The organism is Nocardioides sp., from assembly GCF_014360585.1.
Lineage (GTDB): Bacteria > Actinomycetota > Actinomycetes > Propionibacteriales > Nocardioidaceae > Nocardioides.
This window is the reverse complement of record NZ_JACIXG010000021.1, coordinates 1-56,135: the sequence shown is the minus strand read 5'-3', so window position 1 is coordinate 56,135 and position 56,135 is coordinate 1. Positions and strand designations below refer to the sequence as shown.

Genomic DNA, 56,135 nt, shown 5'->3' with positions numbered 1-56,135 from the left:
CTTCTCGTCGTCGCGGTAGGCGGTCATCAGCGTGGCGGGTCGTGCGGAGAGATCGAGGCCCAGATCAAGGCAGAGCTCGCCCTCCCCCGGTCCCTCGATCACGATCCCCTCGACCGGGTCGACCAGCACGACCGGGACGCCCGGCAGCGGCCGTCCCATCGAGCCGGGCCGGACCGGCTGGCCTGGGCTGTTGGCGACCGTCGCGGTCATCTCTGTCTGCCCGAAACCGTCCCGGATGGTCAGGCCCCACGCCTGCCGGATCTGGCTGATCACCTCGGGGTTGAGCGGCTCCCCCGCACTGATCGCCTCACGCAGCGAGCCGCAGCCGCCGGTGAGGTCGGCCTGGATGAGCATCCGCCACACGGTGGGCGGGGCACACATGCTGGTGACGTGCTCCTCCCGGATGCGCTGCAGCAGGGTGGCAGCGTCGAAGCGCGCGTAGTTGAGGACGAAGACGGTCGCGCCGGCGAGCCAGGGCGCGAAGAAGTTCGACCACGCGTGCTTGGCCCAGCCGGGGCTGGAGATGTTCATGTGCACGTCGCCGGGACGGAGGCCCAGCCAGTACATCGTCGACAGGTGTCCCACCGGGTAGGTGTAGTGGGTGTGCTCGACCAGCTTCGGGCGGCTGGTGGTGCCGCTGGTGAAGTAGAGGAGCAGCGCGTCGCTAGTGGCGTTGCCGGGGTGTTCGACGGGCTCCTGGCTCTCGGCCGCCGCTGCGGCGTACCCGTTCCAGCCCTCCTGCTCCCCCACACAGATCCGGACATGGTCGCCGGGGACGCCGTCGAACTTGCCCGTGTCCTCGGCGTTGCAGACCACCGCCTTCGCCCGGCCGCGGGCGAGCCGGTCCACCAGCTCGGCGGTGCCGACCGCCGTCGTCGTCGGCATCAGGACGGCGCCGACCTTCATCGCCGCGAGCATCGTCTCCCATAGCTCGACCTGGTTGCCGAGCATCACGATCACGCTGTCACCGCGTCCGACGCCGAGACGCCCGAGGTAGCGCGCGACCGCGTCCGAGCGCCGCGCCAGCTCGTCGAAGGAGTACGCGGCCCGCGACCCGTCGGCCTCGGCGATCACCAGCCCCGGAGCGTCGTTGCCCCGCGCCATCGGGTCGAACCAGTCGTGGGCGAAGTTGAAGCTCGCCCCGACGTCGGGCCAGCGGAACGTGTCGAGAGCCTCGGTGTAGGCGGTGCGCTGGGCGATCAGCGCGTCCCGGGCGTCGAGCAGGGCGTCGGTCGGGGTCGATCCAGTCATGGCGGTCATCATCGTCGCCGCCTCGACGACGACATACCCCCGGAAGAGGGGGCTACCGGGTCAGTCCGCCGACGATGACCGTGGGCTCGATCTCGACCGGGAAGCTCACGCTGTTGGCGATGAAGCAGTCCAGGTGGGCCTGGTGATGCGCCGAGGTCGCGGCCTCGACCATCTCTGCGTCTGCGACGGTGACGACCGGGCGCAGCACAGCCTGGATGAACCGGCCGCCGCTCCCCTGTGTCTCCATGGTGGCGGTCGCCGCGTCCTGGTAGTCGACGACGACCACACCGACCTTCGCCGCCTGATGCAGGTACGACAGCATGTGGCACTGCGCCAGCGCTGTCAGCAGCAGCTGCTCCGGGTTGTGCCGGCCGGCGTCACCGCGGAAGGTCCGGTCGGCGGAGCCGAGGATGTCGGGTAGTCCTTCGATGCGTACGACGTGGTCTCGGCTGTAGTCGCGGTAGCCGCTCGTTCCGGTGCCACGGTTGCCCGTCCACTCCACCGAGACTGCGTACTCGTGAATCATTGCCATACGTACACGCTAGCGCCGGTCTGGGCGGTGTATGTGCGGCGTCCGACCCGGTTACCGCTCGCTGGGACAGGTAACGACCGCGAAGCAGGAGATGCGATGACCCACCCGACACCGACTGAAGGAAGTCGCATGCCGGCGACCGTCACCGATCCCACAGGACGTACCGGGCCGGGCTGGTGGCGCTCCGCCGTCGTCTACCAGGTCTATCCGCGCAGCTTCGCCGACGGGAACGGCGACGGCGTGGGCGATCTGCGCGGCATCAGGGAGCGTCTCGACCACCTCGAGTGGCTCGGTGTCGACGTTCTCTGGATCTCCCCCGTCTACCCCTCGCCGATGGCCGACAACGGCTACGACGTCAGCGACTACCACGACGTCGACCCGACCTACGGCACGCTCGCGGAGCTCGACGAGCTGATCGCCGAGGTCCACCGCCGCGGGATGAAGCTGGTGATGGACCTCGTCGCGAACCACACCTCCGACGAGCATCCCTGGTTCGTGGAGTCGAGCGCGAGCCCCGACAGCGCCAAGCGCGACTGGTACTGGTGGCGCGAGGAGCCCAACAACTGGGGGTCGTTCTTCTCCGGCCCGGCGTGGACGTACTGCGAGGGCATGGCCGCGTACTACATGCACCTGTTCACCAAGAAGCAGCCGGACCTGAACTGGGAGAACCCCGAGGTGAGGCAGGCGGTCTACGAGATCATGCGCTGGTGGCTGGACCGCGGTGTCGACGGCTTCCGCATGGACGTGGTGAACCTGATCTCCAAGGACCCCGAGCTGCCGGATGCGCCGGTCATGCCAGGGCAGCGCTACGGCAACATGCGCGAGTCGGTGATCGACGGGCCGCGCGTGCACGAGTTCCTCGCCGAGATGCACCGGGAGGTCTTCGACCGGTACGACCGCGACCTGCTGCTGGTCGGTGAGACGGGCGAGACGACGGTCGAGGAAGGACGGAAGTACACCGACCCGGCACGCCGCGAGCTCGACATGGTCCTGCACTACGAGCATGTCGAGATCGATCACGGCGCCTTTAAGTGGGACGTACGCCCCTTTGACCTCGGTCGTCTTCGTGATCGGCTCGCGGCCTGGCAGGAGGGCCTGGCGGACGTGGGCTGGAACAGCCTCTACTGGGACAACCACGACCAGCCGAGGATCGTGTCGCGATACGGCGACGACGACCGCTGGCGAACCGAGTCGGCCAAGCTGCTCGCGACCGTCCTGCACCTGCAGCGCGGCACGCCGTACGTCTACCAGGGCGACGAGATCGGCATGACGAACTACCCGTTCGACTCCATCGACGAGGTCGACGACGTGGAGGCGGTGAACTACTACCACGAAGCGATCGCCGCGGGTCTGGAGCCTGAGGACGTGATGGCGTCGCTGCGGGCGATGTGCCGCGACAACGGGCGTACGCCGATGCAGTGGGACGACTCCCCCGGGGCCGGCTTCACCACCGGGACGCCCTGGCTCGCGGTCAACCCGAACCACACCGAGATCAACGTCGCAGCTCAGATCGACGACCCGGACTCGGTGCTCTCGCACTACCGGCGGTTGATCCGGTTGCGGCACGAGGATCCGATCGTCGCCGACGGCGACTTCACCCTGCTGAGCGACAGCCACCCGCAGGTCTTCGCCTTCCGCCGTCGTCACGAGAGCGGTCAGCTGGTCGTGCTCGCGAACTTCAGCGGAGCGGAGGCAGACCTGGGTGGGCTCGTCGAGGAGTGCCGCGGTGAGCTCGTGATCGGGAGTGGCGGCGGCCCGGTGCTCTCGCCGTGGGAGGCGCGGGTCTACCGGCGCTGATCCGGCGGCGACCACGCACACGAGCCCGGGCCCACCGGCCCGGGATCTGCTTTCGTCCTCACTCGTCGCTGAGCAGCCAGGCCGCGGTGTCCGGCGGAAGCTCGGAGGCGAGCGGCTCACCGCTGCAGATGAGCACGTCACCACGGGGCAGCGGCGTGGGCTTCGCGCCGCAGTTGATGACGACGGTCAGCCGGCCGCGTCGGAACGCGATGACGTCCTTGGGCACATCGAGGAACTTCACCTCCTTGTCACCGTGGGCGTAGCGGCGACGGGCCGCGAGCGCCGACCGGTAGAACTCCAGGGTCGACCCGGGCCGTCCGGTCTGCGCCGCCACGGTCAGGTCCGCCCACTGGTACGGCTGCGGCAGCCAGGGCTGCCCGTCGCCGGGCCCGAAGCCGAAGGGCGGAGCCTCACCGCTCCACGGCAACGGCACCCGGCAGCCGTCGCGGCCGTTCCCGCCCTCGGCCCATGGATCCAGCTGCTGCTCCGGAGGCAGCTGAACGTGCGGCAGCCCGAGCTCCTCGCCCTGATAGAGGTACGCCGCTCCTGGCAGTGCCAGCATCATCAGCGTCGCTGCCCGGGCCCGGGCGAGCGCCTGCGCACCGTCGCCGTAGCGCGTCCGGTGTCGCATCGCGTCGTGGTTGGAGAGAACCCACGTGGGCCAGGCACGCGAAGGGTTCAGCGCCTCCAGCGTGGACACGATCGCGTCGGTGAACTCGCTCGCCGACCAATGCGACTGCAGCCACCGGAAGTTGAACGCCTGCTCGAACTCGTCGGCGCGCAGGTAGCCACGCAGGTCGCCCGGTGCCCGGGTCCACGCCTCGGCGATCAGCATCCGCTCGCCGGGGTAGGACGAGACGACCTTGTGCCAGTCCCGGTAGATCTCGTGGACGTCCGGATGGTCCCACATCGGATCGTCGTCGACGCCGATCTCGTACATCACCGCCGGGTCGGAGTTGGGCTCTCCTCCCTCCGGGACACGCTGGTCGCGCAGGGCCTTGACCAGGCCGTGGGCGACGTCGACGCGGAACCCGTCGACGCCCCGGTCCAGCCACCACCGCAGCACCGAACGGAACTCCTCGATCACCTCGGGGTGGCGCCAGTTCAGATCGGGCTCCTCCCGGTCGAACATGTGCAGATACCACTGCCCGTCGTCGACCCGCGTCCACGCCGGCTGACCGAAGACGGATCTCCAGTTGGTCGGCGGCTCGTCGCCGTTGGGCCCGCGGCCGTCGCAGAACAGGTAGCGATCACGCTCGGGCGACCCGGGGCCGGCAGCGAGGGCGTCGATGAACCACGGGTGACTCGATGAGGTGTGGTTGGGGATCAGGTCGATGATCACCTTCATGCCGAGCTCGTGCGCCTTCTCGAGCAGGTCCTCGGCGTCCTCGAGCGTTCCGAAGACGGGGTCCACGTCGCGGGCGTCGGAGACGTCGTATCCGTAGTCGTACTGCGGCGAGGGATAGAACGGCGAGAGCCAGATCGCGTCGATGCCGAGATCGGCCAGGTAGTCCATCCGCGAGGTGATGCCGGCAAGGTCACCGGTGCCGTCCCCGTCTGCATCGGCGAACGAACGTGGATAGATCTGGTAGGTCACGGCCTCACGCCACCACGGGGAATTCACGGTGGGTCCGGTAACCCGATGCTCCTCAGGTCATGCCACCCCAGGACCTTCGTCCGCCCGACCGTCAGACCGTTCTCAGCGGTCGTGGTCGGCCGGGTGCAGCTGGGTCCCGGTGACACCGCAGTGCGCACAGGTCTCGATGTGCACTCGGTCCTCCTCGGAATCAGGCTCGGGTTCGGCGGCGAGCGGTCGCCGCACGAACACCGCTGCGAGCGCCGCACCGAGGATCAGGAGGCCGGCGTTGATGAGCATCGCCGCGCCGTAGCCGTCGTCGAAGGTCCGCGGGTTCGTGTAGTCGTCGCCTGCGATCCCGACCGCCGCCGGGATGACCGCGACGGCCAGCAGCCCGGCGGTCCGGGCCACCGCGTTGTTGACGCCGGAGGCGATGCCGACGTGCCGGTCGTCGGCGGCGTCGAGCACGGTGGCGGTCAACGGCGAGACCAGCAGCGTGAGCCCGATGGCGAACAGCAGGACCGGTGCCAGCACGTCGAGGACGTACGACGCCTGAGGGCCGATCCGCCCCATCCAGAGCACGCCGCCGGCTGCCAGCAGGGGCCCGAGGGTCATCGGCAGGCGCGGACCGATGCGTTGTGCCAGCGCACCCGCACGGGCCGAGAAGAGCAGCATGACCACAGTCACCGGCAGCAGCGCCGAGCCGGCCTCGAGGGGCGACCAGCCGCTGACGACCTGGAGCTGGAGGACCAGCAGCACGAAGATCACTCCGAGGGGCGCGTACACGAGCAGGGTGACGGCGTTGGCTGCGCTGAACTGGGGGTTGCGGAACAGCCCGAGCGGGACCAACGGATCGGCCGAGCGGGCCTCGACGACCACGAAGGTGACCAGCGCGACGACTCCGGCGGCGACGGTCACCGCCACGGAGCCGGCGAAGCCGACCTCGCCCGCCCGAGTCAGCCCGAAGGTGAGAGCGCCGAGTCCGGTCGCGGCCAGCACCGTGCCGGTGAGGTCGAGCCGGCCAGCGGCGTCCGGGTCTCGGCTCTCCGGGACGTGACGCACGGCGACGATGACGATGAGCACCGCGACGGGGACGTTGATGAGGAAGACCAGCCGCCAGCTGATCTCCACCAGCCAGCCGCCGACGAGCGGTCCGATCGCGGCGGCGATGCCGCTGAGACCTGACCAGGCGCCCACGGCGGCGGACCGGTCCTCGCCGTGGAACGACGCGGCGATGATCGCCAGGCTCCCCGGGGTCAGCAGGGCACCTCCGACCCCCTGCAGCCCACGCGCGGCGATCAGCACCTGGATGTCGGGAGCCAGCCCGCACAGCAGCGACGCGACAGCGAACCACACCACGCCGATGAGGAAGATCCGCCGCCGACCGAACCGGTCACCGAGGGAACCGCCGAGGAGGATCAGGGCCGCGAGGCTCAGCGTGTAGGCGTTGACCGTCCACTGCAGACCCGAGAACCCCGCGTCGAGGTCCTCCCCGATCCGGCCGAGGGCGACGTTGACGACGGTCGAGTCGAGCATCGCCAGCCCGGAGCCCAGCACCGTCGTCGCCAGCACCCACCGGCCGCGGGCGGTGCCCAGCCGGAGCGGAGCCAGGTCGCTCGCAGAGTCCGTCATGAGCGGGCTCCTTTCCTCGGTGGCAGACGCGGTGCGAGCAGTATCTCAGCCGGGTGCCCTTCCGTCTCCGCGCTCAGGGCTGGTCCGCCACCCACCTACGCAGCCCGGAGCCGTGCTGGTCGAGGGTGGGTGGCGCGGCGTGGTCGGTGGGCGTCACCTCGGCGCCCTCGGTGAAGAACCTCAGCGGCGGTCCGGGGAGGGTGAGGTGACCGAGGGTGGCGTGGTCGACGTCGATCAGCAGGCCCTGGCTGGCGGTCTGCTCCCAGGCATAGACCTCGTCCAGGGAGCGGACCTTGCCGGCCGGGACGCCGGCCTCGGCGAGCTTGGTGAGCAGCTCCTCGGCAGGCCACGGCGCGAAGAGCGTCTCGACGAGCTCGACGACCTTCTCCCGATTGGCGGCGCGCTCAGGATTGGTCGCCATTCCCTCTCGGTCCGGCGAGATGTCGAAGGCGCTGCAGAACCGCCGCCACAGGCCCTCGCTCCCGACCGCGATCTGCACGGTGCCGTCGGCGCAGCGGAACAGGCCGTACGGCGAGATGCTCGGGTGATGGTTGCCCTGCGAACGGCCGACCTCGCCGGCGACGGTCCAGCGAGTGCCCTGGAAACCGTGGACACCGACGACAGCGGAGAGCAGCGAGGTGCGTACGACGGTCCCGCGGCCGGTGCGCTCCCGCTCGTGCAGAGCGGCGAGCACGCCGTAGGCGCCGTACATCCCGGCCAGCAGGTCGGCGATCGGCGTACCGACCCGCTGGGGGTCGTCGGGGCCCGAGCCGGTGAGCGACATCAGGCCGGCCTCGCCCTGCGCGATCTGGTCGTAGCCGGACCGCCCTCCCTCGGGGCCGTCGTGGCCGAACCCGGTGATCGAGAGCACGACGAGACGAGGGTTGCGAGCCTGGAGGTCGTCGACGCCGAGCCCGAGCCGCTCCAGGACGCCGGTGCGGAAGTTCTCGATGAGGACGTCGGCCTTGTCGGCCAGGCGCAGCAGCACGTCCTTGTCGTCGGGGTCCTTGAGGTCGAGGGTGATCGACTCCTTGTTGCGGTTGGCCGAGAGGAAGTACGTCGCCTCCCGCTGCCCCTCCTGGCCCACGAACGGCGGGCCCCAGCCCCGGGTGTCGTCTCCGTGGCCCGGCGCCTCCACCTTGATGACGCGAGCACCGAGGTCGCCCATCATCATCGCGGCGTGCGGCCCGGCCAGAGCGCGGGAGAGGTCGAGGACGACGATGTCGTCGAGCGGTCCACGCATCTGCGTCACCACCCCGGGAGGACCAGGGCGGTCCAGACCAGGAGGGGCCCGAGGAGCACCACGATCACGCTGTAGCCGAGGATCTGCTTGTAGTAGCGCTCCTCGGTGATGCTCTCGGGCCGGTTGGCCAGCATCAGCGCGCCGTTGGTGGAGAACGGGCTCACATCGACGATCGTCGAGGAGATCGCCAGCGCGGCCACGAACAGGGCTGCCGAGATCCCGCCCTCGGCGATCAGCGGCACCGCGATCGGGATGATGATCGGGAGCAGTGCCGTCGAGGAGGCGAACGCCGAGACCACGCCGCCGACGTAGCAGAGGACGAGCGCACCGATGGCCGCGGCGCCCAGGCCCGCGGCCCAGTTCCCCACGAACTCCGGCGATCCGGCGGTGTTGAGGATCGTGGCGTACGTCGAGACGCCGGCGACCAGCAGGACGGTCGGCCAGGCGATCTGGCGGATCGCGTCCTTGTGCTGGCTCGGCGAGAGGGCCGCCAGGACGGTCGCGGCGGTGATCGAGGCGAAACCGATGTTCTTGTCGAAGAACAGGGCGATGGCGGCGACGATGACGAAGGCGGCGAGGGTCAAGACCTGCTCGGTGCGGATGCCGGGCTTGGTCCCGGTCGGGGCGACGGTGCCGTAGCCGCGGGCGGGGACGGTGACGCCACCCTCGTTCAGGCTCTCGGGTACGCCGGCGGCGGCGTTGGCCGCCTCGCCGGGATCGAGCCGCATGCTCATCAGCGCCCGTCCGCCGAGGGCGAAGAACAGGATCGTCGCCATGATCAGGTTGACCACGAGGCTGGTCACGAAGACCGTCATCTCGCTGGCCGGCAGGCCGTTGTCGACCATGACCGAGTTGGTGATCGTGCCGTAGATGCTGATCGGCGAGAAGCCGCCGCCCTGAGCGCCGTGCACGACGAACATGCCCATCATCAGCGGGTTGATCTTGTAACGGCCGGCGAAGCCGAGCGCCACCGGCCCGATGATCGCGCAGGCCGCCGGGCTCGCGGCACCCATGGCGGTCAGCAGGGCGGTCACGCCGAACATCACCCACGGGATGAGCGCGACCCTGCCGCCCACCGCCCGGACCGCACTGCTGACGATCAGGTCGACCGTGCCGTTGTTCCTCGCGATCGCGAACAGATAGGTGACACCTATCAGCGTCAGGATCAGGTCAGCGCTGACCCCGGCCAGGATCTCCTTCTCGGAGAGGTCCAGCGCGAACATCCCGACCAGCCACGCCGCGACGTAGGCCAGAGCTCCCATGTTGATCGGCAGCAGCGTGCCGGCCACGAACAAGGCGACCAACGCGATGATCGCCACCCATTCCGGTCCCATCCGACTTCCCTTCTGTTGGCCCCCGAACGACACCGCTGCTTGTGACTCGGCTCACAGGCGGATCAGTGGCCTAGCCAATAGGACAATCGCGAGAACGTCAATACCCTGTAGCCATGAGTGAGTCCGCGCGCTTTCCACGTCCGCTGCAGCGAACCCGCCTCTATGAGCAGGTCGCGGAGCAGATCACCGCCTGGATCTCGGAGAACGACCTGAAGGCCGGCGACCGGCTGCCGCCGGAGAGACAGCTCGCCACCAGCCTCGGCGTCAGTCGCGCGACGCTCAGCCAAGCCCTCGTCGCCCTCGAGGTGATCGGTGTCGTCGCGGTACGGCACGGCGACGGGACGGTGCTGACCGACAAGCCTCGGGCCGAGCGCATCACCGATGCGATCCGGGCGCATGCGGAGCGGATCCCCGACGTCATCGAGGCGCGCGACGCACTGGAGACCAAGCTCGCCGCCTTGGCGGCGCAGCGGCGTACGCAGGAGGATCTCGACCGGATCGAGGCGGCTCTGCGGGCGATGGCCGACGACGTCGACGGCGGCGGTCGCGGCGTACAGGGTGATGAGCTCTTCCATCGGGCGGTCACCGAGGCCGCCCACTCCCCTCTGCTCGAGCAGATGATGTCGGAGATCAGCGAGCTGATCCGCGAGACCCGGATCGAGTCGCTCTCCCAGCCCGACCGCCCCCGGACCTCCCTCGCCGGCCACCAGAGGATCGCCGACGCGATCGCCTCGGGCGACGCCGAAGCCGCCGCGGCCGCGATGCACGGGCACGTCATGCTGGTCAGCGACGTCGCGCTGCTTCGCGACTGATGACAGGGCTTGACCAGCTCGCGGTGCTCGCCGCGGGCTTGGGGGCCGGCATCCTCACCTCCACGGTGGGGGTCGCGTCGCTGCTCAGCTTTCCGGTGTTGGTCGCGGTGGGCCTGCCGCCGGTCGTGGCCAACACCTCCAACACGGTCGGGATGACGCCGGCCGGGCTCAGCGGCTCCTTCGGCTATCGGCGAGAGCTGGCCGAGCATCCGCGCGTGACCGCTGCCGTGCTGCTCACCGCGGGTTGCGGCAGCGTCGCCGGATCATTGCTTCTGCTGTGGTTGCCGGGATCGGTCTTCGAGGCGGTCGTGCCGTGGCTGATCCTCGGCACCTGCGTACTCGTCGGGGTGCAGCCTCGGCTGAGCCGGTTCCTGCGCCAGCACGCCACCGACACCGAGCCGCGGGTGCGGGTCTCCGGGGCCACCGCGGTGTTCGCGACGCTGACCGGCGCCTACGGCGGCTACTTCGGCGCCGGCTCCGGGGTGATGATGATGGCGGTGCTCGGCTTCGGGACCGACCTGGAGTTCCGCACCGTCAACGCGCTCAAGACGTTCGCGGTGATGGCTTCGAACGTGGTCGCGACCGTCATCTTCGTGGCGATCGCCGACCTCGACTGGCTGGCGGTCGGTCTGCTCGCCGCAGGCTCGGTCGTGGGTGGGTACGTCGGGGCGCGCATCGGTCGGCGGCTCCCGGCCACCGCGCTGCGCTCGCTGATCGTCGTCGTCGGGATCAGTGCGGCGACGTTCATGCTGGTGCGCTGATCCGCGGCGGTCCCGGTCGGGTCAGAACGGCGGCCTACCGGTCCCCGAGACCCGGAACCGCCCCCAGGGGTCGATGTCGGAGAGCCGCCCTTCGGCTTCGCCGTGGTCGGTGCGGACGGTGACGGTCTGGCCGTTGCGTACGCCTTCGAGAGCTGTGCCAACCCGGCCGTACCAGTGGAAGCGGCCGTCGATCGGCTGGAAGGCGCCGCGGAGGGCGACGTCGACCTCCCAGGCGCCGTGCTCGGACTCGAGGCGGGCGTGGCCGTCGTAGAGGTGCTGGGGCTCGTGCGTGCTCATGAGCGGCCCTTTCGGAGCGGGGTGACGATCTCGGGTTGGTCCAGGGCGCTCAGGTCGACGCCGTACTCGGCGGTGGTGCCCGCCAGCGCGTGCCAGACGAGCTCGCTGAGATAGCGGGTGAACGCGGCGCGCGACATGGTCCGTCGCTCGAGCCACCACTGCCCCGCGGACTCGCCGATCCCGACGAAGCTGTGCGCCCACGGCTCGGCGCCGGCGGCGTCGAGCCCGAGGCGGCCGAAGGTGTCGACGAGCAGGCGCGTGAAGGTCGCGGCGATGAGCTGCTTGCCGTCGGCGAGCGGGTCGGTGCCGCCGGTGTGCTGGCGCACCAGGAGCAGGTAGACGTTGGGATGCTCGGCGATGGTCTCGACGTACGCAGCGACCCCGGCCTCGACCCGCCGGCGGGTCGGCGCGGGAGCGAGCACGGCCTCGACGACGGCGTCGAGGATCTGCCGCGCCGCCCACATCCCGACCGCGCCGTGCAGCTCGGCCTTGTCGGCGAAGTAGCGGTAGAGCACCGGCTTGCTGACCCCGGCCTCGGTGGCGATGTCCGCGATCGAGACCTCGGCCCCGGCGGAGTCGACAGCACGTACGGCGGCGGCGACCAGCTCCGCCCGTCTCATCTCGCGGTGGGAGTCCCAGCGTGAGGACCGGCCGTCGTCCTTGACCTTCCGTGTCATGTCCTGCACTCTAGCAACTACCCGTAACTCTGGGTAACACGTATTTCGGATGCGCAGCACCGAGCTGCTGAGTGGGGAGAAGAATGACCATCGCCGACCCGACCGCCGACCGCCTCCTGCGTTCCACGGCGCGCCAGTCCTACGACCCGGAGGTCGATCTCGACTGGGAGGCCGCGCCCGTCGAGGGACTGTGGTGGATGCAGCCCGAGCGCGTCTCTCTCTACGGCACCCCGACCTGGGACCGGCTCAGCCCCGAGCAGCAGATCGAGCTCTCCCGGCACGAGGTCGCCAGCATCATGAGCGTCGGCCTGTGGTTCGAGGTGCTGCTGATGCAGCTGCTGCTTCGTGAGGTCTACGGGGCGGATCCGCGCACAGCACGGACCCAGTACGCGTTGACCGAGATCGGCGACGAGACCCGCCACTCGGTGATGTTCGGCCGCGCGATCGCGGCGATGGGCGCACCGGCGTACGGTCCTCGCCCTGCCGTCCTGCGCGTCGGGAAGTTCGCACCGCTGCTGCACGGGCCCAGCGTCTTCTCCGCGACCCTGGTCGGCGAGGAGCCGCTCGACCGGTGGCAGCGTGAGCTGATGAAGGACGAGCGCTGCCAGCCGCTGACCCGGATGGCCTCACGCATCCACGTCACCGAGGAGGCCCGCCACGTCACCTTCGCCCGCGAGGAGCTCGCCGCGGCGATGTCGCAGAAGATCGGGCGTACGCAGCTCCGGCTGCACCAGAACCTCACCGCCCGAGCGGCCTACGTCATGGCCCGCTCGCTGGTCCACCCGGACTGCTACGCGGCCATCGGGCTCGACCCGATGGCGGCCCGCCGCGAGGCGCTCGGCAACGAGCACTACCGCGCCACCCTGGCCTGGATGGGCGAGAAGATGATGCCCTACCTCATCGAGCACGGGATGGTCTCGGAGAAGGACCGCAAGATCTGGCGGGCCTCGTTCCTGGTGCCGCGCGACTGATCGGACTCCTCAGTCCGCGGTGGTGATCGCGATCAACCGCTCGCCACTCCATCTCGCGGAAAGGGTCCTGAGCCCTGAAAGAAAGATTTCTTTCAGGGCTCAGGCCACCTGTGTGAGATGGCTGAAGCGCCTCGCCCGGGTCAGCGGAAGGCGGACTCCCCCGTCAGCGCCTGGCCGATGATGAGCTGGTGGACCTCGCTGGTGCCTTCGTACGTCAGGACCGACTCGAGGTTGTTGGCGTGGCGCATGATCGGGTACTCGAGAGTCACACCGGCGGCCGCGAGAATGGTGCGGCACTCGCGGGCGATCGCGATCGCCTCACGGACGTTGTTGAGCTTGCCGAGCGAGATCTGCTCGGGACGGAGGGCGCCCTCGTCCTTCAGACGTCCCAGCTGCAGCGCGAGGAGCATCGACTTGCCGAGCTCGAGGGTCATGTCGGCGAGCTTGGTCTGGGTGATCTGGTAGCCGGCCAGCGGCTTGTCGTAGATCTCGCGGGAGGCGGCGTACGCGATGGCTGACTCGAGGCAGTCGCGGGCCGCGCCGACGGCGCCGAAGACGATGCCGAACCGGGCCTCGTTGAGGCACGACAGCGGGCCCTTCAAGCCCCTGACCTCGGGGAACGCGGCGGATGCCGGGAGGCGTACCTCGTCCAGGACGATCTCGCCGGTGACCGAGGCGCGCAGCGACAGCTTCTGCTTGATGACCGGCGCGGAGAAGCCAGGAGCGTCGGTGGGGACCACGAAGCCGCGGATCCCCTTGCCGTCGGTCGCCTCGTCGGTCTGGGCCCACACCACCGCGACGTCGGCGACCGGTGCGTTGGTGATCCACATCTTGGTGCCGGACAGGATCCAGTCGCCCGAGGCATCGCGCCGGGCGCGCGTGCGCATCCCGGCCGGGTTGGAGCCGAAGTCGGGCTCGGTCAGCCCGAAGCAGCCGATCGCCTCCCCGGCGGCCATCCGCGGCAGCCACTCCTGCTTCTGCTCCTCGCTCCCCCACCTCCAGATCGCGAACATCGCCAGCGAACCCTGCACGGAGACCAGCGAGCGGATCCCGGAGTCGGCCGCCTCGAGCTCCATGCAGGCCAGCCCGTAGGCAGTCGCGCTGGTGCCGGCGCAGCCGTAGCCCTCCAGGTGCATCCCGAGGACCCCCAGCCTGCCGAGCTCGGGTGCGAGCTCACGGACCGGGACCTCGCCGGCCTCGAACCAGTCGGCGAGGTGAGGCTTGATCTCCTTCTCGACGAAGGTCCTCACCGTGTCGCGGATCGCGCGGTCCTCCTCGGCGATGAGGGCCTCGGTGCCGAACAGTTCGAGCGGGGTCTGGGGCATGGGAGTCTCCTTGGGGGGTCGATCGGGCCGCTGCCGATTGTGTCACCCGGCAACGGAGCCCGCTCGAACCGTTCGCCCCAAGATCAACGTTCCGTACGCTGCCGGTGGCGGAGCTGGGCCAGGTACAGGTTCTCGGGCAGCACCGTCGCGTCCAGGGAATCGGTGACCGAGCCGGGATCGATACCCACCTCGGTTGAACCGTTGACCCCACCGCTCCGTAGTAGGGGTGAGGGCCGGCATCGGGTCGGCTTCCAGCGAGAGGAAACGGCGTGCGGACACGTACGAAAGCAGCAGTCGGGATCGGTGCGGCAGTCGTCGTGGTCGGAGGCGTCGTGGCGATCTTCGGCCCAGGCTGGTACGCGGACCGGGCCGAGGACGCAGCGGACGAGCCCACCCTCAGCGCGTCGGCAGCACCCGCCGACGGCACGGACAGCAGTGGGACGTGGGCGGTCTCCGACGGCTCCTTCGCCGGCTACCGCGTCGACGAGGTGCTCCAGGGCGAGGACGTCACCGTCACCGGTCGCACCGAGGACGTGACCGGACAGGTCACCCTCGCCGAGGGCGAGGTCACCGAGGCGAGCATCGAGGTGAAGGTCGCCACCATCGCCACCGACTCGGAGCGCCGCGACGGCTACTTCCGCGACAACGCGATCCAGGCCGAGGAGTTCCCGACCGCCAGCTTCGAGCTGACCGAGCCCGCCACCCTCGGGGAGGGTGCGACCGAGGTCGAGCTGGTCGGTGACCTCACCGTGCGCGGCGAGACGAGGCCGGTGACCGTGGACGCCGAGGTCGGTGGCGACGGCGCCAGCGCCCTCCAGGTCGTCGGTAGCGTGCCGGTGACCTTCGCGGACTTCGGCATCGAGGCCCCGAACCTCGGCTTCGTGAGCGTCGAGGACACCGGCAGCGTCGAGTTCTCGCTCGAGCTGGTCAAGGGCTGAGCAGGACTCTGGGATCCTGGGTTCGTGCGGGGAGGTGACATGGGCGCGGAGGACGAGCTGCTCGTAGCGGTGCACGACGCCCATTCGGAGGCGCTCTACCGCTACGTCGTGCGCCGCACCGGCGATGCCGAGGAGGCGCGCGACGTGGTGCAGGAGACGCTGCTGCGTGCGTGGCGCAACCCGGACGTGCTGCAACGGCCCGACGAGGGCGTACGTGCCTGGCTGTTCACCACCGCCCGCAACCTGGTCATCGACGAACTGCGCAGCGCACGCCGGAAGAGGGAGTACGCCGCGGAGTCGCCGCCCGAGCAGAGCCGGACCGACCAGGCCCAGGCCGACCAGACCCAGGCCGTGCTCGACTCCTGGATCGTCGCCGACGCGTTGCTCGCGCTCTCCCCCGACCATCGCGCGGTGGTGGTCGGGGCCTACTACGGCGACCGGTCGGTCGCCGAGCTCGCCGGCGAGCTCGACATCCCGGCCGGCACCGTCAAGTCTCGGCTGCACTACGGCCTGCGAGCCCTGCGTCTCGCCCTACAGGAGAAGGGGGTCACCTCATGAGTGAGCGCCAGCGAACGACCATGGGATTCAGGCCGGCACGTCCGTACGATTGCGCTTGCGCTACGGGGGTGGCGGCATGAACGACGACCTGGATGCCTCGGCACACGAGACGTTCGCCGACTGGGACGCCTCCTACGTGCTCGGGGCGCTGAGCCCGAGCGACCGGAGGGCCTACGAACGGCACCTGACCGGCTGTGGCGTGTGCCGCGACGCCGTCGCCGAGCTCGCCGGGATGCCCGGACTGCTCGGGGCGCTCTCGCGCGGGGAGGCAGAGGAGCTGCTCGAGGACTCCACCGCAGAGATCGCGGCGCCGCCGCTGGCAGAACTGGCCGGAGCCGTACGCAGGTCGCGACGGCGTCGCCGGGCGTTCGCCGTCGCGGTCGCCGCCGTGCTCCTCGCCGGCGGCACGGCCATCGGTGGGCTGCTGCTCGACGGCGACGGGACCCGACAGCCGAGCGCCGGCCCGTCCGCCTCGGCCCCCGCGATGCCGTCAGGCGCTCCGGCCGAGAACGTACGCACCGTCGACCTGCGCCCCGTGGGCAGCGTGGACATGTGGGCCCAGCTCGTGTTCACCCCGACCTCATGGGGCACCAAGCTCAACTGGAGCTGCCACTACCCGCCCAAGCCGGGGCAGAGCCCGCCGGCGCGGTCCGACTATCAGGGCGAGCCGGTGACGTACGACCTGGTCCTGGTCGGCCGTGACGGCTCGCGCACCGTCGCCGGGTCGTGGACCTGGTCGGGCGGGGAGACGCTCGGACTGGACGCCTCCTCCGCGATCCCGATCGCCGACGTCGAGCGGGTCGAGATCACCCTCGTCGGCGAGGACGCCGCGGTCGCGGCCGCGTCGCTGACCTGAGTCACGGATGGGTTTCAAAGGGTCCGCTGTGGCGCCCGATCGCTCGCGATGAGCTCAGCGGCGCGCTCGCCGATGAGGATCGACGGTGCGTTGGTGTGGCCGCGCACGATCCTGGGCATGACTGAGGCGTCGGCGACGCGGAGGCCCTCGACGCCGCGTACGCGCAGCCGGGGGTCGACCACGCTGGCCTCGTCCGTGCCCATCCGGCAGGTGCCGGTGGGGTGGTAGAGGGTGTGCGCGTGACGCTCCAGGATCGCGTCGGCGACCTCCTGCGCGGACGAGTCCGTCGGGACGTCGGGGCGCAGGAACTTGCCGAGGATCGGCTTGAGCGCGGGCTGTGAGGCGATCTCCAGGGCCACCCGGATGCCTTCGACCATCGCGGCGCGGTCCCTGCCCTCGGGGTCGGAGAGATAGCGCGGGTCGATGACCGCCTTGGCGGACGGGTCGGTCGAGGCGAGCGTGATCCGGCCGCGGCTGGCCGGGTCGACGAGGATGGGACCGGCGACGACCCCCTCACCTTGGTAGGCGATCAGGCCCTCGTCGAAGAACCCGGCGGGCGCGAAGATCATCTCGATGTCGGGGGCACTCAAGTCCGGGCGCGAGCGGAGGAAGCCGTACGCCTCCCCGACGTTCGAGGTGAGCATCCCGCGCCTGCGCAGCAGGTAGTCGGCCAGCTGACGCGGCGACTCCGCGGTCGCCAGCGACCCGGTCTCGACCTCCCAGCCGATACCGGCGACGAGATGGTCGGCGAGGTTCTCCCCCACCTCCCTCGCGTCATGGACGACGTCGATGCCGAGCTCCTTCAGCTGGGCGGCCGGCCCGATCCCGGAGAGTATCAGCAGCTGCGGGGTGTTGACCGCGCCGCCGGAGAGGATCACCTCCCGTCGGGCGGTGATCCTCGTCTGCTGGCCGTCGACGACCGCCTCGACCCCGGTCGCCCGATTGCCGTCGAAGGTCACCCGGGACACCTGGGCGCCGGTGACCACTCTCAGGTTGGTGCGCTTCGCGGCGGGCTTGAGGTAGGCGGCGGCTGTGCTCCACCGGGCTCCCCTGCGCTGGGTGACCATGGTCTCGACGTACGCCTCGGGGTTGGGGCCGTTGGCCCGCCCGCGTGGGTATCCGGCTTCCTCCGCGGCTTGCAGGAACGACTCGGTGCAGGGGCGCGGGCTTCGCTGCCGCTCGACGCGGACCGGGCCACCGATGCCGTCCAGAGCGGTGGCGTCCTCGACGTCCTCGAGCCGTGCGTACGTCTTCTTGACCGCGTCCCAGCCCCACTCGGGCCCGGCGGCCGCGCCCCATTCCTCGTAGTCGGCCTGGAAGCCCTTGACCCACATCATCGCGTTCATCGAGGAGCAGCCACCGAGCATCCGGCCGCGCGGCCAGTAGATCCGTCGTCCGCCGAGCTCGGGCTGTGGCTCGGTGAAGTAGTCCCAGTCGTGCTCGCTCTGGAAGAGCTTCGAGAAGGCCGCCGGGATGTGGATGTTCATGCCCTTGTCGCGCTGCCCCGCCTCGAGCAGCGTCACCTCGACCCCTGGGTCCTCGCTGAGCCGCGCCGCAAGCACGGCGCCCGCCGATCCGGCCCCCACCACCACGTAGTCGCTGGTCAGTTCCTGGCTCATACCGGATCTCCTTCGTCGACGGTGACGGGACTTGGCGGGGCTACGGTCGCAGAGGTGAGGTTGGTGAAGGGTTGAGTCCGGCGCTCAGGTGAAATGCACGGAGCGAACGACACGCGCAGCGACAGCCTTCAGCTTCTACCCACGTTTGGGGGATCGCACACCGTTGGATGGGTCGATCGTTCAGAACCGGCCAGCATGTGCACGAACGTTCGCCGAGAGCAGGAAGGGCCCGCCTCGGTTCAGAGGGGAAGCACAATGCAGCCAACACCACCTGCTTGGCGGCCGCCTTACGCGCAGCCGTCGATGCCGTCCTCACCTCCTCAGCCGAAGCGCTCAAACCGACTTGGAATCGGCCTCGGGATCGCCGTGGCAGCGCTGCTCGTCGTAGGCGGCGGGGCGACCGTGGCCGGTGTCGTCATCCACGAGCATCAAGAACAGGTTGCGCTGCAGAAGCATCGTTCCGATGTGGAGCGGAAGAAGGCGGAGCAGCAAAGGGCAGAGCAGGCAGAAGCACAGCGGACGTATGACACTGTCGCAGCCGAGATCGAGCCGCTTATGGCCGCACTCACCGAGGTAGACGCTCGTCTGAACGTTGGCCTGAACTATGCCGACTACACGGCGATGATCGGAGACGTTGCCGTGGCATACGCCGGCATGGACGTCGATGTCCTCGTCGAGTTCGGTGGGCTCGAAGTCGGAGCCAAGCTGGAGGATGCTTACAACAAGTACAACAAAGCAGCGCAACTGTGGAATGACAACTTCCTCGACTACACGTCCATCGAAACTCGGATGCAGAATAAGTGGACAGCTGCGCGAGCAGACCTGGACGAGGCAACGGCTTTGCTCGACGAACTGAAGCCCATTGATGAAGACGGCAGCGCAGACCCTCCAGATTCGGGTGCGCCCGAAACGGACGGCAACGCATGACCGGCTTCAACGATCGTCAGCCACTGCCCCTGCGCAGGCGACACCTCCCGGACTTGCTCGCGCCGTCACCCACACGTGCGGACTAGTTCTCATTCAGCCAGAAAGGCACCCAGGGCGTACGCGGGATGGCGGTCCAGGTTGTGGCGGCCGCGGTCGTAGCGACGGGTGGTGCGGGGGTCGGCGTGACCGGCGGCGTCCTGGACGTCCTCGAGAGGTACGCCGGCCTCGCGGGCCAGGGTGACGAAGGTGTGGCGGAGGCTGTGCGGAGAGAGCTTATCGCCGTGCTCGATGCCGGCGGCGGCACCGAGCCGGCGGATGAGACGGAACGCCTCGGAGCGGTGCCAGCGGTTGCCGGTGCTCGTGACGAAGACCGGGCCATCGGCTCGGGTGTCGAGGTAGGTGTCGAGCGCCTGCGAGGTCGCCGGGTTGAGGACGACGTCGCGGCGGGCACCGCCCTTGCGGGTGATGGTCAGGATGCGGTGGCCGCGGGAGTGGCTGAGATCGGTCACGTCGGCACCGAGCGCCTCGGAGATGCGCAGGCCATCGTGGAGCAGAAGGGTTACGAGTGCCGCGGCACGGCTGGAATGCTCGCGTGCGGCGGTGAGGAATGACCGCGCCTCTCCCCTGTCCATGCCCAGCGTCTGGGAGTCGTTGCTGGTCTTGGGGCGCTTGATGTGCTCGGCCGGTGATGTGGCCAGAACACCCTCGGCCACGCCGTACCGATAGAAGCCGGCGATCGCGGAGAGCCGCCGGGCGATCGTCGCCGGGCTGCGTCGCGTCTCCAGGTGGCGGGCATAGCCGTCGACCATCGCACGACTTGCGGCGAGCGGGTCGATCTCCAACGCCGAGCACCAGCCGAACCAGTCAGCCAGGTCTCTTCCGTACGCCGCGCGGGTGTGCCCTGCGTAGGAGAGCAGGAACCTGCGGGCGAGGGCCTCGGCACGTTTTTCCGGGGGCATCTCCGCGAGGTCTTCGAGGAACAGCTCTCTGACGGATTCCGTCACCGCCAGGTCTGTGGAGGGGGTTTGCGGGTTGTTCTCGAGCGTGCTCACGACACACATCATAATGCCAGTTATGTTGGGTGTCTTCTCGGGATCTCATTCCGCCGCTTTTTCGTTTTCGTTTCGTCTTTCGTCACGCTATGCTGACGTAATGACGGAAACGATCGTTGTCGACGAGAAGCGCTGTCGCTTCCCCGGCTGTCCCCTGCCCGCGGCGGCCTCGGAGAACGGGAGCGGCCGGCCCCCGGAGTACTGCGACGATCCCGCCCACAATCGCGCCGCAGCCTGGCGGGAGCGGAAACGCCTGCAGCGGCTCGTCGCCGAACGGCCGCCCGAGGAGACCGCACGGCCCGTCCAGGCCGCCCAGCAGCGGGCCGCGGAGATCACCACCCAGCTGACCCAGCTCGCCGACAGGTTCCTCGACCAGCTCCCGAGGGCGTTGGAGGAGCTGCGCACCCTCGGCGACCTGACCGCCGCCGAGGCCCAGATCGCCACCGTCCAGAGCGAGGCGCAGGAGCAGATCGCCGCGGCGAGCGCTCGCGCGGTGCGAGCCGAGCAGGCCCAGCGTGCGGCCGAGGCGGAGCGTGACGAGGCGGATGCCGCCGCGGCGGAGGCTTCGGAGGAGGCCGAACGCTCGGCCGAGATCCTGAGAGAGGCGCTGGCCGCCACGGCCGCGGCCGAGGAGTCGCGCCAGACCGCGCAGGCTGCGCTCGAGACAGCCGAGTCCGAGGCGGCGTCCGCGGCCGAGCGGGCCGCCGAGACGATCGCCGCGATGGAGAGCCGGCTCGCAGAAGTGTCTTCCGAGCGGACACTCCTGACCGAGAACCTCGAGAAGGCACGCACCGAGCACGCCGCAGCCGTGCAGCGCCGACGGAGCGAGACCGCGCGCGCCGACCAGGCTGAGAAGGAGATGGCGCGGCTGCAGGAGCAGCTGGTCGCGGAGAAGAAGGCCGCCGAGAAGGCGGCGGCCAGCGCGGAGGCGACGAGTGCAGGGCTGCGTACGCAGCTCGACACCGCGGTCGAGCAGATCGACGCGCTTCGGGACCGGCTGGCCGACCTCCGCGGGAGCGAGGCCGCGGCGAAGGCGGACCGCGATGCCACCCGGGCCGAGCTCGAGCGCGAGCGCGCCCACGCGAGCGAGCGGCTCGAGGATCTGAAGGCAGCGCACCGAGCCCAGGTCGCGCAGCTGATGGAGCAGATCGAGCGACGTACGCCGTCGACCGATGTTCCGGAGGAGGCTTCGTGACACGCAGGGGCCCCAGTTGGAGGTACGCGGGCCACATCCGCTAATGTTTCTTCTCGCAAGCGGACGTAGCTCAGTTGGTAGAGCGCAACCTTGCCAAGGTTGAGGTCGCGAGTTCGAGCCTCGTCGTCCGCTCCACTGCGAGGGCCGCCCGATCGGGCGGCCCTCGATCAATTTCCCGTGGCGAAACCAGCATCTCGCCGCGACTGCTCTAGGATTTCACTGCTCTGGGATTCTTGGGCACCGGGTGCGGACGAGCCCGGGGGCGAGGCCGACAACCGAAGGACTGTGCGTGGGGGGCGTTGAATGAGCGGCAAGTTCATCGACGCCTACGCCGTCCTCCAGGTCACCCCGGACGCAGACGACGCGGCTGTGCGAGCCCGTCACCGAGAGCTCGCCAAGCAGTTCCACCCCGACCGTGGCGGCCGTGCCGCTGACGGCGAGCTGATGATGCGCATCAACCGGGCGCGCGACGTTCTGCTCGATCCGACCGCGAGGGCGACTCTCGACGAGGAGCTCGCCCGGCGCCGGCGCAAGGCCACTCCCCCGGAGACCGGCGGGAAGGCACCCGAGGGCGCCCCCAGCACGACGCCCCTCAGCCGCGACCGGCGTTGGCGAGCCCAGTGGGGCAGCGACACTCCTGTCGCAACACCGCCGCCCGGCCGCACGTCCACGGGTTCCGTTCAACCGCCGCCTGCTCGCGTGCGGCCCTCGGCCAGCCGGCTGCGTCCGACCACCCGTCAGGCGCGCTCGGCGAACCCGGTGCTCGCCCCTCGTCAGCAGCCTGACGCACCGAAGCGACCTCGGGCGGCGACGGAACCGCCTCGCCCCCACCAGGCCGGTCCGCCGGCCGGGAACGCAGAGGGTGTGCCGCCCCAGCCGGTAGCTCCGCAGCCGGCGGCCGCGCAGCCAGCGGCCCCGCAGCAGGCGAGCCCACCCCCCGCGGCGCAGGCGGCCGAGAAGTCCGGAAACGCCTGGTCGCTCTACTCCGCGCCGCTCGACGGCGTCTCGGTCGCATCACTGCTCGCCAGCGTGCTGCTGTGCGGCCCGCTCGGTTTCATCCTCGGCATCATCGGCCTGGCCCGCACCGCCGACGAGAAGCGTCGCGGTCGCTGGGCCGCGGTCGCGGGCATCGCCATCAGCAGCCTCACGATGCTGCTCGCCATCGGCTATGTGATGCAGGCGATGTCCGCGTCTTCTCCCTGACGCGGCTCACCTCACCGCTCGATCGGGCAACAGCGCTCCGCCCAGTGACCACTCGGCGATCAGCCTGCAGTCGTGGTTGGCGTACCACTGCAGGCTGATCCGGTCTGCACGGCACCGTGCGGGCAGCGCGGAGGCGAGCGACGTACGTGTCGAGTCGAGGTCCGCTCCCCCGGCGACGTGGTCGACGGTCAGGTGCGGCACCGGCTCGAAACGCCCTTCATAGGGCGGGCACTGCGGGAACGCAGCGCTCAGCTCGGCGGTGAGGGCCGCGAACGGCGCGGCCGGCTCGGGAGCCAGATGGATGTTGCCGCCAGCGGACATCTCGACCGTGGCGAGCTCATAGCGCCAGGGCGAGGCCGCCTCCGCGATCTTCGCGATCCGCTCCAGATCGCTTGCCGACGGCTCCGCCAGGAAGGGCGCCAGCAGGGTGATGTGGGCGTGGACGAACGCGGGATCGGCCGAGACGAACGAGTCGTCGTAGTGTCGCGTCCGCTCCAGGACGTACGCCTCCATCTCCGGCACCGGCACGACCAGCACCGAGTGCCCCGTCGGTGCGCGTCTCGTCATGGGGTGGATTCTCATCGATGGCAGACCCCGGGCGCGAACCGGCCTCGGCTGGGCTAGGGTTCCGGGGTGCCCGGACCCGAGATGCCCCCTGATCTGCTGAAGCACGCCCTCGACGCGACGGGGTTCATGCCTCCCGAGGAGGGCCAGGCACTGTTCGCGTACGCCGTGGAGCGGCTGCCCCACGGGCCGGCGGTCGAGATCGGCACCTACTGCGGGAAGTCGTCGGTCTATCTGGGTGCGGCGGCGAAGCTGACCGGAGGCACGGTCTTCACCGTCGACCACCACCACGGCAGCGAGGAGAACCAGGCGGGCTGGGAACACCACGACACGGGCCTGGTCGACCCGGCCACCGGGCGGCTGGACACGCTGCCGACCTTCCGGCGCACCATCGAGCAGGCCGGTCTCGAGGACGAGGTGGTCGCGGTGATCGGGGCTTCGACGACGGTGAGCCGGTGGTGGACTACCCCGGTCTCGTTCCTCTTCATCGACGGCGGCCACGGTGTCGAGCCCGCGCAGCTGGACTACCGCGGCTGGGCACCGAAGGTGATGCCCGGTGGCCTGCTGCTGGTCCACGACGTGTTCCCGGACCCCGCCGACGGCGGCCGGCCCCCGTACGAGGAGATCTACCTCCCCGCGCTCGCCTCCAAGCAGTTCGAGGAGATCGACGCGGTCGGGTCGCTACGCGTGCTGCGACGCCTCTGACATCTCGCACCCACACTCGAGCGCCAGCTCCTCGAAGGGCGCGGCGAGGGAGGTGCCGCGCATGATCCCGGAGCCGGCGGTGGCCCCGCCGTAGCGCTCCCCCAGCGCGTCCGCGGCCAGGATGACGGCCGCGGCGGTGAAGGTGGAGTGCTCCTCCGGCCAGAACGCGTTCGGGTTCGGGTTGGGGTATTCGGGCGACTCGTAGACCCAGCCGGTCCAGTAGCCGCCGTCGGCGGCGCGCATGTGCTGCATCTCCGTCAGCAGGCGGAGGGCGCGGCGGTGATCGCCGATGTTGTCCAGCGCCATCGCCAGCTCGCACGTCTCCGCGCCGGTGACCCACGGGTTGGTGTCGACGCAGAGGGTGCCGAGGCCGGGGCGTACGAAGTGGTCCCAGCGCGACTCGATCAGGTCATACCCGGCGTCGCCGGCCACGGCCCCACCGAGGACCGGGTAGTACCAGTCCATGGAGTGGTGCGACTTGTCCTCGAACGAGTCGCGGTGACGGCGCAGCGCGTGACCGAGCCGGCCGCCGACGATTTCCCACTCCGGCTGCGGGTCGTCCATCAGGTCGGCGAGAGCGACGCCGGCACGCAGCGACTGGTAGATCGAGGACGAGCCGGTGAGCAGGGCGAACGGGTCCCGCGGTGTCCAGGCGATCCCTCCGAAGGGCAGCTGCAGCCCGACGACGAAGTCGAGGCCAGCGCGTACGGAGGGCCACAGCCGCTCCACGAACGCCCGGTCACGCCGGATCAGCCAGTGGTGCCAGAGCCCGACCGCGAAGTAGGCCGACATGTTCGACTCGCCGACCGTCTCGATCGCCGAGCCGTCGACGATCTTCATCGGCCACGAGCCGTCGGCGTTCTGCAGAGACGGAATCCAGTCGTACGCAGCCTCGGCCTCGTCCACCAGGCCACCGACGAGCAGGCCCATGGCCGCCTCGACATGGTTCCAGATGTCGGTGTGCTGGCCGGGCACCCACGGGATCGCGCCCGACGGCTCCTGGGCGCGGGCGATCGACTCCGCCGTGGCGACGATCTGGGCAGGGGTCAGCACCCCGTCGACGTACGGGATCTCGAGGCTCATCCGAGGATCAATCGGTCGTGGTGGGGTCGGAGGCGACGCGGCCCGGCTTGCGGAAGTAGAGGACCATGCTCTTCCCGATCACCGGGTCGAGGACCTTCCCGGCCAGTCGCAGCGGCAGCGGATTCTTCATGATCTCCCAGACGAGGATCTGGTGATAGGCCTTGACCAGGACGTTCTTGTCGTTCTCGACGCCGACGGCCGACTTCAGCCACCAGTAGGGCGCGTGCAGGCCGTGGGCGTAGGACTTGCCCTCGAAGATCATCGCCTCGCCGGGGGTGCCGTCGTTGGGGCGACCGGCCTTGGTGACCTTGTCGATGAGCTCGTGGTCGGTGTAGATGCGGATGTGGCCGCCGGTGGTGTTGTGGTACTCCTCGGAGAGCTTCCAGTTGACGACCTCGGGCAGCCAGCGCGGGACCGAGATGGCGAGGGTGCCACCGGGGCGGAGCACCCGGACGAGCTCCTTGATCGCGTCGACGTCATGGTGGATGTGCTCGAGCACCTCGGCTGCGACGATCCGGTCGAACTCACCGTCGGCGAACGGCAGCGAGAGCGCGTCGCCCTCCTTGACCTCCGCGTTCGCGCCTTCGGGGACTTCCTCACGCATCGCGAAGAACCAGTCGCTGACCTGCGCGAGCTCGTCGGCGTCCTGGTCGAACGCGATCACGTCGGCGCCGCGGCGGTACATCTCGAAGGCGTGGCGGCCACCACCGGCGCCCATGTCGAGCACGCGCTCTCCGGGCTGCAGGCCAAGGCGGTCGAAGTCAACGGTGAGCACGGCTCACTTCCTTTCGCTGATGGTGCTGGTGGAACCAAACTCGTCGATGGCCTGCTGGTAGAGCGCCGTCATCCGTTCGGCGACGGCGTGCCAGGAGAAGTGCTCCTCGACCCGGGCACGCCCGGCGGCCGAGTAGCGAGCCCGTCGCTCGGGGTCGTCTAGCAGCGCCGCGATGGCATGCTCGAGCTCCCCGGTGTCCCCCGGGGTGACCTGGGCGGCACACAGGTCGTCGGGGCCGACGACCTCGGGGATCGCGCCGGCGCGGGAGACGACGAGCGGGGTGCCGCACGCCATCAGCTCGGCGGTGGGCAGCGAGAATCCCTCGTAGAGCGAAGGCACGCAGGCGAGCTCCGCGGAGCCCATGAGCTCGACGAGCTCGGCGTCGGAGATCCCGTTGACGAAACGTACGTGGTCCTCGATCGCGAGCTTCTCGATGAGCCGCTCGGTGGGACCGCCCTTCTTGGGCTTGGAGACCAGGACCAGCTCCAGGTCACGTTCGGTACGCAGCTTGGCGAATGCCTCGAGCAGGAACGCGATGCCCTTCAACGGGGCGTCGGCGCTGGCCATCGCCAGGATCCGCCCCGGGACGCGGGGTGCGGTGGGCGGGACGAACTCCTCCGGAACACCCAGGTGCACGGTCTGCACCCGGTCCGAGGGGACACCGAAGTCGGTGAGGATGTCGCGCTTGGAGTTGTCCGACGGCGTGATGACGTTCCGCAGCTGCGCGGCGACCTTAGCCTGCATCTTCACGAACGAGTACCAGCGCCAGACGCCGAACTTCTTCCGCCAGCCCTGCGCGCTCTTCATCTCGATGCGCGCATCGAAGGAGATCGGGTGGTGGATCGTGGTCACCAGCGGCAGTCCGAGCTCGGGCTCGATCCGCAACAGCGGCGTGGCCAGCGTCTGGTTGTCGTGGACGATGTCGAAGTCGCCCTCGCGCTCGGCCAGCACCTTGAGGACGCGCTTGGCGAAGGTCAGCGGCTCGGGGAAGGCGCCGGTGCGCATGCGCGCCCACTCCTCGACGTCGATCCGGTCACGGATCTCGGAGAGCTTCGGGTTGCCGAACGGGTTCGGCTCCTCGTAGAGGCCCAGGCTCGGCACCTTGGTGAGGGTGACCCCCTCCCCCTCGAGGTCGAGATCGGGATATGGCTGTCCGGAGAACACCTCGACCGAATGACCGAGCTTGGCCAGCTCCCGACTCAGATGGCGGATATAGACGCCTTGACCGCCGACGTGCGGCTTGCTGCGATACGACAGCAGAGCGATCCGCATCCGCCACCTCCCTCGAAACTAGGCAGAGCAAAACTAGAACGTGTTCTATACTAGCAGGTAGCCTGCGCCAGTCACTCTAATGCAGCCTCTTCAGCACACCGTGTCCGGCTTGGCGTCTAGGCTGGTGATGTGGAGGGTTTCTGGACGCGGTTCCGTCTCGATCCGAGACTGGCCGACAACGCACGCATGCGCGCCTCCGATGCCGATCGCGAGGTTGTTCGCACCGTTCTCACCGACGCCTTCGCCGACGGACGGCTGACCCGCGAGGAGCACGAGGAGCGGGTCAGCAGCCTCCTGGAGACCCGTACGCTCGGAGAGCTTCCCGGGCTCGTGGACGACCTCGTGGTGATCGAGCCCGTCGCCGAGGAGACCGGGGCGAACCTGCCGGCGACGCGCGACTTCCGCGAACAGGGTGCGGCTGCCTACCGCAAGGAGGTGCAGGAGGCGGTCGCCACCTTCCTGATGGTCAGCCTCATCACCTGGGGCATCTGGCTGTTCACCTCCGCTCCCGACGGACATCCCTGGCCGATCTACCCGATGCTCTTCCTGATCGTGAACCTGGTCGGCACCGGCGTACGCCGCGAGGCGATCGTCCAGCGCGAGGTGCAGCGCCTCGAGAAGAAGGCCGCCAAGAAGGCGGCGAAGAAGGCGGCAAAGGCCGAGATCGAGGCCGCCCCCGAGAGCTCAGCCCCGATCCTCGAGCAGCCGGCCGACCAGACCGAGAAGTCCGAGAAGGACCGGCCTGCCGATCCCTCCTAGGCGACCGGTTGCGGATGGCTCACCGAGACCCGCCGGCCCTCTGCAAGTCCGTCCGCTCGCAACCGGCGGCGCAGCTGCGTGGTGACGTACGCGGCGACGGCGAACATCACCACGTCGGCGGCGATCAGGGCCATGAGCCAGGAGGCGTCCGCGGGCCCGTCGATCCGTTGCTGGATGTGGAGGTGGGCGACGGTCGCCGAGACGATGAACCCCACGCTGGCGTAGAGGGTGATCCGCAGGTCGACGCGCTCCTCATCGACGCCTCTCACCCAGCGCCGGCCGAGGCGCAGGATGGCCAGCGAGGTCAGCGTCGCGATCACCGGCAGGAACGGCACCGCGTAGCGGGCGTGGATCCAGCCGCCGCCGGCGTGGAAGGAGGCCACGTTGACGAGGATGATCACGCAGTAGATCCCCATCAGCACCCGCACGGCCAGCTCCAGCCGACGCTGCAGGAGAGTCGGCTCCGGGCCGGGGATCACCACCTGGCGCATCACCCCGCTCGGCCGCGGTCGGACCTTGGCGTTGGCGTCGAGCACCAGGCCGGTGACGGTGATGACGAGCGTCGCCGCGGCGGCCAGGGCCCAGACCTTCGGGATCACGTCGTCGGCCCACAGCGAGCCGTAGAGGTGCAGATAGAGCTGGGGGTTGACCAGCTGGAAGAGGGTGTCGCCGTGGGTCTGACGGGAGAACTTGTCGAAGAGCGCCGCGGAGGCCGTCGGGTCGCCGTAGAGCACGATGTTGCGGACGTAGAACCAGCCGATCACGACCACCGGCGCCAGCCCGATCCGGACGGCGAGGAGGACACCCCGGCGGAACGTACGCAGCGTCGGGTCGCGCAGCCACAGCGCCGCCAGCACACAGGCACCCAGCACCAGCACCGCGACCAGGCCGGTCGAGCGGAAGGAGGCGGCTGCGACGCCGGCGACCGTCGCCCAGAGCAGCCGATCCCGGGTGACGCCCTCGCGGACCATCCGGAAGCCGAGCAGCAGGGCCGTGGAGGCGGCGACCGTGCCCCAGCCGTCGTTGTAGATCGCGCCGCCGTCATAGGTCACCGCACCGCAGCCGAGCACCGTCGCGGCGGCGAGCACCGGGACCACCCGGCGTCTGGGCACCAGCTCACGTGCCAGCAGTCCGACCAGGATGATGCTCAGTGCGTAGCCGAGCGCATTGAGCAGCCTCATCCCGAGGAGCGTCACCCCGACATCGCCGACGGCGTCGCCGAGCCAGACCAGCGGCAGGCTCATCACGTAGAACAGCGGCGGATGGTTGGCGACCCAGATGTCGCGGCGGGGCTCGTCGAGCCCGAAGAGCGCCTCGGCGAACTGCGGGTAGCGCACCGGGTCGGCCGGGGTGTTGGTGTCGATGGTCGGGAGGACGCCCTGGGACAGCACGATGGCGTACGCCGCGTGCTGCTTCTCGTCGGCCTTGAGCAGCGGCGGCATCCCGATCGCGTACTGCGCGCTCATCGCGAAGCCGAGCACCCCCAGCAGGAGCAGGCATACGGTCACCTGGGAGAGCGATCGCGTGGGCGTAGGCACCTCGACAAGGTAGTGGCCGCGGGTGCCGTTCAGCCGCCGTGGCGGTTTGCCGTCAGGTGACGAGTCGGCGAAGACTCGCCGTCCTCGTGCCGGACGCCGCCTCAGTCGGCGACCATCGAGGAGCCCGAGGCGACCTGCTCGCGGGTCGTACGCCGCCGCACATCGCGCCGGTGACGCCAGATCTGCACCACCCCGAGACCCCAGAACAGGTATTGCACCGACATCGCCCAGCGGAACGCCTCGGGCGTGTAGGCGGTCGAGGCTCCGGGCGTACGCCAGTCGAGGATCCAGCCGACCAGCACGATCACGAGCAACGCGGCGACGAAACCGCCCTGGTTGATGATCCCGCTGGCGCTGGCCATCCGCGCCGGCGGGTTGCTGGTTCGGCCGACGTCGAAGCCGATCATCGAAGCCGGCCCACCGGCGCCGACGACGCACATCAGGAGAAGCAGGATCGGCAGCGGAGCCTCCCCTGGCCAAGCGAGCACGAGCGCCCAGACCGACGCCATCGCGGCGATCATCGTCAGCGCCACCGTCGAGCGGTGCCAGGGGTGGCGCCCGGCGAGAACGCCTATCACCGGGCCCGCGGCGAGTGCCGCCACGACGGCGACCGAGAGCAGCGAGCCGGCGACTGTGTCGGAGAGACCCTCCGAGGTGACCAGGAACGGGAAACCCCACAGCAGGCCCATCAGGTGGGAGCTGAACGGGGTGGAGAAGTGGATCCAGAAGCCGAGGCGCGTGCCCGGCTGGTACCAGGACGCTCTGAGGCTGCGGACGAGCTCGCGTGGGGTGAGCGACGTGCCGCGGCGGTGCCGGTCGCCGGGGCCGTCGTGGACGAAGACGAGCAGCAGCACGAGCAGCACCGGGCCGATCAGCGCTGCGGTCAGGTAGGCCCGGGTCCAGCCCAGCTGGCCGAGCGCCCAGGTCATCGGGACGGCGGCCGCGATCGCACCGAGCTGTCCGACCGTGCCGGTCAGCTGGCTGACCAGCGGCACCCGCCGAAGCGGGAACCACGACGGCACCAGACGCAGCACGCAGATGAACGTCATCGCGTCGCCCATCCCCACGAACGTACGCGCCAGCAGTGCGAGCGGGTAGGAGTCGGCGAAGGCGAACCCGGCCTGCGCCAACGCCAGGATCAGCGCGCCGGCGGTCAGGATCGTACGAGAGCCGAACCGGTCCACCAGCAGCCCGACCGGCACCTGCATCGCCGCGTAGACGAGCAGCTGCAGCATGACGAACGTAGCCAGCTGACTCGCGCTGATCCCGAATCGCTCGGTGGCCACCAGACCGGCGACCGCGAGACTGCTGCGGTGGAAGACCGCCAAGCCGTAGACCGCGAGGGCGATGCCCCAGACGACCCAGGCTCGTGTCGAGGGCTCGGGACCATGCGGATTCACATAGAGAGGCTACTTTGCCTGCCGGGCCGACGAAGCGCCGGAACCCTCATGTGGACGCGCGATATCGGTCACAGCCACCGTGAGCGCGGGGATCGTGTCGAAGGTGCCCGGCTGCATGCGTCGGCGCAGCTCGGTGGCGACGTAGGCGGCGACCGCGAACATCACCAGATCGGCAGCCACGAGGGCGACCAGCGCGAAGGTGCTGCTGACCGGCCCGTCGACGTACTGCTCGGTGTCGAGGTGACACACCAGGCCCACCACCATGAACGCGAGCGAGACCCCGAGCCCGATCCGCAGGTCGCGAGCCTCGTCGAACGCGGTCCCTCCGGTTGCCGCGCCCGTCGGGAGGGGCCGGTAGGGAAAGGCCCGCCCCAGCCGCAGCGCCGCGAGTCCGGCGCCGGCCGCGAGGAACGGCAGGAACGGCACCGCGTACCGCGCATGGATCCAGCCACCACCGGCGATGAACCCCGCGACGTTGATCAGGATCAGCAGGCAGTAACCAGCCAGGATCGCCCAGATCGCCAGGTCCTGTCGGTGCTGCATCGGGCTCTGCGGGGCCAGCTGTACGCGCTGCAGGACTCCCGTACGGCGCGGGTTGGCCTTCGCCGCGGCATCGACCACGAGGCCGACCACGGTGAGCGTGAGCACGATGGCGGCCGCCTGGCTCCAGTGGTTGGCGATGTTGCCGTCTGTCCACAGGCTGCCGAGAAGATGGCCGTAGAACTCCGGGTTGACCAGCTGGAACAGTGTCGAGCCGTTGGGTTCGCGACCGAACTTCTCGAAGAGCGCGCTCGACGCGGTCGGGTCGCCGTAGAGCTGGATGTTGCGTGCGTAGAACCACCCGAAGACGACCACCGGCGCCAGACCGATGCACGCCACGATCCCGGCGGCGCGCCAGAACGTACCTCTCAGGAACGTACGCAGCGACGGCTCCCGCAGCCACATGGCGACCAGCACGCAGGCGCCGAGGAAGAGGACCGCGACCAGGCCGGTCGACCGGAACCCGGCGGCGGCCACGCCGACCGCGGTGGCGGCGATCAGACGCTCGCGCGTCACTCCCTGGCGGATCATCCGGAAGCCGAGGAAGAGCGTCGTGAACGCCGCCGCCGAGGACCAGCCGTCGTTGTAGATGCCGCCACCCACGAAGGTCATCGCGCCGCAGCCGATACACATCGCCGAGGCGATCACCGGAACCGCCGGACGCCGTGGCACCAGCTCCCGCGCCAGCAGACCGACCATGATCGTGGTCAAGGCGAATCCGAGGGCGTTGAGCAGCCGCATCCCGAGCAGCGTCAGGCCGAGCGACCCGACCGCGTCACCGAGCCACACCAGCGGCTGGCTCATCACGTAGAACAGGGGCGGGTGGTTGGCCACCCAGATGTCGCGGTGGGCCTCGTCGGCGCCGAAGAGGCTCTCGGCGAGCTGCGGATAGCGCACCGGGTCGCCGGGGATGTCGGTGTAGATCGTCGGCAGCGTCCCCTGGGAGAGCGCCACCGCATATGCCGCGTGGGCGCGCTCGTCGGCCTTGAACAGGGCCGGCATCGCGATCGCCACCTGGGCGCTCATCGCGAAGCCGAGCACACCCAGCAGCAGTACGCAGATCGTGGATTGGGACACCGAGGTCCGACGAACAGACACGACTACGACGTTAACCCCGCGAAACCTACGAGACGGACGAGTCACGGCTCACGGGCAGTGAACAGAACGCGACGGACCGGTGACCTGACGTCGACACAGAACTCGGTCGCCCCAGGCTGCGTCAGCAGATAGCGTCCGAGGATGTGACGACTACTTCACTGCCTTCGCTGCCGCACCACATCGCGATGGTCGCGTCCCCTGCGATCAGCCACATCCTGCCGAGTGTCGAGCTGATCAAGGAGCTGGTGGAGCGCGGCCACCGGGTCACCTACGCCACGCACGAGTCGATGGCCGACACGATCAAGCCGACCGGGGCGGAGCTGGTTCCGGTGCCGACGGTGCTGCCCGTCGAGGACAGGCAGTGGCCGGACGACCCGATCGCCGGGATGCGCATCTTCCTCGACGACGCGATCCAGGCGCTCCCTCATCTGCATGCGTTCTACGACACAGATCCCGCCGACCTCTACCTCTACGACATCGGCGGCTACGCCGTCCGGGCCCTGGCCGAGAAGCAGCAGCGCCCGTTCGTCCAGCTCTCGCCGACGTTCGTCGCCTGGGAGGGGTACGCCGAGGAGGTCGGCGCCCAGGTGGAGCAGCTGCCGGGCTACGACGACTACCTGAGCGCGTTCACGACCTGGCTCGAGGAAGCCGGGGCGACCACCCGCGAGCCCGGAGCGTTCGCCGGAGCGCCCGAGCGTGCGCTCGCCCTCATCCCGCGAGCGATGCAGCCCAACGCGGACCTGGTCGACGAGGACGTCGTGACGTTCGTCGGACCCTGCTTCGCGCTCGACTCCGCCGAGGCCTGGGCCCGCCCGGCCGACGCCGAGCACGTCCTGCTGGCCTCCTTCGGCTCGGCCTACGCCGGCGACGTGGACTTCTTCCGCTCCTGCATCGAGGCGTACGCAGCCCTCCCCGGCTGGCACGTCGTCATGTCGATCGGGACCCAGCTCGACCCGGCCGAGCTCGGCGATCTCCCCGGCAACGTCGAGGTCCACCGCTGGCTGCCGCAGCGCGCCGTCCTCGCCCAGGCCGACGGGTTCGTCACCCACGCCGGGATGGGCGGGAGCAGCGAGGGCCTGATGGCTGGCGTACCGATGGTCGCGGTGCCGCAGGCGGTCGACCAGTTCATGAACGCGGACCGGCTGGTCGAGCTCGGTGTCGCCCGGCGCATCGACGCCGAGGACGTCACCGCCGATGCGCTGCGTACTGCGCTGCTCGAGCTGCTGGACGATCCCGACCGGGTCGCTCGGTCGGCTCAGCTGCGCGCTGATGCGCTCGCCGAGGGTGGGACCCGGCGGGCTGCTGATCTGATCGAGGGCATGCTCGCTGGTTGACCGGGCACCCCGCTGGTCTCGACACGCCTCCGCCTTGCGGCTCCGGCGGCTCGACCAGCGGGGCGTCCTACTTGGTGGCCAGCGCGCTCGCTTCGCTCGCGCGCAGCTCCTCGCTCGTCGGGAGCCGGCGCAAACCCTAGGAAAGCGCCTTCGGCGCGAAGAGGGCTTACGCCGGCTCCCTCCTCACTTCGTCGCTTCCATCATCTGCCGCAGCTCCTTCTTGAGATCAGAGATCTCGTCACGCAACCGAGCGGCGACCTCGAACTGGAGCTCGGCGGCGGCGCCCTTCATCTGCTCGGTGAGGTCGCCGATGAGCTGGGCCAGGTCGGAGGAGGGGAGGCCGACGAGGCCGCGCTCGCGGGCCTCGCGGGCGGCATCGCCGAGCATCGGGGTGGGTGCCTTGGCGGCGTTCTTGCCGGCGCGGCCCTTGGCCTCGGTCCCGGCCCAGGTGTTGAGCAGCTCCTGGGTGGACTCGTCCTCGCGGGCGAGCATGTCGGTGATGTCGGCGATCTTCTTGCGCAGCGGCTGGGGGTCGACGCCGTGGGCCTCGTTGTAGGCCACCTGGATCGCGCGGCGACGGTTGGTCTCCTCGATCGCCGACTCCATGGAGGGGGTGATCTTGTCGGCGTACATGTGCACCTGGCCGGAGACGTTTCGGGCCGCACGGCCGATGGTCTGGATCAGCGACTTGTCCGAACGCAGGAAGCCCTCCTTGTCGGCGTCCAGGATCGCGACCAGCGACACCTCGGGCAGGTCGAGGCCCTCACGGAGCAGGTTGATGCCGACGAGGACGTCGTACTCCCCCAGCCGCAGGTCGCGGAGCAGCTCGATCCGCTTGAGGGTGTCGACCTCGGAGTGGAGATACCGCGTCCGGATCCCGGCATCGAGCAGGTAGTCGGTGAGGTCCTCGGACATCTTCTTGGTCAGCGTGGTGACGAGGACGCGCTCGTTCTTGGCGACCCGGTCGTTGATCTCGCCGATCAGGTCGTCGATCTGGCCCTTGGTCGGCTTGAGGACCACCTCGGGGTCGATCAGGCCGGTCGGGCGGATGATCTGCTCGACGACGTCTGGATGTCCATCAGTGCCGCTGACCTTGTCGAGCTCGTAGTTGCCCGGCGTCGCGGAGAGGTAGATCGTCTGGCCGATCCGCTCCAGGAACTCCTCGAACTTCAACGGGCGGTTGTCCTGCGCGCTCGGCAGGCGGAAGCCGTGCTCGACGAGGTTGCGCTTGCGGGACATGTCGCCCTCGTACATCCCGCCGATCTGCGGGATCGCGACGTGGGACTCGTCGACGACGAGGACGAAGTCCTCGGGGAAGTAGTCGAGCAGACAGTTGGGAGCCGAGCCCGGGGGTCGGCCGTCGATGTGCATCGAGTAGTTCTCGATGCCTGAGCAGGACCCGACCTGTCGCATCATCTCGATGTCGTAGTTCGTCCGCATCCGCAGCCGCTGCGCCTCGAGCATCTTGCCCTGCTTCTCGAAGGTGCTCAGCTGCTGGTCGAGCTCGGCCTCGATGCCGTTGATCGCGCGCTCCATGCGCTCGGGGCCGGCGACGTAGTGGGTCGCGGGGAAGATGTAGAGCTCCTGGTCCTCGGTGAGCACCTCACCGGTGACGGCGTGCAGCGTCATCAGCCGCTCGATCTCGTCGCCGAAGAACTCGATCCGGACCGCGTGCTCCTCGTAGACCGGGAAGATCTCCAGGGTGTCGCCGCGGACCCGGAAGGTGCCCCGGGTGAAGGAGAGGTCGTTGCGGGTGTACTGGATCTCCACCAGGCGCCGCAGGATCGAGTCGCGGTCGTGCTCCTCCCCCACTCGTAGCCGGAGCATCCGGTCGACGTACTCCTGCGGGGTGCCGAGACCGTAGATGCAGGAGACGGTCGAGACCACGATGACGTCGCGCCTGGTCAGCAGCGAGTTGGTGGCCGAGTGACGAAGCCGCTCGACCTCCTCGTTGATCGAGGAGTCCTTCTCGATGTAGGTGTCGGTCTGAGGGACGTACGCCTCAGGCTGGTAGTAGTCGTAGTAGGAGACGAAGTATTCGATCGCGTTGTCCGGGAAGAGCTGACGCAGCTCGTTGGCGAACTGGGCGGCGAGGGTCTTGTTGGGCTGCAGCACCAGCATCGGACGCTGCAGCTGCTCGGCTGTCCAGGCGACCGTCGCCGTCTTGCCCGTGCCGGTCGCGCCGAGCAGGACGACGTCCTCGGCGCCGTCCTGGACCCGCTTGGTGATCTCCGCGATCGCGGCGGGCTGATCACCCGAGGGCTGATAGTCGGAGACCACCTTGAACGGGGCGACACGACGCTCGAGATCGGTGACTGGACGCATGATTCCTAGGCTACGTGGCGGCACCGACAGTTTCCGCCGTCGGTCGAGCCGTGAGGCCGGCCACGGCCGAGCGTGTCGACCAGCGGTTGCTACTCGAACGCGTTCCGGACCTGCTCGTCGGTGAGCCCGTAGTCGGCGAGGCTGTAGTCGTGCTTGGGCCGGGCGCTCCCCGAGCGCGACTCGGCGTCGATGCGAGCGACCTCGGCTCGGGCGGTGTCGCTCCAGGGGATGTCGAAGTGGGCGTAGATGGCCTCGACGGTGCCGACGGGGTCCTGGACGAAGCCGCGGTAGTCGACGTCGAAGAACTGCGCCTGGTCGTACGCCGTCCGGGCCTCTCGGAAGGAGCGCCACGAGCGGGAGAGCATCTCCAGCTGGGTCGCCCCGATGGTCTCGCCGACGAAGGTGGTCGACATCCCCGCGGTCGCCTCCGCCGACAGCGAGCAGCCCGAGGCGACCGAGACGACCGGGTCGCGGTGGGTGACCACCACGAGCGCGTCCGGGTAGACCTCCATGAGCGCGTCGAGGGCGACCAGGTGGGAGGGGTTCTTGAGCACCCAGCGCTTGTCGGTGTCGTTGAGCCCGATGAGCTGCAGGGTGCGTCGATGAAGCTCGTACGCGTCGCGCCAGTCCTGCTTCGCCAGCCACGCCGAGTAGCGCGGGACGTTGGCCAGGGACTCGAACGAGATCGACTTGCCGCTCTGCCGCAGCACCCGCCAGCACTCCTCGACGCTGGTGGCATCCATGTAGTGGATCCCCATGAACTCGGGGTTGGCCACATGGTGCTGCTGGTAGGCGCCCTGAATCGCGTTGAAGACCGGGTCCTGCTCCCAGGTCTCGCGCGGGGGCCGCGGCTGGGGGAACTCGGTGAGCCAGGTCTCGAGCCCCTGGTGTGCCGGGTCCGCGGCGAGCAGCCGGTGCAGTGCGGTGGTGCCGGTGCGGACGAGCCCGGTGACGAAGATCGGGCGCTCGATGCGTACGTCCTGGTGCTGCGGGAACTCCGCGAGCCGAGCCTGTGTCATCAGCCTGCCGACGAGCGCGGACTTCACCTGGGAGCGGTGGAAGTAGTTGCCGACCCGGGTCAGGCCCGCCTCGGGCGAGGCCAGGTCCTCGACCAGGAGCCGCAGCCCCTCCTCGTGCTCGGTCCTACCGCTGTGCTCGAGATATTCGGCACTCAGCCCGGTGGTGCGGACAGCGGCCGCGCAGATGTCCTCGTACGTCCCGACGTCTGCCCGCTCGCGCGCCGTCGTCTCGTCTGGGCGCGACTCAGTCATGGAACTCCCCGCAGTCCACGTTGAGCACGGTGCCGGTGACGGCGGAGGCCAGGTCGCTGCCCAGGAACAGTGCCGCCCGGGCGACCTCCTCGGGGGTCGCGAGCCGCTTCAGGTCGGTGGGAGCGGCCTTCTCCGCGTACACCTCATCGTGGGTGCGTCCCGACTCCGACGCGATCCAGTCGAAGTAGGCCTTGTTGACGTCCTCGTAGATGTAGGACGGCGCGACGGAGTTGACCCGGATGCCGCGCGGGCCGAGCTCGGTGGCCAGGGACGAGGCGAGGTGCGCGAGCGCGCCCTTGGAGAGCTTGTAGCCCGCGAACTCGGGCTGGCTCTGGTAGAGCACCGCGGAGTTGATCATCACGATCGCGCCGCCCGGCTTGTCCGGGGTGGCCGCGAGCGCGTCGGCGAAGAGCGCCGAGAGCCGCAGCGGGGCGTACACGTTCGACTCCTGGGCCAACCGGAGCGCGTCGAGCGGGATCTGGGTGAGCGGGTCCATCGGCGGGATGCCGAAGGCGTTGTTGAGGAGCACGTCGACGTGCCCGAACTCCTCGAGCGCCGCGTCGACCAGGTGCCGGCGCGCGTCCTCGTCGGTGATGTCGGTCGGCACGACCAGCGCGCGTCGGCCGTGCTCCTCGATGACGCCGGCCATCTTTTGCAGCCGCTTCTCGGTGCGGCTGGCGAGCACCAGGTCGGCACCCATCAGTGCCGCCTGCTCGCCCAGCGAGCGTCCGAGGCCGGGGCCGACCCCCGAGAGCACGACGACCTTGCCATCCAGGAGTCCAGTCATGGCGCCTAGAGTAGAACGTGTTTCACTTTTGCGGAAGGGGTCGGCCGGCGGGGTTCGCTCCGGTCAAGCCGGAAAGCTGAACCTGGCGACCTCGTCGACCCATTCGGCGTACGCCCCGATCTCCTTGGGCACCTGCTGCGCGCGAACCAGGTCGGCGTGAGCGCGGATCACCCGGGACCAGTCGGCACACGAGCCACAGGTCGCCCGCCCGCAGTCCGCGGTGTGCTCGCGCGCGACCTTCTCGAGCAGATCACGGAAGGTCCCGCCATCCTCACCAGCAGCCAGCGCTTCCACCACCGCCCCGAGCACCTCGATCGCCTGCGCGGGGGCGCCGACCAGGATCGCCATCAGGATCCCGAGGGCCTGATTGCCGAAGGGCTCGGCACTCACGCCCACCGGCGCCGTACGCGCCAGTCGATAGACCGCGAGCAGCTTCCTGGCTCCCCCTGGGGTCGCGCAGAACCTGGCCAGCTCGCTGGTGAACAGTGCCTCGCCGGGGGTCATCTCGAGGCTCTCGACGGCTCCGTGGCGGCTGGCATGGTCGCCGCTCCCAGCGGCCAGCGCGGAGGGCCACGACGGCACCGCCTGCCGCATCAGCGAGCGCATGAACCGCACGGCCGGGTCACCGGCGAAGGCCCTCAGTGCGAACGGGACGTCGAAGACCCTGGAGAGGTACGCCGCCGGCTCTGCGACCCGGCCCTCGATCGCCCGCCGCAGCGTCCGCGCGTCAACCGCCGCGATGACCGCGATCCCGTCCTGGCTGCTCAGGTCGTCGATCGCCCGCAGCACCCCGGCCGCGGTGGCCGGGTCGCACCTGTCCAGGTCGTCGACGTAGACGATCGTCCGGCTCGCCAGCGGCCCGGTCCGCACGCCGGCCGGCGGTGCCGGCGGAGGCCCGGGCGGGGCGGCTCTCAGGGCGGCCTCGTACGCCGCGACCTCCCGGTCCATCGCCGCCAAGGCCATCGTGGTGCTCATCGGCTGGGCGCGCCGCTTGCCGCGGGGGCCTTCGTCCTCGGGATGGCCCGCCAGCGCGGTCCGGAGCTCGGCCGCCCGCCGTTGGGCGGCCTGGTGCTTCGCCACCAGCGGCGGCGGCGTGCTCGTGCCCGCGCTCCGCACACCCTCGAGGACCGCACTCGCCACGTCCGACTCGGCGTACTGACGGGCATCGACGCGTACGTGCCTGGTGCGGGCGGAGCACGCGTCGTCGTGCTCGGAGAGCCACTCGACCCGCTCCTGCACCCTCCGCAGGAAGGTCGACCGGCCGCTGCCTGGTTGTCCCTGCACGGCCACCGAGATCGGGAGCTGGGTGTGCGTGGAGGCCAGTAGGCGGGCCACTCGGTCGACGTCGAGCCGGTGGCCGAGGACATCGTCGTCGGTCCGTTCGCGTGCGGCCGCGGGAGCAGGCGCCGGCTCGATCTTGGGCTCGATCTTGGGCTCGACTGCAGGGCCCATAGCCGTATCGGGAACCGGGCCGGTGACGATCGGAACCTCCGTGGTGTCACCCTCCTCCGGCGAATCAGCCGGGACGGGGTCCGGGGCGACCTCGACCTGAGGCACCGCAGTGACCTCCGGCGCCGCAGGCGTCTTTGCCTTGGGCTCGGAGAGGTCCGCGTGCGGCGTGACCGGGAGGCCGAGCTCATGCTCGACCGCCCGGAGAGCCTTGGCGAAGTCGGCCGCGCTCCAGTGCCGGCCGGCTCGACGCTTGGACATCGCCTTGCGCAGCGCCCCCTCGAACATGACTGGGACATCGGCGCGACCGATGGGCGGCGGGTCGGACTCCCGGATCCGCTCCGACAGAGCCTCGGGGGCGTCAGCACCGGTCGCCCCCTCGAACGGCGTACGCCCGGCCAGCAGCGTGTAGCAGGTCGCGGCCAGGCTCCAGATGTCTGCCCAGGCGCTCGGCTCGGGCGGTTCGGAGAGCATCTCCGGGGCCATCCACGGCAGCGAGGTCGAACCGGCACCGGCGGGACGACCGGCAGAGGAGAGGCTTCCGAAGCCGACCAGCTGCGGTTCGCCACCGGCGGTCAGCAGGATGTTCGCCGGCTTCACATCGCCGTGCAGGATCCCGTGTCGGGCAGCGACGTCGAGCGCGCCCGCAACCTTGATGGTGATGCTCAACGCCTCCGCGACCGAGAGCCGCCCGCTCTTCCGGCGTGTCTCCAGGTCTCCGCCAGGACGGTGATCCATCACCACGAAGCTGCGATCGTCGTCGGTGACGCCGACCGTGTGCAGCGGCAGGACATGAGGATGGTTGGCGAGCTCGGCGACCTCCTTGGTCTCCGCGGCGAGCGCGTCCCTGGTCTCGGCACCGAGTCGGTCGTTCCAGACCTTCACGACGACGTCGACCTTCTCCCGCTGCGACTCATAGACGAAGACCCCTGAGGATCCGCCCGCGCCGATCAGCCGGCGATGCCGGAATCCCGGAATGTCCGGTGGCTCGTGGTGGGGGCTGGCCATGGGCGGCAATCATAGGGGCCGTACGCCGTCGCGTCGCGACCCCCTAGCTGAGCATCCTGCGCGCAACTGCCCGCTGACGTGCGGCGATCCTCTCGGCATACTCCCCAGGGTTCAACGTCTCGCCGTGCGGAAGCAGATCGCGCACCTCGGACATGCTCACCTTGCGGACCGTCGGCCCGTCGGCTGCGGTGAGGTCACGTTCGAGCCTCTGCCAGCGCAGCATCATCGAGCCGGTCCGGTGGCCGGTGGTCTCGAGCCAGTTCGCGATCGGCTTCCCGCGCAGCGGCGGATTCTCGGAGATCACGAACCGCATCACGCCGTCGGGGTCGGTGACCGCCTGCGCCTTGGTGAGGCTGGTCTGGTGGGTCTCGTAGTCGGTCGAGGCGTACCAGTCCGAGCCGATCTGGATGGCCTGATAGCTGCAGTCGTCACAGCGCGGCACCTCCACCAGGAGCGCCTCGTCCTCGGCGAGCTCATAGTGACCGATCGAGGAGAACTGCGACTCCAGCCCGCCCGGCGTTCGGGCCGGCACGGTGAGCGTGTTCACCGGCTCCTTGTACTGGAAGAACTGGGGGAAGGCGAACCACGTCTGGATCGAGCCGGTCAGCGTCCGGGCGGCGACCTCGTACTTCTTCCGGAGCAGGTCCTGGGTGAGCGGCCGGCGCGGGCGGCCGAGGGTGTCGGGGCGCTCGATCGTGATCGTGCCGCGGGTCTCGGTGTCCCAGTCGTTGAAGACCTCGCGCACGATCAGCGTCTTCGCGCCGGGCTCGGCGGTGAAGGTGAACTCGAAGGACCCATCGTCCTCGAACTGAAGCTTGCGGTCGTCGAAGGCCATCAGGCTCGTCGCCGCGGAGTCCGCGGTGTAGGCGCCACCCATCACCTGGAAGGAGAGGTCGGCGCTGGTCCCGCGGCGGCCGCGGACGACGTACTCGACGCCCTCTCGCAGGTAGGCGTTGAAGTAGATCGCGTCGGGGTTGTCCAGGCCCTGCTTGGAGAACTGGTGGGTGGGGTTCACGAAGAGCGGCTGCTCGAGGTCGTAGTCGAACGCCGTCTGCATCGCCATCCGGATCCGGCCGGAGAGATACTCATAACCCTCCAGCCGGTCGGCGTCGGTGCGGATGAACGGCGCGTTGGCGATCAGCTCCTCCGCCTCCGCGATCGCCTGCTGGAGCGGTTCGGTCAGGCCATACGCCGCGCTCTGCTCGGTCACTGCCCAGCCTTCGCGATGATGTTCTCCCCGTACCACTCCAGGTGCTTGATCTTCTTCTCCAGCGGCTCAGGATCGGGACCCTTCACATAGGGGTCGCGGAACCCGACGATGCAGTCGGTGACGCCCTTCTCCTCGAGCCGCTTGATCCCGTCGAGGTCGTACGCGTCGTAGCTGATCACGTGGATCTCGAAGTCGTCGCGGGTATCACCCTCCGCGCGCCGGATCTCGGCGAGGCGCGCCAGCAGGCGGTCGAGCTCCTCGCCGTCACCGCCGGCGTGCATCCAGCCGTCACCCTTGACGACCGCGCGGCGGAGCGCGGCATCGGCATGGCCGCCCACGAGGAGCGGGATCTTCTCCGTCGGCGCGGGGCGCTGCTGGAGCGGCTCGAACTTGTAGAACTCGCCGTCATAGCCGAAGTAGTCCTGGTCCGGGCCATCCGGAGAGGCCGCCGGCGCAGTGAGGCCACGCAGGATGTCCATGCACTCGTCCATCCGCTTCCCGCGGCGCTTCCAGTCGACGCCGAGGGCGGCGAAGTCCTCCGGCCAGGGGGACAGACCGACACCGAGCCCGAGCCGGTTGCCCGAGAGGAAGGCGAGGCTCGAGGCCTGCTTGGCGGCCAGGACAGGTGGGCGCACCGGGAGCTTCACCACGAACGGCGTCAGGCGCAGCGTCTCGGTCACCGCGAACAGGTGAGCGCAGAGGACGAACGCCTCGATGAACTCCTTGCCCTGCAGGAACTCCCGGTCACCGGTGTCGGTGTAGGGATAGGTCGAGTCGGACTCCTCGGGATAGATCAGGCTGTCAGCGACGGTCATGCTGGTGTAGCCCGCTCGCTCGGCCGCCTGGGCCAACGGTGCGTAGTAGTCGGCCTGCGTCATTGCCTCGGCATAGGTGAAGCGCATGCACCAACACTAGAACGTGTTCTATGTTTGTGCTACCCCGGTGGTCGAGCTTGTCGAGACCCCTACAAGGAGACATGCATGCCCTCAGAACGTCCTCCCGGCCTCGATTCGCCGGCGACAGCGAAGATCATCAAGTACGGCGCCCGCGCCAACACCGCGCTGTTCAAGCTGACCAACGGCCGGGTCGGCGGGAAGTGGCGAGTGATGGCCGGCTGGCACAAGCCGGCCCCGGTCCTGCTGCTCGAGCACGTCGGCCGGAAGTCGGGCCGCACCTTCACCACTCCCCTGCTGTTCATGCGCTCGGGTGCCGATCTCGTGATCGTCGGCTCTCAGGGCGGACTTCCCAAGGACCCGCAGTGGGTCGCCAACCTGCGCGCCCAGCCGGACGTTGCCGTCCGCCTCCCCCGCGGCGGCCGCCGCCTGGTCCGCGCGCGTGTCGCCGACCCGTCGGAGCGGGCCGCGCTTTGGCCTCAGCTGCTGGAGACGTACGCGGACTTCGAGACCTACCAGACCTGGACCGACCGGGAGATCCCGGTCATCGTCCTCTCCCCACGCTGAAGGAGACAGCCATGGACCTGCAGATGCTGATTGACCGCGCCGAGATCGCCGACGCCCTGACCCGCTACACCCTCGCCGTCGACACCGGCGACTGGGACGCCCTCGACACCGTCTTCACCCCCGACGCCGCGATCGACTACTCCGAGTCCGGCGGCACCGTCGGCGCATTTCCCGAGGTCAAAGCCTGGCTCGCCGAGATGCTCCCCGCCTTCTCCAGCAAGCGCCTGCACACCGTCGGCCAGATCTCCTACGGCTTCGCCGACTCCGGCGACGAGGCAGAGATCGTCGCCTACTTCGACAACCCCATGGTCATCTCCGACGGCTCCGACGGGGAACGCGTCGTCGAGGTCGGCGGCCTCTACCGCCACACCTTCGTCCGTACGCCCCAGGGCTGGCGCTCCCGCAGGCTCCACGAGGAAGTCACTTGGACCCGCGGGTTCTGACCGGCACCATGTGCCCGTGACACATGTCGTACGCCCGCGGCTCACGGAGGACCTGCCGGCGCTGGCCGAGGCGCTGATCGAGCAACAACCACTGACCCGGTACCCCGTGCGCAACCCATTGCCGTTCCCGGTCAGCGACTTCCTCCACTTCGGCGACGCCGTCGACGCCTGGACCGCAACCGTCGACGGGGCTCCCGTCGGGCACATCGCCACGACCGCGAGGCACACCGGCGCCAACGGCGGTGACGAGCTCGACCGAGCCTGCGCGGCAGCGCACGGCTGCGACGTCGAGGACCTCGTCTGGCTCAGCGCCTTCTTCGTCGGCTCCGCCGCCCGACGTACGGGCCTCGGCCGCACGCTGCTCCGCACAGCAGTCGACCGTATCCGCAACTCCAGCGGCCGCCCGTGTCTCGAGGTCGTGCCTGCCTTCCCCGCTGCCATGAAGCTCTACGAGTCGACCGGTTGGACCGAGGTGCTCCGCACGCGCCCGGACTGGCTCGCCGGCGCACCCGACAGCGACGGGCTCGAGGTCGTCGTCATGGTTCTCCGCTGAGTGATCTGCCCGGAGCCAGCGGGCCGGTGTGTGCTCAGGGCAGCGTCGTGCTGGGTTGGCTCATCAGGATGGCCCGCGGCGAGCATCGGCATACGCGAGCGGTGGTCGCGCCACAGCTTGCCGGGATCGATAGGCAGCCCGAGCTGGTTGACGAGCCGACCGAACACCTCGCCTTTGGGGCGACGAGCGGTCAAGGCTTCTGCCACCGCTTCGACCTCGCCCGTTGGGAGCTGCCACCGCTCGACGAATCCAGCCGACCACGCTCGGGCAGCCGCAGCTTGGTCGACCAAGGTCCCGTCGAGATCCAGAGGGATGAGCGGCACAGCGCCAACCGTATGCGGGCCGGTCGACTCAGCAGGCTCGGGCGACTTGATCGGTCAGCGGCTCATAGGTTCCATCGGGGAGGCGGACGTACTCGAAGCCGAGCGGCGAGCGCCAGACGAACGTGCCCGGGGTGGGCTGGGTGTAGGTCCAGTCGCCGAAGGTCTTGAGGCGGTGGTGGCTGCGGCAGGTCTTGGCGAGGTTCGACGAGGCGGTCTGGCCTCCGTCGGCGTACGCCTCGAGGTGTTCGGTGTCAGCCAGCCAAGCCGATCGAGTGCAACCTGGGTAGACGCAGGTGCCGCCGGCGATGAGCGCGGCCTGTTCGTGCTGGGTCGCCGACGGTACATAGCCGTCGCGGGAGATCTCGGCATTCAGGTCGATGACCTTGACGGGACGCACGACGGTGCCGGGAGCCAGCGCCCACTCGTCAACACGCTCGAGCGGCACGATCGCGCCGTAGTTGTCGACACTGACCAGGCCCGTCCCACGTAAGTCGCCTTGGTCCACGTGGCAGTAGAGATGGAGCACTCGCGCGGTGCCGGTCGCCTCAGCGCCAGCGGTGTAGCGGCGAGCAAGCTCGCCGAGTGCCTTGGCCCGGCGGCGGCCGATGGACCACCCGCCGAAGCGGTCGTCCTCGGCGAGGTCCCGGGCGATCGCAGCCACAGCGTTCTCGAGGTCGGCGGCGTCGGCGAGATCCATGGTCGCGTCGACATGAGCGTGACCGGTCGCCGGTCCGTCGCCGAGCCGGCCCGGGTCCTCGTCGAACAGTGTCGGTGCGTTGAGATCGACATCGACGCGGAACTGCTCGGCCTTCTCCTCGGCCGCGAGCGCGGCACCCTCGGGATCGAACATCGCGAAGGCCTTCTCGACCATGCGCGAGATGGTGACCCGGCCCCGCTTGTGCAGGATCGGCGCGACCTGGGCATCGACCCAGCCAGCCGCCTCCGGTGAGAGCTTCTTGGTGAGCTCGGCGACCTGTCGCGCGCGCCATCCCTCGACCGAGTAGTCCAGGATCCGCGCCCACACCCTCGGCAGCCGCTGCGCCAGCTCCATCACGTCGCCGGCCAACCGACGTACGGATCCCAACGGCATCCCCAACACCGGCCCGAGCTCCATGACCGCGAACTCCGAGATGTCGGCTGTACCTTTTCCCGCGAGGCTGAGTGCACGATCCCCGAATAGACCCGCATCACGGTCGTAGGCGACATCATCAGAGCTGCGCGGTGGCCGCTCCAGCAGATAGGACGCAACCAATATGAGCCGGTCGTTGGCTGCCCTGACCTCGTCCACGCGGGTCTGCGCAAGGCTGGCGAGGAGGTCATGAGTGGGGGTTGTCCCGAGCCGTGATTCCATGCCTGATTCTACCTCTGACCTGCGAAAAGAGGAAGGTCGTCCGGCACGTTTCTGGCAAGCCGGCAAAGGATTTCAACCGACCAACCGTACCTTCGTAACCTCCTCGCAGGTCAGCTTCACGTCGTGAGAGTCTCGGGCCATGCGAAGCCTCTTCGAGACCGTCTACCTGGCTCGCCACGGGGAGACCGAATGGAACCGCGAGCGGCGGCGCCAAGGACAACTCGACTCCCCACTGACAGAGCGTGGACGAGTGCAAGCGGTCGCGGTAGCCGAGGCGCTTCGCGGTCACGCCATCGGCGGCTTGTTCCACAGCCCGCTCGGTCGGGCGGTCGAGACTGCAAAGATCATCAGCCACCAACTCTCCCTACCACGCATCGAACTCACCGATCTGGCTGAGATCCACCACGGGGACATGGCAGGTCTGAGCGAAGCGCAGATCGACGAACGGTTTCCAGGAGCGTTCGACGAACGAGCCCGCGACAAGTACGTCTGGACCTTCCTCAACGGCGAGAGTTACGCCGATGCCGACGCGCGCTGCCGCAGCCCTTGGCGCGATCACTCAGACAGGCGTTCGCCGGCCGCTCATCGTCTCTCACGAGATGATCGGCCGAGTTCTCCTCAAGCAGCTGCTCGGGTTGGAGCCGAGCACCGCCCTCGCCGAACGGCAACCGAACAACGTCGTCAACGCGGAGAACGACTCCTCCAGCGTGGTCGTGGAGACCACAGAGCCATGGTGCACGACCAACTCCGGTCTGATGCTCAGTGCGGATGGGCACGTTGATCACTTCTGGTCATACCTTTTGGCTCACCGACGGCGCCGACGCGGTGCGGCCTGGTTTGGCTGCCCTCATCGAGTCGATCGACGTTGCCCTCGGCGCCGCCGACGACATGGACTTCAAGGCAGACGGCTCGCACACTGCTTATTGGAATCGACGTCCGGCCGAGGTCGAGCTCTACCTTTACGCCGAGAGACCGCGAGCACGAGCCTCGATCCAGATCGGGATCACTTGGTCCGACGGCACGGTCGACGCCGCTGGAGCGACCTGATCCGGCATCATTCCGCCCGCCGATCGAGCGCACGGGCCACGAAGACATGCTCCTTGCCCGGCCGGTCGGGTGCGTCGCGTACGTCGCTCACGGCGAAGCCATGGGAGAGGAGGTCGTGCTCGACCTCCGGACGGTCGCGGAAGCGGAGGGTCGAGGTCGACGTCAGGATCTCGTCGCCGATGGTGGTCGACTCCTCGAATGTGACCAGCGGGAAGTGGACTGCGGTGACCGTGCGCGTGACGACAGCTAAGCGGTCGTCGGGGAGTTCGACAGTGGTTGGCGCGATGTCCCAGCCCTCCCACGCTCGGACCTCGGGTACACGAGTCTCGAAGACGAACCAGCCGCCGGGACGGAGCGCGGCATGGACCGCGGCCAACGTGTCGGACCAGTCGGAGTCGGAGACGAAGACCTGTGCGACGTTGCCGGTCATGACCGCCATGTCGGCGTCTACGGAGAGGCCGGCGAGGGCGGTGGCGTCACCGTTGATCCAGGTGACTCGGTCGGCGTGCGGCTTGGTGCGGGCGACGTCGAGGGATGCCGTGGCCGGGTCGACGCCGACGACGAAGAGCCCTTCACCGGCCAGCCGAACGGCTAGCGATCCCGTCCCGCACCCGATGTCGACGACGTGACGAGCACCGAGCTCCGCTGCGATCGCGACATAGACATCGAGGTCGGAGCGATCGTCGTCGAGTACGTCGTAGAGCACGGCTTGACGAGGGTCCGCGAAGGCGTTGTCTGGTTCTCGCATCGGCGCCCAAACTAGCCACCTCCCACTCCCGCGCGCACCTGGTTATCCACGCCATGGGGACACTCGGGCAGGGGCCCCGGCCCGCAGGTCATGCTCGGGCGATGATGTGAATCTGCGATGCCACTCGACGGTACGGATCGTGCCGGCCCGCTTCCACCTCGGCCGCCAGGCATTCCTGAAGGCTGTCAGGGTCAGGGGCTTCCGCAGCTTCTCGCCCATCGGTGAAGACACGCACGCCGTACCAGGCCTCGACGCTCAGGCCAGCCCTCTCGCACCAGCCGAGCACGTCCTCGAGACGGTGCGCCTCGGCGTCGGCGCCGAGCTCGTTGACGTAGGTCATGTCGTCGAACGCGGCTAGCGCCTTCGCCCACTGGCCACGAAGACCCGGCCGGAGGGCGAGGGCATCGCCGTTTCGCACGGTGAAGGAGAGCAGCCCACCAGGGCGTACCTGCTTGGCGAGGGCACGCAGCGCAGCTTCGGGGTCCGGCAGGTACATCAGCAGTCCGTGCGCGCAGACGAGGTCGAACTGCTCATCCCGAAGGAGCACGTCCAGATCGTCCAGGGTGCCCACGAGCGTACGGACCTCGACCCCTGCCGCATCTGCCGCCTCGTCGAGTCGCTCCAGCAGGTCACTCGACGGGTCGACCCCGGTGACCTGGAGCCCGCCGGCTGCGAGGAGTACGGCCTGGGTGCCCTGGCCACACCCGCCGTCCAGAACCGTCACGACCGCGCCCAGATGCTCGCTCAGCTGGGCTGCGATCACTCGCTGCCGCACGACGTTGCGCAGACTGCCGAGTCGTTCTGTCCAGATGGATTCGACTGTGCCGAACGAGGTCATGACCGCGATTGTCACAGACCGCGCACGTGCGCGCTGGCCGGCCGAGGCCGGTCAGCCGAGGCCGGGGCGGGCGTGGAGGGCGCCGCCGGATTCGTAGAGAAGACCCTTGTCCTTGATCAGCTGGCCCGCGGCGGCCAGGATCGGGGTGTCGCCGACGGCGGAGCCGGCCATCGAGACGATCGCCTCGAACATCTTGAGCGCAGCGTCGTCGACAGCTGGCCAGTTCCACTCCGCGGGAGCAGCACCGATCGGCTCCACGGCGTGCCAGCGGGCCGCACGGGCCTCTGCCATCGTGGTCAGCGTGCTCCAACCGAGGCCACCGAGACCGACGACACCGCCGAAGTTGAGGCCGATCAGGCCCCAGCCGTTGCACTGGTACTCATAGGCCGCGGGACCGAACTCGGCCTCGTCCAGCTCCACCCGGGTGATCACCGGCTCAGGGCCGGTGTTGGGGGCGTAGAGCTTGAACGCGGGCCGCGGGGAGAGCAGCGAGGCCGATGCCGTCGTGGTGATCTCGCTCAACGGCTGGCCTGGCGCCGAGTAGGCGTCGAAGACCCGGAAACCGAGGTCGAGGGCATAGCCGACGACGAAACGACGGTCGTCCTGCGCTGCGTAGAAGTTGCGATTGAACACGTTGGGGGAAACCTCGCTTGAGCCCGCCGAGCAGCGGATCTGGTTCGCTACGGAGGACCCGTTGGGATGTGGTTCGGGCAGCGCGACACTATCGCGCCAGACACCTCGATCTGGCAACCGGTTGGTGATCTGTGTCTGGCGCGAGTCCCTCAGGAGTAGGTGCCGCGGACGGTGTCGGTGGTCGGCAGCGACTGGCAGCCGAGCCGGATCCCGTCATCGAGGTCCTCCTGCTCGAGCACGTCGTTGCGCGCCATCTTCACCTCGCCCTCGAGCAGCCGGAACGCGCACGCCGAGCACTCACCCTCGCGACAGGAGTAGGGCGCCTTGACCCCCTTCGCCTCGAGGAAGTCGAGCATCGGGATGCCGGGATCCCAGTCGTCGTACGTGGTGACGGTGCCGTCGAGCTCGATCTCCAGCGTGGCGGGCTGCTTGGGGCCGTTGTCGACGACCTCGGCCTCCGCATCCTCCACCGGGACGACCTCGCCGAACGGGTTGCCACCCAGGGAGGCGAACTTCTCCTGGTGGCGCCGGGCCCGCGGGAACTCCAGCTCCTTGAGCGCCCCGACCGTCGCCTTCATGAACGGCGCCGGCCCACAGACGAAGGCGTCGTACGTCAGCCGGTCGGCCGCGAACGCCTTGATCTGCTCAGGGGTGGGCAGACCCTGGACGGACTCGAGCCAGTGGACCACCTGGAGCCGGTCCGGATGCTCTGCGGCCAGTCGCGCCCACTCTTCCGCGAAGATCACCGAGCGCTCGTCGCGGTTGGCGTAGAAGACCACGATCCGCCCTGTTCCCTCCCTCAGGGCGGATCGGGCGATCGAGACGATCGGGGTGACACCCGACCCACCGGCGAAGAGTAGGAAGTCGGCGTCGATGTCAGCAGGGGTGAAGATCCCGCTCGGCGGGAGCACGCGCAGGGTGTCGCCAGGGCGGAGGTTGTCGCAGATCCAGTTGGACGCGTAGCCGTCCACGGTGCGCTTGACCGTCACCGTGAGGGGATCGCCCGGCGCGCTGGAGAGCGAGTAGCAGCGGGCCGCTAGACCGTCGCGGTCGCTCGGCACGGCGACGGTGAGGAACTGTCCCGGCTTCGGCTGGAACGCGTGCCTCACGTCCTCGGGGACCTCGAAGACGATCGAGCGGGCGTCGGCGGTCTCCTCTACGACATCCCGGACCGGATTTAGAAACGACTCAGTAGCCATCCTCGGCCCCGATCTGGATCCGGCCGTCGGCGACGGCTTCTTCGATGGACGCGGCCAGACGAGGGCAGCGGGCGTGGACGAGCCGCTCACCGCCGGCGGCGGCCTTGCGACGTACGAGGTCCGGACACTGGGCCTGGGCCTCGGCCGTCCACTGGACCGACGTCTGGTGCTCGCTGTTCTTCTTCACCCCGACGCGGGCAAGGCAGTCGAGGCACTCCACCTCGACCAGGCGGGCCTGGGTGTAGAGCCGCTGGTCCTCGACGGTGTCCTGCGAAGTTGGGACGAACGAAGCCATCAACTGGCTCCATCGGTGGTCGAGCCTGTCGAGACCCGCTCAGGGTCCTCCGCCTTCTCCGCCTTCTCGGCCTCGATCCGGCGGAGATTCTCGGCGACCTCATCGTGCCAGAACTCGTTGGCCTTGGTGGTGTCGACCTCGAACTCGAAACGAGCGCGCATCTCGGGCTCGATGTCGGCGACGTCGACGTAGAACTGCTCGTACCAGCGGCGCAGCTGGTAGACCGGGCCGTCCTCCTCGCACAACAGCGGGTTCTGCACCGGCGCCTTGTTCTCCCAGATCGCTACGTCCTGGAGGAACCCGTCGCCGAACATGTCGGCGTACTTCTTGCCGATGAAGTCGGCGGTCTTGTCGTCGAGACCCTCGGGCTTCTTGACGGTGATGCCGTACTGCAGGAGGAAGGAGTCCGGGCCGGTCGGGATGTGGGAGTTGATCAGGATCACCTCGGTCACGAAGCCCTTGTAGTCGACCTCGAGCCAGTTGATCATGTACGCCGGTCCGTAGTAGGTCGCCTCGGACTTCAGGAACATGTCGGCGTCACCGTAGCCGCCGGCCACGTCCGGTCGCCCCTTGGACGCCATGTACTGCGTCGCGGTGTGGTCCTCGAAGACGTTGCGGAAGTCGGTCGGGAAGGCGAAGTGCACGTAGTAGAAGTGCGCCATGTCGACCACGTTGTCGATCAGCTCGCGGCAGTGGCTGCCCTTGATCGGCACGGTGTTCCAGATCCAGTCGGTGTAGATCTCGCGGTCGCCGATGTCGGGCAGCTCCGGCGGCAGGATGTCGTGGTCGGCCTTGGAACCCTCGGGGTCGTGCCAGATCAGCAGTGCGTCGTTGCGGATCACGGTCTCGTACGCCTTGGTGCGAGCGCGCAGCGGGACGCGGCGGGCGTAGGGGATCTGCTTGCAGCGGCCATCGGCGCCCCAGCGCCAGTCGTGGAACGGGCAACCGACCTCGTCGCCCTTCACGGTGCCCTGGGTGAGATCGCCGCCCATGTGGCGGCAGTAGCCGTCGAGCACGCCCAGCTCTCCCTTGGAGTCCTCCCAGACGACCAGCTTGCCGCCGAAGGCCTCGACAGCATGTGGCTTGCCGTCCCTGAACTCGCTGGCCAGGCCCAGACAGTGCCATCCGCGCGCGAAGCGCTCCGGCTGCGAGCCGTGGTCGAGCGTGCGGGTCTGGGTGGTGAGGTCGGCCATCGTCGTACCTTCCGCTGGGGGCTGTCCACGCTGCGTCTATCCGCTGCATCTGTTCAAAGTGTAGAACCTGTTCTAGTTTTATCACATGCATGTGGCCTTGACACCCGCCCAGGAGCAACTTCGCTCAGAGCTCAACTCCTATTTCGCCCAGTTGGTCACGCCGGAGCGCCGGGCTGCTCTCGCCCGTGCGTCGGGCGAGTTCGGTGACGACGCCGACCAGGAGGTGTACCTCTCGACCATCCGTCAGATCGGCGCGGACGGCTGGCTCGGGATCGGCTGGCCCAAGGAGTACGGCGGCCAGGACCGCTCCATGGTCGAGCAGCTGATCTTCACCGATGCCGCCGCCGTGGCCGGGGTGCCGATCCCCTATCTCACGCTCAACACGGTCGGCCCGACGATCATGCGGTTCGGGACCGAGGAGCAGAAGGCGTACTTCCTGCCGAAGATCCTCGCCGGGGAGCTGCACTTCTCGATCGGCTACTCCGAGCCGGGATCGGGGACGGACCTCGCCTCTCTGCAGACTCGCGCGGTGCTCGACGAGGGCGCTGGCGAGTGGGTGATCAACGGCCAGAAGATGTGGACCTCGCTGATCCAGTATGCGGACTGGATCTGGCTCGCCTGCCGGACGGAGCCGGACGCGTCGCGCCACAAGGGGCTGTCGATGATCCTGGTGCCGACGTCCTCCCCGGGGTTCTCCTACACGCCGGTGCAGACCGTGGCCGGGGTCGGCACCTCGGCGACCTACTACTCCGATGTCCGCGTGCCCGCGTCAAACCTCGTCTCCTCGCGCGGTGGCGGCTGGGCGCTGATGACCAACCAGCTCAACCACGAGCGGGTCGCGCTCACCTCGGCGGCGCCGCTGGTGCACTCGCTCGGACTGGTGAAGGAGTGGGCCCAGACCACTACCGTCCCCGGCGGTGGCCGGGTGATCGACACCGAATGGGTCCAGCTGGCCTTCGGGCGGGCGCATGCGCGTATTGAGGCACTCTCGCTGATCAACTGGAAGCTCGCAGCAGACGCCGACCACGGGGTCCCGCTCTCGCCGGCCGAGGCATCGGCGACCAAGGTCTACGGGTCGGAGCTGGCCACCGAGGTCTACCGGACGCTCATGGAGATCGTCGGTCCGCACGCGGGACTCACGGCCGACTCCCCCGGCGCCGTCCTCGCCGGCCGCCTCGAGCGGTTCCATCGCTCCTCGCTGGTCATGACCTTCGGCGGCGGCACCAACGAGATCCAACGAGACATCATCGGCTACGTGGGCCTCGGCCTCCCCGCCGCCAAACGCTGACCATCCACCCGTCGGTCGAACCGCGAGCGCAGCGAGCGTGTCGAGACCAACACAGTCGATTGTGAGACCACCATGGATTTCTCTTTCTCCACCGAATCCGACGAAGCCGCCGAGCTCGCGGCGAAGATCATCGGCGACGCCACCTCGGTCGACCGGCTGCGTACGGTCGAGGCGGCTGCCGGCGGCCGCGGCCGCTTCGACACCGCTCTCTGGTCCTCCCTCGGCGAGGCCGGGCTGCTCGGGCTCCATCTGCCCGAGGCGTACGGCGGCGCCGGGCTCGGCATCGTCGAGCTGTGCCGTGTGCTCGTCGAGTCCGGACGGCGCGTCGCGCCGGTACCGTTGGCGACGCATGGACCTTGCGGCCTGCTGCTCGCCGAAGCAGGGCCGGCCGAGACCGCTGCGGACGCGCTGACCGGCGTCGCCGACGGAACTCGAGTGCTCGCTGCTGCCGTCGCCGAGGAGCACGCCCACCTCCCCGACTCCCCCACCGTCGTCGCCGCCGACGACACGCTCACTGGCGTGAAGACCCTGGTCAGGGGCGGGATGATCGCCGACGCGTTCCTGGTCACCGCGTCGATGCCGGACGGCACGACCGGGGTCTTCCTCGTCAACTCCTCCGCGGAGGGCGTCGACCGCCACGCGCAGCGCACCAGCGACGGCGACGTCACCGCATTGGTCTCGTTCGCTTCCGTTCCTGCTCGTCGGATCGGCGATGCTTCTGCCGCCGCCCGCCTCGGCGATCTGCTCACCGTCGCCGCCGCCGCCGAGTTGTTGGGCGTCACCGAAGGGGCGCTGGAGCTCACCTCTTCCTACGCCAAGACGCGAGAGCAGTTCGGCCGCGCTATCGGCACCTTCCAGGCCGTCTCCCAGCGGTTGGCTGACGGGTTCATCGACGTACTCGCCCAGCGACTCACCCTCTGGCAGGCCGCCTGGCGGACCTCGTCCGGACTGCCCGCCGCCGACCAGGTCGCCGTGGCCAAGCTCTGGGCCGCCGACGCCGCTCATCGCCTCGCCCACACGACCGTCCACATCCACGGCGGCGTCGGCATCGACCTCGACGGCGAGGCGCATCGCTACTTCACCGCCGCCAAGCGCTTCGAGTTCGTCTACGGCGGAGCTACGGAGCAGGCGTTGCGGATCGGTCGAGCTCTGGCTGTGTCCTGATCGGCTGCTGACCTTCGGAGAGGCCCCGGCGAGTGCCGGGGCCTCTCCTCTTGGCGGTTGTTTGTGCCGTATCGCGGCGAACAACCGCGGTGTGCGATAGTGCGTTGGCCTATCAGATTTGGCAAGCGCTGCACTCTGATTGAGTCGGCGCCGGCGCGGATGCCGTGCGCTGTTCGCGCCGGCGCCGAAGGCGCCGAGAGCATCGCGGTCGTTGGCGCAGATCGCATCATTGCGCCCCGCGCTCGACGGCGTCGTGCCGCGGCGAGCGCGATCAGTTGGCTCGCTCCCCCGGGCCGGAGGCGTCTGTCATCCTGTGCGGATGTCAGCACAAGAGATGATGGAACGGCTCGCAAAGGTCATCGATGCCCATCAGTGGGACGAGCTTCCGGCGCTGCTCCATCCCGAGTTCTCGTGCCTCTACGTCCACACCGGCGAGACGTTCGACCGGGAGTCCTGGGTGCGGACCAACGCGGAGTATCCCGGCTTCCAGAACTTCCGGCTCCTCGACTGCATCGCCGACCACGAGCGGGCGGCGGGCCGAGGTCATGTCACGGGGACGTCCGATGGCGAGCTCCAGCATTTCGAGGTGGCAACGTTCATCACGTTGCGCGACGGGCTCATCGTCGACATGACCGAGGTGTGGACCGACGTCGACCTCACTCCCCCGGCGGGGACCAGGCCTCAGTCATAGCCGTCAGTCATAACCGTGCCTTCTTCGCGGTGGCGGCTCGCTGGCCGCTTGCGTATGGGTCGGGTGGATGTGTGTCCGTTGGTCTCGTGCGGGCTTCCAGCACGGGTGGGGCCAATACGTTGTCTGGGTTGGGAGAATTTAGAAGCAGGGTGCCTGGGCGGGTGCCATTTACCTGTCTTGCGGGCTTCCAGCAGCGGTCTGGGTTGGGTTTGGGATATCTGTCCCTGATTGGGTTTTCGATCCCTTTCTTTCCGGGTTTTCGCGTGCCTCCGGCCACATATTATGTTATGGTGGGGGTAGGCGTGAACGTGAAGGCCGACCACCTCGACAGAGGCGTGCCTCTCAGACCCGGAGACAACGGGCGTGGGGTATTCCAGGGGATCCAGGGGCGTGAGCGCTGAGCTGCGAGGGTAAGTAATAGCCCGTACTTGACGGGCCTCCGGGACCAGCGAACCAAGCAGGGATTCTGCAATCAGCAGGAAGCCCTTTGAGTTCGTACGTCGGGAGGTGACCGTCGCGATGAGCACGCTGCAACAGCCGCAGCATCCTGTGCTGAAGGCCGTCGTCTCGATCACCGGCACCCTCGATGAGGTCACGGACGCGAACCCCACGTTCATGGCGACCGGTCAGAAGGCTGCCGCGCTCCTTGAGATCGCCCGGGCGAAGGCCCAGCTGGCGGAGCTCGAGCTACGCGTGATGGCTGCAGCTGATGATGTGGCTGCGGACAGCGCGGCTCGTGATGTGGCCGCGTGGCTGCATCACCACACCCACCAGCGCCCTGAGGTCCTGCGCGACGACCTCCGGCTCGCGCACGCTTTGGACCGGACCTATCACCGCGTCGCGGCAGCGATGCGCCGCGGCGAGTGCAACCCAGCCCAGGCAGAGGTGATTGTCGCAGCTCTCGACGACCTTGCCGCTGACCTCGACCCCGAGATCAAGACCAAGGCCGAACAGGCTCTGGTCGGGTATGCGACCCAGCTCGATCCCACCCGACTGCGCCGCCTGGGGCGCCGGATCCTGGACGTGATCGCCCCGGAGATCGCCGAGGCCGAGGAAGCCAAGCGGCTCGCGGCCGAGGAGGCCCACGCTAGGAAGAAGACCCGGCTCACGATGCGCCGGGTCGGGGATGGCACCACCCGCATCTCCGCGGTCATCCCGGACGCAGCCGCCGATCGGCTGGCCACCAACCTCGAGGCCTTCGCCTCACCCCGACGCGATGACGGCACCCGCACCGA

The 56,135-nt window shown here is 69.1% G+C and carries 53 protein-coding genes and 1 tRNA gene (1 of these 54 running past the window's edge); 23 read left to right on the top strand and 31 right to left on the bottom strand.

Going from position 1 to position 56,135, the window contains the following annotated elements:
* A protein-coding gene (locus H5T77_RS09390) for an AMP-binding protein (RefSeq protein WP_292648086.1) crosses the window boundary here: on the bottom strand, window positions 1-1,251 show its 5' portion. 471 nt of this gene lie to the left of the window's left edge; 1,251 of the gene's 1,722 nt are visible here — the first part of the coding sequence; it begins with the start codon at window positions 1,249-1,251; its stop codon lies beyond the left edge, outside the window.
* Between the two features lie 52 nt (window positions 1,252-1,303).
* Window positions 1,304-1,783 carry an OsmC family protein gene (locus tag H5T77_RS09385; protein WP_292648084.1) on the bottom strand — a complete coding sequence of 160 codons (480 nt, stop codon included), beginning with the start codon at window positions 1,781-1,783 and terminating at the stop codon, window positions 1,304-1,306.
* A 129-nt stretch (window positions 1,784-1,912) separates the two neighbouring features.
* Here H5T77_RS09385 and H5T77_RS09380 point away from each other — a divergent pair, with 129 nt between their 5' ends.
* Complete coding sequence (locus tag H5T77_RS09380; RefSeq protein WP_292648082.1) at window positions 1,913-3,580, top strand: alpha-glucosidase; 1,668 nt, start codon at window positions 1,913-1,915, stop codon at window positions 3,578-3,580.
* A 58-nt stretch (window positions 3,581-3,638) separates the two neighbouring features.
* On the opposite strand, the gene H5T77_RS09375 is transcribed toward H5T77_RS09380, so the two are convergent.
* The 4 genes from H5T77_RS09375 to H5T77_RS09360 all read right to left on the bottom strand — a co-directional run bounded on the left by H5T77_RS09375 (window position 3,639) and on the right by H5T77_RS09360 (window position 9,365).
* A complete protein-coding gene (locus H5T77_RS09375; RefSeq protein WP_292648081.1) occupies window positions 3,639-5,177 on the bottom strand; it encodes a glycoside hydrolase family 13 protein in 1,539 nt (512 codons plus the stop codon).
* A gap of 102 nt (window positions 5,178-5,279) precedes the next feature.
* The gene (locus tag H5T77_RS09370) at window positions 5,280-6,788 is read right to left on the bottom strand and encodes an MFS transporter (RefSeq protein WP_292648079.1); all 1,509 of its coding nucleotides are present in this window, start codon (window positions 6,786-6,788) and stop codon (window positions 5,280-5,282) included.
* A gap of 73 nt (window positions 6,789-6,861) precedes the next feature.
* Complete coding sequence (locus H5T77_RS09365) at window positions 6,862-8,031, bottom strand: CaiB/BaiF CoA transferase family protein (RefSeq protein ID WP_292648077.1); 1,170 nt, start codon at window positions 8,029-8,031, stop codon at window positions 6,862-6,864.
* A gap of 5 nt (window positions 8,032-8,036) precedes the next feature.
* Entirely contained in the window at window positions 8,037-9,365 is a 1,329-nt protein-coding gene (locus H5T77_RS09360) for an SLC13 family permease (RefSeq protein ID WP_292648075.1), read from the bottom strand.
* A gap of 113 nt (window positions 9,366-9,478) precedes the next feature.
* Between H5T77_RS09360 and H5T77_RS09355 the strand changes: the two genes are divergently transcribed.
* Window positions 9,479-10,177 carry a FadR/GntR family transcriptional regulator gene (locus tag H5T77_RS09355; RefSeq protein ID WP_292648073.1) on the top strand — a complete coding sequence of 233 codons (699 nt, stop codon included), beginning with the start codon at window positions 9,479-9,481 and terminating at the stop codon, window positions 10,175-10,177.
* The gene (locus H5T77_RS09350) at window positions 10,177-10,938 is read left to right on the top strand and encodes a sulfite exporter TauE/SafE family protein (protein ID WP_292648071.1); all 762 of its coding nucleotides are present in this window, start codon (window positions 10,177-10,179) and stop codon (window positions 10,936-10,938) included. The genes H5T77_RS09355 and H5T77_RS09350 overlap by 1 nt, the downstream gene beginning before the upstream one ends.
* Window positions 10,939-10,959: 21 nt before the next feature.
* Here H5T77_RS09350 and H5T77_RS09345 read toward each other — a convergent pair whose 3' ends face one another.
* Window positions 10,960-11,235 (bottom strand): DUF4873 domain-containing protein, encoded by a 276-nt coding sequence (locus H5T77_RS09345; protein ID WP_292648069.1) that lies wholly within the window; start codon window positions 11,233-11,235, stop codon window positions 10,960-10,962.
* Entirely contained in the window at window positions 11,232-11,912 is a 681-nt protein-coding gene (locus H5T77_RS09340; RefSeq protein WP_292648068.1) for a TetR/AcrR family transcriptional regulator, read from the bottom strand. Before H5T77_RS09340 ends, H5T77_RS09345 begins: the two co-directional genes overlap by 4 nt.
* Window positions 11,913-11,995: 83 nt before the next feature.
* On the opposite strand from H5T77_RS09340, the gene H5T77_RS09335 reads away from it, so the two are divergent.
* Window positions 11,996-12,883 carry an AurF N-oxygenase family protein gene (locus H5T77_RS09335; protein WP_292648067.1) on the top strand — a complete coding sequence of 296 codons (888 nt, stop codon included), beginning with the start codon at window positions 11,996-11,998 and terminating at the stop codon, window positions 12,881-12,883.
* A 140-nt stretch (window positions 12,884-13,023) separates the two neighbouring features.
* On the opposite strand, the gene H5T77_RS09330 is transcribed toward H5T77_RS09335, so the two are convergent.
* Window positions 13,024-14,208, bottom strand: coding sequence for an acyl-CoA dehydrogenase family protein (locus tag H5T77_RS09330; RefSeq protein ID WP_292648066.1), 1,185 nt, complete (start codon window positions 14,206-14,208; stop codon window positions 13,024-13,026).
* Window positions 14,209-14,477: 269 nt separating this feature from the next.
* On the opposite strand from H5T77_RS09330, the gene H5T77_RS09325 reads away from it, so the two are divergent.
* The 3 genes from H5T77_RS09325 (at window position 14,478) to H5T77_RS09315 (ending at window position 16,560) form a co-directional block, all read left to right on the top strand.
* A complete protein-coding gene (locus H5T77_RS09325; RefSeq protein WP_292648065.1) occupies window positions 14,478-15,146 on the top strand; it encodes a YceI family protein in 669 nt (222 codons plus the stop codon).
* A gap of 24 nt (window positions 15,147-15,170) precedes the next feature.
* Entirely contained in the window at window positions 15,171-15,704 is a 534-nt protein-coding gene (locus H5T77_RS09320; RefSeq protein ID WP_292648063.1) for a sigma-70 family RNA polymerase sigma factor, read from the top strand.
* Between the two features lie 76 nt (window positions 15,705-15,780).
* Window positions 15,781-16,560, top strand: coding sequence for an anti-sigma factor family protein (locus H5T77_RS09315; protein ID WP_292648061.1), 780 nt, complete (start codon window positions 15,781-15,783; stop codon window positions 16,558-16,560).
* Window positions 16,561-16,574: 14 nt separating this feature from the next.
* On the opposite strand, the gene H5T77_RS09310 is transcribed toward H5T77_RS09315, so the two are convergent.
* Window positions 16,575-18,179: a GMC family oxidoreductase gene (locus tag H5T77_RS09310; RefSeq protein WP_292648059.1), complete on the bottom strand. Its 1,605-nt coding sequence runs from the start codon at window positions 18,177-18,179 to the stop codon at window positions 16,575-16,577.
* A 366-nt stretch (window positions 18,180-18,545) separates the two neighbouring features.
* Between H5T77_RS09310 and H5T77_RS09305 the strand changes: the two genes are divergently transcribed.
* Window positions 18,546-19,106 (top strand): hypothetical protein, encoded by a 561-nt coding sequence (locus H5T77_RS09305; protein WP_292648058.1) that lies wholly within the window; start codon window positions 18,546-18,548, stop codon window positions 19,104-19,106.
* Window positions 19,107-19,195: 89 nt separating this feature from the next.
* On the opposite strand, the gene H5T77_RS09300 is transcribed toward H5T77_RS09305, so the two are convergent.
* A complete protein-coding gene (locus tag H5T77_RS09300) occupies window positions 19,196-20,158 on the bottom strand; it encodes a tyrosine-type recombinase/integrase (protein ID WP_292648054.1) in 963 nt (320 codons plus the stop codon).
* A gap of 100 nt (window positions 20,159-20,258) precedes the next feature.
* Between H5T77_RS09300 and H5T77_RS09295 the strand changes: the two genes are divergently transcribed.
* From H5T77_RS09295 to H5T77_RS09285, 3 genes are all read left to right on the top strand, one after another.
* Window positions 20,259-21,353 carry a coiled-coil domain-containing protein gene (locus tag H5T77_RS09295; RefSeq protein ID WP_292648051.1) on the top strand — a complete coding sequence of 365 codons (1,095 nt, stop codon included), beginning with the start codon at window positions 20,259-20,261 and terminating at the stop codon, window positions 21,351-21,353.
* A gap of 59 nt (window positions 21,354-21,412) precedes the next feature.
* Window positions 21,413-21,488, top strand: a tRNA-Gly gene (locus H5T77_RS09290).
* Window positions 21,489-21,656: 168 nt separating this feature from the next.
* Window positions 21,657-22,556 (top strand): DnaJ domain-containing protein, encoded by a 900-nt coding sequence (locus H5T77_RS09285; RefSeq protein ID WP_292648048.1) that lies wholly within the window; start codon window positions 21,657-21,659, stop codon window positions 22,554-22,556.
* A 6-nt stretch (window positions 22,557-22,562) separates the two neighbouring features.
* Here H5T77_RS09285 and H5T77_RS09280 read toward each other — a convergent pair whose 3' ends face one another.
* The gene (locus tag H5T77_RS09280; protein ID WP_292648046.1) at window positions 22,563-23,123 is read right to left on the bottom strand and encodes a 2'-5' RNA ligase family protein; all 561 of its coding nucleotides are present in this window, start codon (window positions 23,121-23,123) and stop codon (window positions 22,563-22,565) included.
* Between the two features lie 66 nt (window positions 23,124-23,189).
* Here H5T77_RS09280 and H5T77_RS09275 point away from each other — a divergent pair, with 66 nt between their 5' ends.
* A complete protein-coding gene (locus H5T77_RS09275) occupies window positions 23,190-23,825 on the top strand; it encodes a class I SAM-dependent methyltransferase (RefSeq protein ID WP_292648043.1) in 636 nt (211 codons plus the stop codon).
* Here H5T77_RS09275 and H5T77_RS09270 read toward each other — a convergent pair.
* From H5T77_RS09270 to H5T77_RS09260, 3 genes are read right to left on the bottom strand one after another with little or no spacing between them, the layout of a single operon-like run.
* Window positions 23,802-24,908 (bottom strand): prenyltransferase, encoded by a 1,107-nt coding sequence (locus H5T77_RS09270; RefSeq protein WP_292648041.1) that lies wholly within the window; start codon window positions 24,906-24,908, stop codon window positions 23,802-23,804. The two genes, H5T77_RS09275 and H5T77_RS09270, sit on opposite strands and share 24 nt — an antisense overlap.
* 7 nt (window positions 24,909-24,915) lie before the next feature.
* The gene (locus H5T77_RS09265) at window positions 24,916-25,683 is read right to left on the bottom strand and encodes a class I SAM-dependent methyltransferase (RefSeq protein WP_292648039.1); all 768 of its coding nucleotides are present in this window, start codon (window positions 25,681-25,683) and stop codon (window positions 24,916-24,918) included.
* 3 nt (window positions 25,684-25,686) lie between these two features.
* Window positions 25,687-26,955: a glycosyltransferase family 4 protein gene (locus H5T77_RS09260; RefSeq protein WP_292648037.1), complete on the bottom strand. Its 1,269-nt coding sequence runs from the start codon at window positions 26,953-26,955 to the stop codon at window positions 25,687-25,689.
* A gap of 129 nt (window positions 26,956-27,084) precedes the next feature.
* Between H5T77_RS09260 and H5T77_RS09255 the strand changes: the two genes are divergently transcribed.
* On the top strand, window positions 27,085-27,714 hold the full coding sequence (locus tag H5T77_RS09255; protein ID WP_292648034.1) for a DUF1707 SHOCT-like domain-containing protein: 630 nt from the start codon (window positions 27,085-27,087) through the stop codon (window positions 27,712-27,714).
* Here the strand turns inward: H5T77_RS09255 and H5T77_RS09250 are convergent.
* From H5T77_RS09250 to H5T77_RS09240, 3 genes are all read right to left on the bottom strand, one after another.
* Window positions 27,711-29,252 carry an ArnT family glycosyltransferase gene (locus tag H5T77_RS09250; RefSeq protein ID WP_292648032.1) on the bottom strand — a complete coding sequence of 514 codons (1,542 nt, stop codon included), beginning with the start codon at window positions 29,250-29,252 and terminating at the stop codon, window positions 27,711-27,713. The genes H5T77_RS09255 and H5T77_RS09250 overlap by 4 nt on opposite strands.
* 101 nt (window positions 29,253-29,353) lie before the next feature.
* Entirely contained in the window at window positions 29,354-30,652 is a 1,299-nt protein-coding gene (locus tag H5T77_RS09245) for an MFS transporter (protein WP_292648029.1), read from the bottom strand.
* 9 nt (window positions 30,653-30,661) lie between these two features.
* The gene (locus tag H5T77_RS09240; RefSeq protein WP_292648026.1) at window positions 30,662-32,290 is read right to left on the bottom strand and encodes a hypothetical protein; all 1,629 of its coding nucleotides are present in this window, start codon (window positions 32,288-32,290) and stop codon (window positions 30,662-30,664) included.
* 143 nt (window positions 32,291-32,433) lie between these two features.
* Between H5T77_RS09240 and H5T77_RS09235 the strand changes: the two genes are divergently transcribed.
* Window positions 32,434-33,624 carry a macrolide family glycosyltransferase gene (locus H5T77_RS09235; protein ID WP_292648023.1) on the top strand — a complete coding sequence of 397 codons (1,191 nt, stop codon included), beginning with the start codon at window positions 32,434-32,436 and terminating at the stop codon, window positions 33,622-33,624.
* Between the two features lie 183 nt (window positions 33,625-33,807).
* On the opposite strand, the gene uvrB is transcribed toward H5T77_RS09235, so the two are convergent.
* From uvrB to H5T77_RS09205, 6 genes are all read right to left on the bottom strand, one after another.
* Window positions 33,808-35,949, bottom strand: coding sequence for an excinuclease ABC subunit UvrB (gene uvrB / locus H5T77_RS09230; RefSeq protein WP_292648021.1), 2,142 nt, complete (start codon window positions 35,947-35,949; stop codon window positions 33,808-33,810).
* Between the two features lie 89 nt (window positions 35,950-36,038).
* Entirely contained in the window at window positions 36,039-37,220 is a 1,182-nt protein-coding gene (locus H5T77_RS09225; protein ID WP_292648018.1) for a sulfotransferase family protein, read from the bottom strand.
* Window positions 37,213-38,007 (bottom strand): SDR family oxidoreductase, encoded by a 795-nt coding sequence (locus H5T77_RS09220; protein ID WP_292648015.1) that lies wholly within the window; start codon window positions 38,005-38,007, stop codon window positions 37,213-37,215. The genes H5T77_RS09225 and H5T77_RS09220 overlap by 8 nt, the downstream gene beginning before the upstream one ends.
* Window positions 38,008-38,070: 63 nt before the next feature.
* Window positions 38,071-40,464, bottom strand: a complete 2,394-nt coding sequence (locus tag H5T77_RS09215) for a protein kinase domain-containing protein (protein ID WP_292648012.1) — start codon at window positions 40,462-40,464, stop codon at window positions 38,071-38,073.
* A gap of 43 nt (window positions 40,465-40,507) precedes the next feature.
* A complete protein-coding gene (locus H5T77_RS09210) occupies window positions 40,508-41,674 on the bottom strand; it encodes a hypothetical protein (RefSeq protein ID WP_292648009.1) in 1,167 nt (388 codons plus the stop codon).
* Window positions 41,671-42,576, bottom strand: coding sequence for a TIGR03619 family F420-dependent LLM class oxidoreductase (locus tag H5T77_RS09205; RefSeq protein ID WP_292648006.1), 906 nt, complete (start codon window positions 42,574-42,576; stop codon window positions 41,671-41,673). Before H5T77_RS09205 ends, H5T77_RS09210 begins: the two co-directional genes overlap by 4 nt.
* Before the next feature lie 78 nt (window positions 42,577-42,654).
* Here H5T77_RS09205 and H5T77_RS09200 point away from each other — a divergent pair, with 78 nt between their 5' ends.
* From H5T77_RS09200 to H5T77_RS09190, 3 genes are read left to right on the top strand one after another with little or no spacing between them, the layout of a single operon-like run.
* The gene (locus tag H5T77_RS09200) at window positions 42,655-43,134 is read left to right on the top strand and encodes a nitroreductase/quinone reductase family protein (RefSeq protein ID WP_292648001.1); all 480 of its coding nucleotides are present in this window, start codon (window positions 42,655-42,657) and stop codon (window positions 43,132-43,134) included.
* Between the two features lie 11 nt (window positions 43,135-43,145).
* Window positions 43,146-43,577 (top strand): nuclear transport factor 2 family protein, encoded by a 432-nt coding sequence (locus tag H5T77_RS09195; RefSeq protein ID WP_292647998.1) that lies wholly within the window; start codon window positions 43,146-43,148, stop codon window positions 43,575-43,577.
* Window positions 43,578-43,593: 16 nt separating this feature from the next.
* Window positions 43,594-44,130, top strand: a complete 537-nt coding sequence (locus H5T77_RS09190) for a GNAT family N-acetyltransferase (RefSeq protein WP_292647995.1) — start codon at window positions 43,594-43,596, stop codon at window positions 44,128-44,130.
* A gap of 351 nt (window positions 44,131-44,481) precedes the next feature.
* Here the strand turns inward: H5T77_RS09190 and H5T77_RS09185 are convergent, their stop codons facing one another.
* Window positions 44,482-45,804: an HNH endonuclease signature motif containing protein gene (locus tag H5T77_RS09185; RefSeq protein WP_292647991.1), complete on the bottom strand. Its 1,323-nt coding sequence runs from the start codon at window positions 45,802-45,804 to the stop codon at window positions 44,482-44,484.
* A gap of 139 nt (window positions 45,805-45,943) precedes the next feature.
* On the opposite strand from H5T77_RS09185, the gene H5T77_RS25640 reads away from it, so the two are divergent.
* Both H5T77_RS25640 and H5T77_RS09175 read left to right on the top strand, forming a co-directional pair.
* Window positions 45,944-46,585, top strand: a complete 642-nt coding sequence (locus tag H5T77_RS25640) for a histidine phosphatase family protein (protein WP_366816617.1) — start codon at window positions 45,944-45,946, stop codon at window positions 46,583-46,585.
* Window positions 46,573-46,851, top strand: coding sequence for a hypothetical protein (locus H5T77_RS09175; protein ID WP_292647985.1), 279 nt, complete (start codon window positions 46,573-46,575; stop codon window positions 46,849-46,851). Before H5T77_RS25640 ends, H5T77_RS09175 begins: the two co-directional genes overlap by 13 nt.
* Window positions 46,852-46,858: 7 nt before the next feature.
* On the opposite strand, the gene H5T77_RS09170 is transcribed toward H5T77_RS09175, so the two are convergent.
* The 6 genes from H5T77_RS09170 to H5T77_RS09145 form a co-directional block, all read right to left on the bottom strand.
* Entirely contained in the window at window positions 46,859-47,599 is a 741-nt protein-coding gene (locus tag H5T77_RS09170) for a class I SAM-dependent DNA methyltransferase (protein ID WP_292647981.1), read from the bottom strand.
* An 88-nt stretch (window positions 47,600-47,687) separates the two neighbouring features.
* Complete coding sequence (locus H5T77_RS09165) at window positions 47,688-48,437, bottom strand: class I SAM-dependent methyltransferase (RefSeq protein ID WP_292647978.1); 750 nt, start codon at window positions 48,435-48,437, stop codon at window positions 47,688-47,690.
* 51 nt (window positions 48,438-48,488) lie between these two features.
* A complete protein-coding gene (locus H5T77_RS09160) occupies window positions 48,489-49,070 on the bottom strand; it encodes a hypothetical protein (protein ID WP_292647976.1) in 582 nt (193 codons plus the stop codon).
* A 149-nt stretch (window positions 49,071-49,219) separates the two neighbouring features.
* Complete coding sequence (locus H5T77_RS09155) at window positions 49,220-50,269, bottom strand: ferredoxin--NADP reductase (RefSeq protein WP_292647973.1); 1,050 nt, start codon at window positions 50,267-50,269, stop codon at window positions 49,220-49,222.
* Window positions 50,259-50,564: a hypothetical protein gene (locus H5T77_RS09150; protein WP_292647970.1), complete on the bottom strand. Its 306-nt coding sequence runs from the start codon at window positions 50,562-50,564 to the stop codon at window positions 50,259-50,261. Before H5T77_RS09150 ends, H5T77_RS09155 begins: the two co-directional genes overlap by 11 nt.
* On the bottom strand, window positions 50,564-51,757 hold the full coding sequence (locus H5T77_RS09145; RefSeq protein ID WP_292647967.1) for a Rieske 2Fe-2S domain-containing protein: 1,194 nt from the start codon (window positions 51,755-51,757) through the stop codon (window positions 50,564-50,566). Before H5T77_RS09145 ends, H5T77_RS09150 begins: the two co-directional genes overlap by 1 nt.
* An 85-nt stretch (window positions 51,758-51,842) precedes the next feature.
* On the opposite strand from H5T77_RS09145, the gene H5T77_RS09140 reads away from it, so the two are divergent.
* The 4 genes from H5T77_RS09140 to H5T77_RS09125 all read left to right on the top strand — a co-directional run.
* On the top strand, window positions 51,843-53,045 hold the full coding sequence (locus H5T77_RS09140; RefSeq protein WP_292647966.1) for an acyl-CoA dehydrogenase family protein: 1,203 nt from the start codon (window positions 51,843-51,845) through the stop codon (window positions 53,043-53,045).
* 72 nt (window positions 53,046-53,117) lie between these two features.
* Window positions 53,118-54,209 (top strand): acyl-CoA dehydrogenase family protein, encoded by a 1,092-nt coding sequence (locus H5T77_RS09135; RefSeq protein WP_292647964.1) that lies wholly within the window; start codon window positions 53,118-53,120, stop codon window positions 54,207-54,209.
* 319 nt (window positions 54,210-54,528) lie between these two features.
* Window positions 54,529-54,900, top strand: coding sequence for a nuclear transport factor 2 family protein (locus tag H5T77_RS09130; protein WP_292647961.1), 372 nt, complete (start codon window positions 54,529-54,531; stop codon window positions 54,898-54,900).
* A gap of 519 nt (window positions 54,901-55,419) precedes the next feature.
* On the top strand, window positions 55,420-56,135 hold a 716-nt coding region (locus H5T77_RS09125; RefSeq protein ID WP_292647958.1), incomplete at its 3' end, for a DUF222 domain-containing protein.

Bases quoted from the DNA above. Each gene is read 5' to 3' on its own strand.
- H5T77_RS09330 (WP_292648066.1), bottom strand. From the start codon at position 14,208: ATGCCCCAGACCCCGCTCGAACTGTTCGGCACCGAGGCCCTCATCGCC.
- H5T77_RS09170 (WP_292647981.1), bottom strand. From the start codon at position 47,599: ATGCGAGAACCAGACAACGCCTTCGCGGACCCTCGTCAAGCCGTGCTC.
- H5T77_RS09195 (WP_292647998.1), top strand. From the start codon at position 43,146: ATGGACCTGCAGATGCTGATTGACCGCGCCGAGATCGCCGACGCCCTG.
- H5T77_RS09360 (WP_292648075.1), bottom strand. From the start codon at position 9,365: ATGGGACCGGAATGGGTGGCGATCATCGCGTTGGTCGCCTTGTTCGTG.
- H5T77_RS09270 (WP_292648041.1), bottom strand. From the start codon at position 24,908: ATGAGCCTCGAGATCCCGTACGTCGACGGGGTGCTGACCCCTGCCCAG.
- H5T77_RS09205 (WP_292648006.1), bottom strand. From the start codon at position 42,576: ATGCGCTTCACCTATGCCGAGGCAATGACGCAGGCCGACTACTACGCA.
- H5T77_RS09345 (WP_292648069.1), bottom strand. From the start codon at position 11,235: ATGAGCACGCACGAGCCCCAGCACCTCTACGACGGCCACGCCCGCCTC.
- H5T77_RS09280 (WP_292648046.1), bottom strand. From the start codon at position 23,123: ATGACGAGACGCGCACCGACGGGGCACTCGGTGCTGGTCGTGCCGGTG.
- H5T77_RS09150 (WP_292647970.1), bottom strand. From the start codon at position 50,564: ATGGCTTCGTTCGTCCCAACTTCGCAGGACACCGTCGAGGACCAGCGG.
- H5T77_RS09260 (WP_292648037.1), bottom strand. From the start codon at position 26,955: ATGCGGATCGCTCTGCTGTCGTATCGCAGCAAGCCGCACGTCGGCGGT.
- H5T77_RS09165 (WP_292647978.1), bottom strand. From the start codon at position 48,437: ATGACCTCGTTCGGCACAGTCGAATCCATCTGGACAGAACGACTCGGC.
- H5T77_RS09215 (WP_292648012.1), bottom strand. From the start codon at position 40,464: ATGGCCAGCCCCCACCACGAGCCACCGGACATTCCGGGATTCCGGCAT.
- H5T77_RS09140 (WP_292647966.1), top strand. From the start codon at position 51,843: ATGCATGTGGCCTTGACACCCGCCCAGGAGCAACTTCGCTCAGAGCTC.
- H5T77_RS09355 (WP_292648073.1), top strand. From the start codon at position 9,479: ATGAGTGAGTCCGCGCGCTTTCCACGTCCGCTGCAGCGAACCCGCCTC.
- H5T77_RS09175 (WP_292647985.1), top strand. From the start codon at position 46,573: ATGGGCACGTTGATCACTTCTGGTCATACCTTTTGGCTCACCGACGGC.
- H5T77_RS09225 (WP_292648018.1), bottom strand. From the start codon at position 37,220: ATGACTGAGTCGCGCCCAGACGAGACGACGGCGCGCGAGCGGGCAGAC.
- H5T77_RS09130 (WP_292647961.1), top strand. From the start codon at position 54,529: ATGTCAGCACAAGAGATGATGGAACGGCTCGCAAAGGTCATCGATGCC.
- H5T77_RS09335 (WP_292648067.1), top strand. From the start codon at position 11,996: ATGACCATCGCCGACCCGACCGCCGACCGCCTCCTGCGTTCCACGGCG.
- H5T77_RS09200 (WP_292648001.1), top strand. From the start codon at position 42,655: ATGCCCTCAGAACGTCCTCCCGGCCTCGATTCGCCGGCGACAGCGAAG.
- H5T77_RS09135 (WP_292647964.1), top strand. From the start codon at position 53,118: ATGGATTTCTCTTTCTCCACCGAATCCGACGAAGCCGCCGAGCTCGCG.
- H5T77_RS09315 (WP_292648061.1), top strand. From the start codon at position 15,781: ATGAACGACGACCTGGATGCCTCGGCACACGAGACGTTCGCCGACTGG.
- uvrB (WP_292648021.1), bottom strand. From the start codon at position 35,949: ATGCGTCCAGTCACCGATCTCGAGCGTCGTGTCGCCCCGTTCAAGGTG.
- H5T77_RS09380 (WP_292648082.1), top strand. From the start codon at position 1,913: ATGCCGGCGACCGTCACCGATCCCACAGGACGTACCGGGCCGGGCTGG.
- H5T77_RS09220 (WP_292648015.1), bottom strand. From the start codon at position 38,007: ATGACTGGACTCCTGGATGGCAAGGTCGTCGTGCTCTCGGGGGTCGGC.
- H5T77_RS09185 (WP_292647991.1), bottom strand. From the start codon at position 45,804: ATGGAATCACGGCTCGGGACAACCCCCACTCATGACCTCCTCGCCAGC.
- H5T77_RS09385 (WP_292648084.1), bottom strand. From the start codon at position 1,783: ATGGCAATGATTCACGAGTACGCAGTCTCGGTGGAGTGGACGGGCAAC.
- H5T77_RS09155 (WP_292647973.1), bottom strand. From the start codon at position 50,269: ATGGCTACTGAGTCGTTTCTAAATCCGGTCCGGGATGTCGTAGAGGAG.
- H5T77_RS09340 (WP_292648068.1), bottom strand. From the start codon at position 11,912: ATGACACGGAAGGTCAAGGACGACGGCCGGTCCTCACGCTGGGACTCC.
- H5T77_RS09370 (WP_292648079.1), bottom strand. From the start codon at position 6,788: ATGACGGACTCTGCGAGCGACCTGGCTCCGCTCCGGCTGGGCACCGCC.
- H5T77_RS09145 (WP_292647967.1), bottom strand. From the start codon at position 51,757: ATGGCCGACCTCACCACCCAGACCCGCACGCTCGACCACGGCTCGCAG.
- H5T77_RS25640 (WP_366816617.1), top strand. From the start codon at position 45,944: ATGCGAAGCCTCTTCGAGACCGTCTACCTGGCTCGCCACGGGGAGACC.
- H5T77_RS09310 (WP_292648059.1), bottom strand. From the start codon at position 18,179: ATGAGCCAGGAACTGACCAGCGACTACGTGGTGGTGGGGGCCGGATCG.
- H5T77_RS09350 (WP_292648071.1), top strand. From the start codon at position 10,177: ATGACAGGGCTTGACCAGCTCGCGGTGCTCGCCGCGGGCTTGGGGGCC.
- H5T77_RS09295 (WP_292648051.1), top strand. From the start codon at position 20,259: ATGACGGAAACGATCGTTGTCGACGAGAAGCGCTGTCGCTTCCCCGGC.
- H5T77_RS09285 (WP_292648048.1), top strand. From the start codon at position 21,657: ATGAGCGGCAAGTTCATCGACGCCTACGCCGTCCTCCAGGTCACCCCG.
- H5T77_RS09365 (WP_292648077.1), bottom strand. From the start codon at position 8,031: ATGCGTGGACCGCTCGACGACATCGTCGTCCTCGACCTCTCCCGCGCT.